Origin of the sequence: Mycolicibacterium sp. 624, from assembly GCF_040548615.1 — a bacterium.
Lineage (GTDB): Bacteria > Actinomycetota > Actinomycetes > Mycobacteriales > Mycobacteriaceae > Mycobacterium.
Window position 1 is genome coordinate 57,672 of sequence record NZ_JBEPRZ010000004.1, and the last position, 57,671, is coordinate 115,342.

51 protein-coding genes (2 of these 51 cut by a window edge) are annotated in these 57,671 nt (G+C 65.6%); 34 read left to right on the forward strand and 17 right to left on the reverse strand.

Going from position 1 to position 57,671, the window contains the following annotated elements:
• A protein-coding gene (locus ABIA65_RS16870; RefSeq protein WP_354524267.1) for a CocE/NonD family hydrolase crosses the window boundary here: on the reverse strand, nucleotides 1-266 show its 5' portion. 1,927 nt of this gene lie to the left of the window's left edge; the window shows 266 of its 2,193 coding nt (coding positions 1-266); its start codon is at nucleotides 264-266; the stop codon falls past the left edge of the window.
• Nucleotides 267-336: 70 nt separating this feature from the next.
• On the opposite strand from ABIA65_RS16870, the gene ABIA65_RS16875 reads away from it, so the two are divergent.
• From ABIA65_RS16875 to ABIA65_RS16895, 5 genes are all read left to right on the forward strand, one after another.
• Nucleotides 337-708: a hypothetical protein gene (locus tag ABIA65_RS16875; protein WP_354524268.1), complete on the forward strand. Its 372-nt coding sequence runs from the start codon at nucleotides 337-339 to the stop codon at nucleotides 706-708.
• A 173-nt stretch (nucleotides 709-881) separates the two neighbouring features.
• Nucleotides 882-2,738 carry a molecular chaperone DnaK gene (gene dnaK / locus ABIA65_RS16880; protein ID WP_241401354.1) on the forward strand — a complete coding sequence of 619 codons (1,857 nt, stop codon included), beginning with the start codon at nucleotides 882-884 and terminating at the stop codon, nucleotides 2,736-2,738.
• Nucleotides 2,735-3,340 carry a nucleotide exchange factor GrpE gene (grpE, locus tag ABIA65_RS16885; RefSeq protein WP_354524269.1) on the forward strand — a complete coding sequence of 202 codons (606 nt, stop codon included), beginning with the start codon at nucleotides 2,735-2,737 and terminating at the stop codon, nucleotides 3,338-3,340. The genes dnaK and grpE overlap by 4 nt, the downstream gene beginning before the upstream one ends.
• A 188-nt stretch (nucleotides 3,341-3,528) precedes the next feature.
• Nucleotides 3,529-4,704 carry a molecular chaperone DnaJ gene (gene dnaJ, locus ABIA65_RS16890; protein WP_241401352.1) on the forward strand — a complete coding sequence of 392 codons (1,176 nt, stop codon included), beginning with the start codon at nucleotides 3,529-3,531 and terminating at the stop codon, nucleotides 4,702-4,704.
• The gene (locus tag ABIA65_RS16895) at nucleotides 4,704-5,093 is read left to right on the forward strand and encodes a heat shock protein transcriptional repressor HspR (RefSeq protein WP_241401351.1); all 390 of its coding nucleotides are present in this window, start codon (nucleotides 4,704-4,706) and stop codon (nucleotides 5,091-5,093) included. Before dnaJ ends, ABIA65_RS16895 begins: the two co-directional genes overlap by 1 nt.
• Here the strand turns inward: ABIA65_RS16895 and ABIA65_RS16900 are convergent.
• Nucleotides 5,090-5,992: an aldose 1-epimerase gene (locus tag ABIA65_RS16900; protein ID WP_354524270.1), complete on the reverse strand. Its 903-nt coding sequence runs from the start codon at nucleotides 5,990-5,992 to the stop codon at nucleotides 5,090-5,092. The genes ABIA65_RS16895 and ABIA65_RS16900 overlap by 4 nt on opposite strands.
• A gap of 18 nt (nucleotides 5,993-6,010) precedes the next feature.
• Entirely contained in the window at nucleotides 6,011-7,165 is a 1,155-nt protein-coding gene (locus ABIA65_RS16905; RefSeq protein ID WP_354524271.1) for an FAD-binding oxidoreductase, read from the reverse strand.
• 441 nt (nucleotides 7,166-7,606) lie between these two features.
• On the opposite strand from ABIA65_RS16905, the gene ABIA65_RS16910 reads away from it, so the two are divergent.
• Nucleotides 7,607-8,845: a hypothetical protein gene (locus ABIA65_RS16910; protein ID WP_354524272.1), complete on the forward strand. Its 1,239-nt coding sequence runs from the start codon at nucleotides 7,607-7,609 to the stop codon at nucleotides 8,843-8,845.
• Nucleotides 8,846-8,884: 39 nt separating this feature from the next.
• On the opposite strand, the gene ABIA65_RS16915 is transcribed toward ABIA65_RS16910, so the two are convergent.
• On the reverse strand, nucleotides 8,885-9,883 hold the full coding sequence (locus ABIA65_RS16915; RefSeq protein ID WP_354524273.1) for an ABC transporter permease: 999 nt from the start codon (nucleotides 9,881-9,883) through the stop codon (nucleotides 8,885-8,887).
• 133 nt (nucleotides 9,884-10,016) lie between these two features.
• Nucleotides 10,017-11,258 carry a helix-turn-helix transcriptional regulator gene (locus tag ABIA65_RS16920; protein ID WP_354524629.1) on the reverse strand — a complete coding sequence of 414 codons (1,242 nt, stop codon included), beginning with the start codon at nucleotides 11,256-11,258 and terminating at the stop codon, nucleotides 10,017-10,019.
• Between the two features lie 159 nt (nucleotides 11,259-11,417).
• Here ABIA65_RS16920 and hxlB point away from each other — a divergent pair, with 159 nt between their 5' ends.
• Genes hxlB through ABIA65_RS16935 form a run of 3 tightly spaced genes read left to right on the forward strand, consistent with a single transcriptional unit; the run spans nucleotide 11,418 to nucleotide 15,044 of the window.
• Complete coding sequence (gene hxlB, locus ABIA65_RS16925) at nucleotides 11,418-11,999, forward strand: 6-phospho-3-hexuloisomerase (protein ID WP_241401346.1); 582 nt, start codon at nucleotides 11,418-11,420, stop codon at nucleotides 11,997-11,999.
• A gap of 45 nt (nucleotides 12,000-12,044) precedes the next feature.
• Nucleotides 12,045-12,674: a 3-hexulose-6-phosphate synthase gene (hxlA, locus tag ABIA65_RS16930; RefSeq protein WP_354524274.1), complete on the forward strand. Its 630-nt coding sequence runs from the start codon at nucleotides 12,045-12,047 to the stop codon at nucleotides 12,672-12,674.
• 42 nt (nucleotides 12,675-12,716) lie between these two features.
• Nucleotides 12,717-15,044: an ATP-binding protein gene (locus tag ABIA65_RS16935; RefSeq protein WP_241401344.1), complete on the forward strand. Its 2,328-nt coding sequence runs from the start codon at nucleotides 12,717-12,719 to the stop codon at nucleotides 15,042-15,044.
• 13 nt (nucleotides 15,045-15,057) lie between these two features.
• Here the strand turns inward: ABIA65_RS16935 and ABIA65_RS16940 are convergent, their stop codons facing one another.
• Genes ABIA65_RS16940 through pdhA form a run of 5 tightly spaced genes read right to left on the reverse strand, consistent with a single transcriptional unit; the run spans nucleotide 15,058 to nucleotide 20,907 of the window.
• Nucleotides 15,058-16,143 (reverse strand): Glu/Leu/Phe/Val dehydrogenase dimerization domain-containing protein, encoded by a 1,086-nt coding sequence (locus tag ABIA65_RS16940; RefSeq protein ID WP_354524275.1) that lies wholly within the window; start codon nucleotides 16,141-16,143, stop codon nucleotides 15,058-15,060.
• A gap of 33 nt (nucleotides 16,144-16,176) precedes the next feature.
• Nucleotides 16,177-17,547, reverse strand: coding sequence for a dihydrolipoyl dehydrogenase (gene lpdA, locus ABIA65_RS16945; RefSeq protein ID WP_241401342.1), 1,371 nt, complete (start codon nucleotides 17,545-17,547; stop codon nucleotides 16,177-16,179).
• A 31-nt stretch (nucleotides 17,548-17,578) separates the two neighbouring features.
• Nucleotides 17,579-18,790, reverse strand: a complete 1,212-nt coding sequence (locus tag ABIA65_RS16950) for a dihydrolipoamide acetyltransferase family protein (protein WP_241401341.1) — start codon at nucleotides 18,788-18,790, stop codon at nucleotides 17,579-17,581.
• A gap of 15 nt (nucleotides 18,791-18,805) precedes the next feature.
• Nucleotides 18,806-19,765: an alpha-ketoacid dehydrogenase subunit beta gene (locus ABIA65_RS16955; protein WP_354524630.1), complete on the reverse strand. Its 960-nt coding sequence runs from the start codon at nucleotides 19,763-19,765 to the stop codon at nucleotides 18,806-18,808.
• 56 nt (nucleotides 19,766-19,821) lie between these two features.
• Nucleotides 19,822-20,907, reverse strand: a complete 1,086-nt coding sequence (pdhA, locus tag ABIA65_RS16960) for a pyruvate dehydrogenase (acetyl-transferring) E1 component subunit alpha (protein WP_354524276.1) — start codon at nucleotides 20,905-20,907, stop codon at nucleotides 19,822-19,824.
• Nucleotides 20,908-21,352: 445 nt separating this feature from the next.
• On the opposite strand from pdhA, the gene ABIA65_RS16965 reads away from it, so the two are divergent.
• From ABIA65_RS16965 to ABIA65_RS17040, 16 genes are all read left to right on the forward strand, one after another.
• On the forward strand, nucleotides 21,353-22,063 hold the full coding sequence (locus tag ABIA65_RS16965) for an MlaE family ABC transporter permease (RefSeq protein ID WP_241405876.1): 711 nt from the start codon (nucleotides 21,353-21,355) through the stop codon (nucleotides 22,061-22,063).
• A 32-nt stretch (nucleotides 22,064-22,095) separates the two neighbouring features.
• Nucleotides 22,096-22,914, forward strand: coding sequence for an ABC transporter permease (locus tag ABIA65_RS16970; protein WP_502919588.1), 819 nt, complete (start codon nucleotides 22,096-22,098; stop codon nucleotides 22,912-22,914).
• A gap of 2 nt (nucleotides 22,915-22,916) precedes the next feature.
• Nucleotides 22,917-24,245 (forward strand): MCE family protein, encoded by a 1,329-nt coding sequence (locus tag ABIA65_RS16975; RefSeq protein ID WP_354524632.1) that lies wholly within the window; start codon nucleotides 22,917-22,919, stop codon nucleotides 24,243-24,245.
• Nucleotides 24,242-25,270: an MCE family protein gene (locus ABIA65_RS16980; protein ID WP_354524277.1), complete on the forward strand. Its 1,029-nt coding sequence runs from the start codon at nucleotides 24,242-24,244 to the stop codon at nucleotides 25,268-25,270. The genes ABIA65_RS16975 and ABIA65_RS16980 overlap by 4 nt, the downstream gene beginning before the upstream one ends.
• Nucleotides 25,267-26,511 carry an MCE family protein gene (locus ABIA65_RS16985; protein WP_354524278.1) on the forward strand — a complete coding sequence of 415 codons (1,245 nt, stop codon included), beginning with the start codon at nucleotides 25,267-25,269 and terminating at the stop codon, nucleotides 26,509-26,511. The genes ABIA65_RS16980 and ABIA65_RS16985 overlap by 4 nt, the downstream gene beginning before the upstream one ends.
• 14 nt (nucleotides 26,512-26,525) lie before the next feature.
• Nucleotides 26,526-27,776, forward strand: a complete 1,251-nt coding sequence (locus ABIA65_RS16990) for an MCE family protein (RefSeq protein ID WP_354524279.1) — start codon at nucleotides 26,526-26,528, stop codon at nucleotides 27,774-27,776.
• Entirely contained in the window at nucleotides 27,773-28,903 is a 1,131-nt protein-coding gene (locus tag ABIA65_RS16995; protein WP_354524280.1) for an MCE family protein, read from the forward strand. The genes ABIA65_RS16990 and ABIA65_RS16995 overlap by 4 nt, the downstream gene beginning before the upstream one ends.
• 1 nt (nucleotide 28,904) lies before the next feature.
• The gene (locus ABIA65_RS17000; protein WP_354524281.1) at nucleotides 28,905-30,341 is read left to right on the forward strand and encodes an MCE family protein; all 1,437 of its coding nucleotides are present in this window, start codon (nucleotides 28,905-28,907) and stop codon (nucleotides 30,339-30,341) included.
• Between the two features lie 196 nt (nucleotides 30,342-30,537).
• Nucleotides 30,538-31,779, forward strand: a complete 1,242-nt coding sequence (locus ABIA65_RS17005; protein ID WP_241401336.1) for a cytochrome P450 — start codon at nucleotides 30,538-30,540, stop codon at nucleotides 31,777-31,779.
• Nucleotides 31,780-31,791: 12 nt separating this feature from the next.
• The gene (locus tag ABIA65_RS17010) at nucleotides 31,792-32,010 is read left to right on the forward strand and encodes a ferredoxin (protein ID WP_241401335.1); all 219 of its coding nucleotides are present in this window, start codon (nucleotides 31,792-31,794) and stop codon (nucleotides 32,008-32,010) included.
• Complete coding sequence (locus ABIA65_RS17015) at nucleotides 31,991-33,010, forward strand: LLM class flavin-dependent oxidoreductase (protein ID WP_354524282.1); 1,020 nt, start codon at nucleotides 31,991-31,993, stop codon at nucleotides 33,008-33,010. Before ABIA65_RS17010 ends, ABIA65_RS17015 begins: the two co-directional genes overlap by 20 nt.
• 38 nt (nucleotides 33,011-33,048) lie before the next feature.
• The gene (locus ABIA65_RS17020; RefSeq protein ID WP_354524283.1) at nucleotides 33,049-33,507 is read left to right on the forward strand and encodes a nuclear transport factor 2 family protein; all 459 of its coding nucleotides are present in this window, start codon (nucleotides 33,049-33,051) and stop codon (nucleotides 33,505-33,507) included.
• Entirely contained in the window at nucleotides 33,504-34,304 is an 801-nt protein-coding gene (locus ABIA65_RS17025; RefSeq protein ID WP_354524284.1) for an alpha/beta fold hydrolase, read from the forward strand. Before ABIA65_RS17020 ends, ABIA65_RS17025 begins: the two co-directional genes overlap by 4 nt.
• A gap of 4 nt (nucleotides 34,305-34,308) precedes the next feature.
• Nucleotides 34,309-35,220: a DUF1028 domain-containing protein gene (locus ABIA65_RS17030; protein WP_354524285.1), complete on the forward strand. Its 912-nt coding sequence runs from the start codon at nucleotides 34,309-34,311 to the stop codon at nucleotides 35,218-35,220.
• The gene (locus ABIA65_RS17035) at nucleotides 35,217-36,404 is read left to right on the forward strand and encodes a M20 family metallopeptidase (protein WP_354524286.1); all 1,188 of its coding nucleotides are present in this window, start codon (nucleotides 35,217-35,219) and stop codon (nucleotides 36,402-36,404) included. Before ABIA65_RS17030 ends, ABIA65_RS17035 begins: the two co-directional genes overlap by 4 nt.
• Nucleotides 36,405-36,421: 17 nt before the next feature.
• Nucleotides 36,422-37,051 (forward strand): TetR/AcrR family transcriptional regulator, encoded by a 630-nt coding sequence (locus tag ABIA65_RS17040; protein ID WP_354524287.1) that lies wholly within the window; start codon nucleotides 36,422-36,424, stop codon nucleotides 37,049-37,051.
• 3 nt (nucleotides 37,052-37,054) lie between these two features.
• Here the strand turns inward: ABIA65_RS17040 and ABIA65_RS17045 are convergent, their stop codons facing one another.
• Together ABIA65_RS17045 and ABIA65_RS17050 are read right to left on the reverse strand one after the other, a co-directional pair.
• Nucleotides 37,055-37,702, reverse strand: coding sequence for a GAP family protein (locus ABIA65_RS17045; protein ID WP_241401328.1), 648 nt, complete (start codon nucleotides 37,700-37,702; stop codon nucleotides 37,055-37,057).
• Between the two features lie 64 nt (nucleotides 37,703-37,766).
• Nucleotides 37,767-38,783, reverse strand: a complete 1,017-nt coding sequence (locus ABIA65_RS17050; RefSeq protein WP_354524288.1) for an alkane 1-monooxygenase — start codon at nucleotides 38,781-38,783, stop codon at nucleotides 37,767-37,769.
• A gap of 367 nt (nucleotides 38,784-39,150) precedes the next feature.
• On the opposite strand from ABIA65_RS17050, the gene ABIA65_RS17055 reads away from it, so the two are divergent.
• The 4 genes from ABIA65_RS17055 (at nucleotide 39,151) to ABIA65_RS17070 (ending at nucleotide 44,970) form a co-directional block, all read left to right on the forward strand.
• Nucleotides 39,151-41,121 (forward strand): hypothetical protein, encoded by a 1,971-nt coding sequence (locus ABIA65_RS17055; RefSeq protein ID WP_354524289.1) that lies wholly within the window; start codon nucleotides 39,151-39,153, stop codon nucleotides 41,119-41,121.
• 170 nt (nucleotides 41,122-41,291) lie between these two features.
• Nucleotides 41,292-42,737, forward strand: a complete 1,446-nt coding sequence (locus ABIA65_RS17060; RefSeq protein ID WP_354524290.1) for a lipopolysaccharide biosynthesis protein — start codon at nucleotides 41,292-41,294, stop codon at nucleotides 42,735-42,737.
• A gap of 52 nt (nucleotides 42,738-42,789) precedes the next feature.
• A complete protein-coding gene (locus ABIA65_RS17065) occupies nucleotides 42,790-43,746 on the forward strand; it encodes a hypothetical protein (protein ID WP_354524291.1) in 957 nt (318 codons plus the stop codon).
• Nucleotides 43,747-43,785: 39 nt separating this feature from the next.
• Complete coding sequence (locus tag ABIA65_RS17070; RefSeq protein ID WP_354524292.1) at nucleotides 43,786-44,970, forward strand: glycosyltransferase family 4 protein; 1,185 nt, start codon at nucleotides 43,786-43,788, stop codon at nucleotides 44,968-44,970.
• A gap of 21 nt (nucleotides 44,971-44,991) precedes the next feature.
• On the opposite strand, the gene ABIA65_RS17075 is transcribed toward ABIA65_RS17070, so the two are convergent.
• From ABIA65_RS17075 to ABIA65_RS17095, 5 genes are all read right to left on the reverse strand, one after another.
• On the reverse strand, nucleotides 44,992-46,224 hold the full coding sequence (locus ABIA65_RS17075; protein WP_354524293.1) for a glycosyltransferase: 1,233 nt from the start codon (nucleotides 46,222-46,224) through the stop codon (nucleotides 44,992-44,994).
• A 66-nt stretch (nucleotides 46,225-46,290) separates the two neighbouring features.
• On the reverse strand, nucleotides 46,291-47,763 hold the full coding sequence (locus tag ABIA65_RS17080) for a lipopolysaccharide biosynthesis protein (protein ID WP_241401322.1): 1,473 nt from the start codon (nucleotides 47,761-47,763) through the stop codon (nucleotides 46,291-46,293).
• A complete protein-coding gene (locus ABIA65_RS17085; RefSeq protein WP_354524294.1) occupies nucleotides 47,760-48,827 on the reverse strand; it encodes a GNAT family N-acetyltransferase in 1,068 nt (355 codons plus the stop codon). Before ABIA65_RS17085 ends, ABIA65_RS17080 begins: the two co-directional genes overlap by 4 nt.
• Nucleotides 48,824-49,654 (reverse strand): JmjC domain-containing protein, encoded by an 831-nt coding sequence (locus tag ABIA65_RS17090; RefSeq protein ID WP_241401320.1) that lies wholly within the window; start codon nucleotides 49,652-49,654, stop codon nucleotides 48,824-48,826. The genes ABIA65_RS17085 and ABIA65_RS17090 overlap by 4 nt, the downstream gene beginning before the upstream one ends.
• A complete protein-coding gene (locus tag ABIA65_RS17095; protein ID WP_241401319.1) occupies nucleotides 49,651-50,724 on the reverse strand; it encodes a GNAT family N-acetyltransferase in 1,074 nt (357 codons plus the stop codon). Before ABIA65_RS17095 ends, ABIA65_RS17090 begins: the two co-directional genes overlap by 4 nt.
• Before the next feature lie 399 nt (nucleotides 50,725-51,123).
• Here ABIA65_RS17095 and ABIA65_RS17100 point away from each other — a divergent pair, with 399 nt between their 5' ends.
• The 5 genes from ABIA65_RS17100 to ABIA65_RS17120 all read left to right on the forward strand — a co-directional run.
• Nucleotides 51,124-52,686: a sugar transferase gene (locus ABIA65_RS17100; protein WP_354524295.1), complete on the forward strand. Its 1,563-nt coding sequence runs from the start codon at nucleotides 51,124-51,126 to the stop codon at nucleotides 52,684-52,686.
• Between the two features lie 73 nt (nucleotides 52,687-52,759).
• Nucleotides 52,760-54,019 carry a glycosyltransferase family 4 protein gene (locus tag ABIA65_RS17105; RefSeq protein WP_241401317.1) on the forward strand — a complete coding sequence of 420 codons (1,260 nt, stop codon included), beginning with the start codon at nucleotides 52,760-52,762 and terminating at the stop codon, nucleotides 54,017-54,019.
• A gap of 164 nt (nucleotides 54,020-54,183) precedes the next feature.
• The gene (locus tag ABIA65_RS17110; RefSeq protein ID WP_241401316.1) at nucleotides 54,184-54,840 is read left to right on the forward strand and encodes a hypothetical protein; all 657 of its coding nucleotides are present in this window, start codon (nucleotides 54,184-54,186) and stop codon (nucleotides 54,838-54,840) included.
• Nucleotides 54,837-56,840, forward strand: coding sequence for an O-antigen ligase family protein (locus tag ABIA65_RS17115; RefSeq protein WP_241401315.1), 2,004 nt, complete (start codon nucleotides 54,837-54,839; stop codon nucleotides 56,838-56,840). Before ABIA65_RS17110 ends, ABIA65_RS17115 begins: the two co-directional genes overlap by 4 nt.
• On the forward strand, nucleotides 56,837-57,671 hold the 5' portion of the coding sequence (locus tag ABIA65_RS17120) for a glycosyltransferase (protein WP_241401314.1). 311 nt of this gene lie beyond the right edge of the window; 835 of the gene's 1,146 nt are visible here — the first part of the coding sequence; its start codon is at nucleotides 56,837-56,839; its stop codon lies beyond the right edge, outside the window. The genes ABIA65_RS17115 and ABIA65_RS17120 overlap by 4 nt, the downstream gene beginning before the upstream one ends.

Below are 57,671 nucleotides of genomic sequence, written 5' to 3' on the forward strand. Positions count from 1 at the left end.
GGCTCGGGTTCGAGCACCGCAGCTGACGGAACCGTCTCGGACGCGACCGTCACGGTGGACGTCGGCGGGGTGCTGGCATCACTGCGGACGGGCGGGGACGCCGTGGTGGGCTCGTCCGTGCCCGCCGTATCGGTCGCGTCTGTCGTCTCGGCCTGGGGACGGCTAGCACCGGCCGAGGGGATCGAAGACGTGGGTTTCGTCCGGTCGCGGCGCTTGGATGCTGGTGGGGTCTGCGGGGTGACGTCATCCAGTAGCGGCACGGTCACGCTGGGAATCGTTGCCACAGAGGGTGTTTGATCGGCCGCCGATCGAGGGTCCGACGTCGAGTGCGAGCCGGTGTGCGCGCCTCCGTTGCTCACCACAACGCCGGGTGCGGCGGGGGAGGCCGTCCCCGATGATGAGGACACCGTGCTCGACGGTGAGCCCGACGAGGCGCTCTCCGTCGACGACGGTAACGACGTCGGTGTCGATGCGACGTCATCGCTCGGCGTTGTCGAATCCGTGGCCGATGAACTCGCCGACGACTCCGATGACGACTCTGACCCCGACGGCCCGGACGGCGCTGATGGTTCCGCCGCAGCGACGCCGGCCATCACCACCGCCACGATCCCCAATGACGTCGCCAGGGACGTCGCGAGTCCGCCGATCCGAGCCAGGTCTACCGGTGCAGGCATAGCCATATGGATAGTGGGCGGGCCCCAGGCGTGAGTGTCGTTTGAGGAATCCCGGAGTAGGCGGGAACAAATCCGCAGGGCACCCCGTTGGAAGGTTCGACACTTGAGTGGAACAGGCTCAACTCTAGGTTGACAAGCGAACGTCAGCCGGGAAAGCTTGAGCGTGGTCCACTCAGACCCCAATAAAGCTATTCAGGAGGCAACACTATGGCTCGTGCGGTCGGAATCGACCTCGGGACCACCAACTCCGTCGTCGCAGTCCTTGAAGGCGGCGACCCCGTGGTCGTCGCGAACTCAGAGGGTTCACGCACCACCCCGTCCGTCGTCGCGTTCGCGCGCAACGGCGAGGTTCTCGTCGGGCAGCCCGCCAAGAACCAGGCGGTCACCAACGTCGACCGGACCATCCGTTCGGTCAAGCGCCACATGGGCACCGACTGGTCCGTGGAGATCGACGGCAAGGACTACACCGCCCAGGAGATCAGCGCGCGCATCTTGATGAAGCTCAAGCGCGACGCAGAGGCGTACCTCGGCGAGGACATCACCGACGCGGTCATCACCGTCCCGGCGTACTTCAACGACGCCCAGCGTCAGGCCACCAAGGAAGCCGGCCAGATCGCCGGTCTCGAGGTGCAGCGCATCGTCAACGAGCCCACCGCCGCGGCCCTGGCCTACGGCCTGGACAAGGGCGACAAGGAGCAGACGATCCTCGTCTTCGACCTTGGCGGTGGCACATTCGACGTCTCGCTGCTCGACATCGGCGGCGGCGTGGTCGAGGTCCGTGCGACCTCCGGCGACAACCACCTCGGTGGCGACGACTGGGACGATCGCATCGTCGAGTGGCTGGTCGACAAGTTCAAGGCCTCGGCGGGCATCGACCTGACCAAGGACAAGATGGCCCTGCAGCGGCTTCGTGAAGCGGCCGAGAAGGCCAAGATCGAGCTGTCCTCGAGCCAGAGCACATCGATCAACCTGCCCTACATCACGGTTGACGCCGACAAGAACCCGCTGTTCCTCGATGAGCAGCTCACTCGGGCCGAGTTCCAGAAGATCACCCAAGATCTGCTGGACCGCACCCGCAAGCCGTTCCAGTCGGTCATCGCCGACGCCGGCATCTCGGTGAGCGCGATCGACCACGTGGTCCTGGTGGGCGGTTCCACCCGTATGCCCTCGGTCACCGAGCTGGTCAAGGAACTGACCGGCGGCAAGGAGCCCAACAAGGGCGTCAACCCCGACGAGGTTGTCGCTGTGGGTGCCGCGCTGCAGGCCGGTGTGCTGGCGGGCGAGGTCAAGGACGTGCTGCTACTCGACGTGACCCCGCTGAGCCTCGGCATCGAGACCAAGGGTGGCGTCATGACCAAGCTCATCGAGCGCAACACCACCATCCCGACCAAGCGCAGCGAGACCTTCACCACGGCCGACGACAATCAGCCGTCGGTGCAGATCCAGGTCTTCCAGGGTGAGCGTGAGATCGCCTCGGCCAACAAGCTGCTCGGCTCCTTCGAGCTCACCGGCATCCCGCCGGCTCCGCGCGGAGTCCCGCAGATCGAGGTCACCTTCGACATCGACGTCAACGGCATCGTGCACGTCACGGCCAAGGACAAGGGCACCGGCAAGGAGAACACGATCAAGATCCAGGAGGGCTCCGGCCTCTCCCAGGAGGACATCGATCGGATGATCAAGGACGCCGAGGCGCACGCCGAGGAGGACCGCAAGCGTCGCGAAGAGGCCGACGTCCGCAATCAGGCGGAATCGCTTGTCTACCAGACGGAGAAGTTCGTCAAGGAGCAGCGAGAGGCCGAGGGCGGATCCAAGGTTCCCGAGGAGACGCTGGGCAAGGTCGAGGCGGCCGTCACCGAGGCCAAGACGGCACTCGAGGGCACCGACATCTCGGCTATCAAGGCCGCGATGGAGAAGCTCGGAGTCGAGTCCCAGGCGCTCGGTCAGGCGATCTACGAGGCCACCCAGGCCGAGCAGTCGGCTGACGGAGGGTCCGCCACAGCAGCCGACGACAACGTCGTCGACGCAGAGGTCGTCGACGAGGATGAGACCCAGGAGAACAAGTGACGCAGGGAGATCCGCACGACGAACCGGTGACCATCACCGACAAGCGGCGTATCGACCCCGACACCGGAGCAGTCCGTGATGCGGCCTCCGGCCCGGCCCCCAGTGGGTCGGAGCCGGAGGCGGTCACGCCGGACGAGTCCAACGAAGCCGCAGAACTGAAGGCCACGCTGCAGCGGGTCAAGGCCGAGTACGACAACTTCCGCAAGCGCACCGACCGCGAGAAGCAGGTTGCCGCCGAGCGGGGGAAGGCCTCCGCCGTCATGCAGCTGTTGCCCGTGCTCGACGATCTCGACCGGGCCCGCGGCCACGGTGATCTGGAGTCCGGTCCGCTGAAGTCGGTGGCCGAGAAGCTCTCCGGGGCACTTGAGGGCATCGGACTGGTGGCCTTCGGTGCCGAGGGCGATGTGTTCGACCCATCGCTGCACGAGGCTGTGCAGCACGAGGGCGACGGCTCCAATCCCGTAATCGGGACGGTCATGCGTCAGGGTTACAAGCTCGGCGACTACGTGCTGCGGCACGCCATGGTCGGGGTGGTCGATTCCGTCGAGGAACCGGACGCCGCGAATTCCACGGCGGCGCAGGCCGAAGCCGACACGGACTGAGGCCGCGCATGGTGACGTGCGGAGGCGATGTGCACCTGACCCAAGGGGTCGGTGCGGGTCGCCTCCCACGTCGCCAGTGCCGACACCAGGCGCGAAATCGTCGACAAAACACGCTCAACCGGCTTACAAGCCGCAGAATCAGAGTAGGTAGACAACAACGATGAACAACGGTGAGGAGGTGATGCCGAATGGCCCAACGCGAGTGGGTTGAGAAGGACTTCTACAAGGTGCTTGGCGTCTCCTCCGATGCCAGTACCGACGAGATCAAGCGTGCCGCGCGCAAGCTGCTCGCCGCGAACCATCCCGACCGCAACCCGGGTAATCACGCGGCAGAGGAGCGGTACAAGGAGGCCTCCGAGGCCAAAGAGGTCCTGACCGACGAGAAGAAGAAGAAGGAGTACGACGAGACCCGTCGGCTCTTCGCCGGTGGCGGCGGTTTCGGGCGCCGGTACAGCGCCGGTGACGGCGGCTTCAGTGGCTACGGCGCCGACGGCGACGTCAACCTCGGCGATCTCTTCGGTGCTGCGGGCCAGACCGGCGGTGCCAACATCGGCGACCTGTTCGGTGGACTGTTCGGCCGCGGCGCACAGCAGCCGCGACCCAGCCGACCGCGCCGGGGCAACGATCTCGAGACCGAGACCGAGCTGTCCTTCCTCGAGGCCACCAAGGGCGTGGCGATGCCGCTGCGGCTCACCAGCCCGGCCCCGTGCACGAACTGCCATGGCAGCGGCGCCCGTCCGGGCACCAGCCCGCGGGTCTGCCCGTCGTGCAACGGCGCGGGTGTCATCAGCCGAAACCAGGGTGCGTTCGGGTTCTCCGAGCCCTGCACCGAGTGCCGCGGCACCGGGTCGCTCATCGACGAACCGTGCGACGAGTGCCACGGCGAGGGCAAGATCACCCGGACCCGCACCATCAACGTCCGGATTCCGCCGGGTGTCGAGGACAACCAGCGCATCCGCCTGGCTGGGCAGGGTGAAGCGGGCCTGCGGGGTGCACCGTCGGGTGACCTGTATGTCACCGTCCACGTGCGGCCCGACAAGGTGTTCGGTCGCGACGGCGACGACTTGACCGTCAGCGTCCCGGTCAGCTTCCACGAACTGGCCTTGGGGACAACGCTTTCCGTTCCTACGCTGGAGGGCAAGGTTGGTGTCCGGGTGCCGAAGGGCACATCGGATGGCCGCATCCTGCGCGTCCGCGGGCGGGGAGTGCCGAAGCGCAACGGCGGCCACGGAGACCTCCTGGTCACGGTCAAGGTTGCCGTACCGCCCAACCTCGAGGGCGAGGCGGCCGAGGCGCTTGAGGCCTATGCCAAGGCAGAACGAGCCAGCGGATTCGATCCGCGGGCGGGATGGGCCGGAAACTGATGGCCGGCAAGCGCGGTGGAGACGACGCCAGGACCTTCCTGATCTCGGTCGCTGCCGAGCTCGCGGGTATGCACGCGCAGACGCTGCGTACCTACGACCGACTCGGCCTGGTCAGCCCGCAACGCAGTTCCGGTGGCGGCAGGCGTTATTCGCAGCACGACGTCGACCTGCTCCGTGAGGTGCAGCGGCTGTCTCAGGACGAGGGCGTCAACCTCGCGGGGATCAAGCGCATCATCGAGCTGACCAATCAGGTCGAGGCGTTACAGTCGCGGCTGGCGGAGGCCGTCGATGAAGTCGAGCTATTGCGCTCCGGGCAGCGGCGAGATGCCACCAAGAGCACCGCGCTGGTGCTGTGGCAGCCGCGCCGGGGCGCACGCCGCTCCAGCTAGCCGATCCTGACCGAGAACCGCGCGGTCGCAGGCGTTCCCGCCAGCGCGACGCGGTAGTTGCCGCGCCGCAGTGCATCAGTGGGTGCCGCCATGGGCTCGATGCCCACGACGTCGTCGTTGCGCGGTGCGAATAACTGCGCTGCGGGGTAACCGCTCTCGAACCTCACCTCGACACGCCGGTCACCGCCGGTGAGCGCGAACACCGCTCCGTCGGGCACCTGGTCGAAGCCGTCGTCGTAGGCGATGTCGTCCAACGCTTCGCTCCCGCCGATCCAGTCGGTGTGCTCCCCGGTGGGGATACCCCTGTCGTCCACGGGCAGGTGTCGCATGTACGGCGTGGTGAGCATCCACTCCTCGCGCGGTACGTCCGGAATCCTCAGATAGGGGTGGTACCCGAAGCACAGCGGTACCGATGCGGCCGTCGTCGCTGTCACCGTCGTCTCGATCGTCAGTGTGCGGTCGGCGAGCGTGACCCGTTGGGTCAGCACGTGCGGGAACGGGAACGACGCCAGCAGTGTCGGTTCGTCGCCGAAGTCCAGGACGGCCGACAACGAGTTGTCCGAACCCGATGTCACCACCCAGCCGGGATGGGCCGCCAGCACGCCGTGCATCGGCGCGCCGTGGTCGTCGGTGCGCACACCGCCCACACCCGGGGTCAAGGTGACTTCCGCCCCGTCGACCTCATAGTTGCTGGCGCTCAGGCGATTTGCCCACGGATAGAGGATGGGAATCCCCATGGTCTTGCCCGCGCTCACGTAGGCGTCGAGGCCGCGCCGCTGACCGAGGTACTCCACGCCATCCTCGGCGAGCGAGGTACCGATCATGCCCGCCGCGGGCACGAAGGTCGCGGTGAGCGGCGACGCCGGATCCTTGAGCATGACCGACTCGAACTCAGGCATCGTTGAATTCAATCACGCTCAATCGACCACGGGATCGTGTTGGATCCGTTGAGGGTCTGCGCCCTTGGCGAGCAGTGCGGCCTTGGTGGCCGCGATCATCGCCGAGCCGCCGCTGATCAGAATCTGGCGATCACTCCAGCTGCCGTAGCGGGTGACGACCTCGGGTAGCAGCCCGCTCTGGCGGACGTGCAGTCCACGCGGTGGATCTGTGACGGGGAAGTCGGCGGCCCATGGCGGATTGGTGGAGAACTCCGAGACTGGCGTCACCGACAGCCAGGGGTTGGTCGACGCGATCTGCCACAGCGTGTTCAGGTCGTAGAGGTCGCACGGGTAGCGGCCACCGAAGAACAGGTGCACCCGTGGGTTCTCGGCGAATCGCGACAGATCCATGATGAGCGTCCGCAGTGGGGCAAGCCCACTGCTGCCCGCCACCATCAGCACGTCACCCCCGTCACGGTCGACGTGCAGGCCCCCGTGCGGGTTGGACAGTCGCCAACGGTCGCCGATCCGGGTCTCGCCGATGATCGCGGTGCTCACCATCCCGCCGGTGACCGACCGGATGTGGAACTCGATGGCGCCGCCGCGGTCGGCGGGTATCGACGGGGTGAGAAAGCGCCAGCGTCTGGGCCACTGCGGAACCTCGACGGTGACGTACTGACCCGGGTGATAGAACAGCGGCTGGTCGAGTTGCAGCCGCACGATCGACACATCGCGGGTGGCCCGGATGTGGTCGATGACTTCTGCGTCGCGGTAGGGCGGGCCCTTCTCGGCGTCGGCGGCTCCCCGCATCACCCCGACGATCAGCTCCACCACATCGCGCGCGGTGCCGGCCAGCGCGTGGTCCCAGCGGTCGCTGAAGTGGTGGGCCAGGGCGCCGAGCAGAGCCGTCTGCAGGCCGTTGTAATGCAGTTGTGTCACACCGTACTTGCGGTGATCGCGGCCCAGTTGTGCGAGGAACGCGACGGGTTCCTCGGCGCGCTGCTCGATGATCTCGCCCAGCAGCCAGGACAGCGCCTTGGCGAAGGCTGCGCGCTGGTGGGCGAGGTCGGGGGGGAACAGATCGCGGACGGAGATGTCGAGGGCGAACCACCGGGTGTAGACGTCGCTGATGAACTCATCCGGGTCGATAGCGGTGCGCAGAGTAACCAGCGCGTCGCGATCGTCTAGCCCCACGCCGTTCGAGTCTATGTGAGGTGCGGCTGGGCCCATGTCTGACGCCCCGGGGATAGAATCCGAGGCCAGTGGCATTCAAATTACTGTCGACGCCCAAACATTCAGATAATTTACTTGAATCAGTAATGTTTCAAATAATTTGCCATTAGCTGAACTGCCGAGCTGATCGGAAGGACCTTATCGCCACCAGCAACGCGGCTTGATACCCGTCCATGCGCGCCAAATGTGTTCCACCTTGTTGCATGGCAGCGCTACGTATTTTTCAGCTAATTGACTATCGAAGGAATGGTTTACGACTCGCGGGGGAAACGAAACGCCTATCGACGGTTCTAAAGCCTTGACTGAAACGTGTTCCATAGATTTGTACCGGCTCTCCTCCTTGGCAATTACTGTTCCGCCGTCGGCCAGACCGCCGACGTCAGCTCGACAGAGGAGACTCCCTTGCAACTCGCCTTGAGGCCGTACGTGACCGCCGGTGTGGCACTGGTCGCCGCCGGTGCCATCGCCGCCACTCCGGTGCTGGCGCCAGCACCGGAGATCCAGTCGCGTATCGAATCCCATGCGGTGGTCCTCACCGCGGCCATCGACAACCCCATCAACGTGTTCCGCCCGGTCGTCGACAAGGTGGGCGCCCTCGTCCAAGGTGCCATCCAAGCTGAACTCGACAACCCGTTCCCGATCATCAATGGTTTGATCGGCAGGGCCGTGATCGACGCGAATGCCCTTGGCGAGATCGCCAACACGATGGGGCAGATCGTCACGACGCTGGCAACCAAATTCCCGGCGGCCCTCGGAACTGCGGCCTACAGGGCGTTCCATGGCGATTTCACCGGTGCGGTCGGCGCGTTCGCTCCGGTGTTCATGGGGCCGTTCTTTCAAACATTCGGGCAGTTCATGAAGCTGCAGACATTCGTCCAGGATCGCTTCGTCCTTGCAGGGAAACTGGCGGGCGCGCTCATGATGTCAGCCTGGGCTCTCGGACCCGGACAGGCGCTGGGGCTGTTCTCCCTCATGAACGCGGCGGCAGGTGGCCTGGATGAACTGTGGAAGGCGGTCCCGTCGGGCGATCTCGGGCGGATCGTCAACGCAATCCAACACGGCGTCGCCAACGTCACAATCGCGGCGCTCAACATGGTCGATTCGTGGCGATGGTCCCTGGACTACGAGCGCACCAGAATCCGCGACATCCTCAACCCGCCGCCGCCCGCCCCCGAGGAGTTGGTGACCTCCGCGGACGTCGCGAATGTGGAGACGCTGGCCCTGCCGGCCGCTGCGGTGTCGTTGACGATGCCCGCACCGGAGTCCTCGACGTCGGCAACCGAGGAGGTCGTCGCACCGGCGTCCTCGACGCCGGTGGCCGAGGAGGTTGTTGCTCCCGTTGAGGTTCCGGCGACCGAGGTGGTTGTCACGCCGGTTGAGGTTCCGGCAACTGACGAGACCGAACTCGACCCGCAGGTCCGGCCCAGCCCGATTGCGGTTCCAGGGGTCACCGGCACGACCACGGAGACGTCGAACCCGCGCAACGCACTCAACAACAGCGTGCGTGACGCGGTCAAGAAGGTCACCGACGGGATCAAGAACGTCACCGCGGGCCTGGGCGGCAAGAAGAAGAGCGAAACATCGAGTGGTTCAACAGGGTCCAGCTCGGAGAGCGGCTCCAACGACCACGACGGAGAGTAGACCCACTCAGACCAGTAGCCCCCTCGCTCGGCGAGGGGGCTACTGCTTCTGGCGGGCTGCGGCGATGACCACCAACAGCGCACCCACCACGGCCCAGCAGGTGAGAACCACGACCGCGCTCGTCGCACCCGCCCCGGAGAAGTAGGCCGTCGAACGCAGTAGGGTCGCGGTCGCACCCTGCGGTAGCAGTTGGCCGAACGCACCCCATCCGGCCGGCAGTAGTTCTGGGGCCCCGGCGATGCCTGAGAGCGGGTTTCCGACCAGTAGTGCGAGCACCGCGCCGACGGCCAGGCCGGCCCGGCCGAACAGCGAGCCAAGGCCCAGGATGGGCAACAACGCGGCCGCGATGCCGAGCGTCAGGCCTGCCGCCACGCCCCAGAAGTTGGTCTCGACCGAGCCCAGTACGTGGGTCAGAGAGGCGGCCACGCTGATGCCCGCGACGGGGGCGAACGCGAAGGCCGCGGCCAGACGGGTCCAGACCTCGCGCCTCAGGGCGAGAACCAGCGCGATCGCGGGCAGGATGGCCGCGAGTGTTATCGGCAGGGCGGTGGCCGCTAGCCCTGCGCCGCGCGGGTCATCGGCGGTCGGCGGCGCGAGATCCTCTGTGCGCAAGGGTATCCCGGTGGCCTGGGCCATACCGCTGCCCAGTTGTCCGAGCATGGCGGCGACGGCAGGGCTGGCGCCGGTGGCGATCAGCAGTGTTGGGCCCTGCTGATCGACGACGATGCCGCCGTATGCGTCGCGATTCAGGATCGCCTCGCGCAGCCCAGCGGCCTCGGAGTAGACGGTGACGGCGAAGGCGCCCGGCGCCGCGCGCCCAACCTGGTCGGTGATCTGGGTGGTCAGCACGGGCGGGCCTGCGACACCGATCGGCACGTCGTGTGGTGCTGATCGGGATGCGGGCAGGGCGAACGCGATCGCCACGATGGCGATCAGTGTGGTCAGGGCGACGACGATGGCGGCGGCCCGCGCGGCGGCGGGAGCTTCGTGGCCGGCCTCGGTGTGAGCGGTGTTCCGCGTTGGCGCGTCGGTGTCCATGACGATCCTTTTCATCGACCGTTGAATTCTGTTCTGAGCGTAAACCCGCAAGCGATACTTTTCAACAGTCATTGAAATATTGTCATCAGCACATGGCCCCACCAGTGCAGACAGCGAAGGGTGGGCCTTGGGGTCAGCGCTGCGCGCTGCCGCGGGGGATGATCCCCGCGCGGATGCCGACTGCGCCCGCCTCGGCGCGATTGGTCAGCTCGAGCTTCCGCAACAAGCTGGCGACGTGAAACTTGACGGTGCTCTCGCTGATTCCGAGGTCCGCGGCAATGGCCTTGTTTCGTCGACCGGCGGCCAGATGTCCGAGCACTTCGTACTCACGCGGATTCAAGGTCGACAGCATTCGCTCATCGGGGTTCCCGGCTGGGGGATCGAGGGGGATGGTGGCCACCACCCGGTTACCCCAGCCGGGAATCGTCTCGATCTCGGCGTGACCGCCCAAGGTGTGTAGTCGCCCGGCGAGCTGGCGTCTCAGCGCGCTGTGGTCGACGTTGCCGGAACTCTGGTCCCGGACTTCGATCGACACGTTCTCGCCGTCGCAGTCCCATGCGATTCGCAACCGGGTGAGGCCTGGACGGGCATTGAAGGCAAGGACGATGGTGCGCACCAAAGCCCGTGCTCCATAAGCGATCTCGCCGGGCAGCGGTCGTCCATCGACCGGTGGCTCGACGAACTCGACGTCGAACTCACCGGGGTGCACGAGGGTGTCGAGTTCGGTTCGTAGTCGGGCGAATGCGGTGGACACCGCCTCCTCGGAGAGATCCCGGTCAGCGGCGCTGGCCGATCGCGCGGCGATCAGGGCGTCCGAGGCGCTCTCAAGGGCGATCAAGCGTGCCCGTCGGTCGTCGAGGTGGTGCGATCGCAGCGTGCTGAGGATCGATGACAGTGTTGCCTCGTGCATCTCGGTGAGCTGCGCCGTCGTGCGGGCGCGCTCACTCGACGCGGCCCGCGACTCGGCGAGGTAGTCGGGACTGGCCTGCGAGACCTGTTGTTGGATGGACGTCGCGACCAGCCCGAACATCGCCGCAACCCGCTCGGCGGTGTCGGGCTCAATCACGTCGGACTGCCGCAACACCAGCACCAGCAATGTGTCACTGACATCGCGGCGTGCCCAGATCCGCCGGTCCGTGCCCGCGATCCTGCGAACATCGGTGACGTGCTGGCCCGGGCAGATGGACTGGCGGAGTTCCTCGAGTTCGGCGATGGTCACCCGGTCGATGACGTCTCGGCTTCCCGACACCTTGCGAGGACGCCCCGTGCACTCATGGGTGAAGATCACCAGCGCGTCGTGGGCGGTGATGTCCTTCAGGAGGCGGGAGAACCGCGCTGCGATGTCCGGCAGCGCACCGGCGATGACATCCCGCATGTCGTTCCACGCGGCCGCGACGGCATGGAGGGTAGGTTCCACGCTCGCCACCCGTTCACCATAGGGCCACCTCCGGATCGTCCGCACTGATCGATCGTCTAGTCAGAACCCGCCAAGCGGCCAGGTGCCAGGCCGAAAGGCCAACGGCACGCTGTGATCATGACCGAGACCGTCGAGCCGCTGCTCGCGCAGTTCAGCGAGGGGCGCCGCATTGTGCTCGACGAGACCCGACGCGTGATGACGTCCCTGGATGAGGAAGCGTGGAACCGCGCGGCAACGCTGATCACCGGAGCGCGATCGGTCTTCGTCATCGGGAACGGCCGCAGTGGTCTCGCCGCTCAGATGGCGGCCATGCGCCTGGTCCATCTGGGCCTGCGCGTGCACGTCGTCGGTGAGAGCACCGCACCGGCGATCGGTGCCGCGGACACCTTGATCGCGGTCTCTGGATCCGGGACCACGCCGTCGGTTGTGCAAGCGGCCGACACCGCACGCGAGCACGGTGCCGACGTCGTCGCCATCACAACGGCGTCGACATCGCCGCTCGCTCGGCGGGCCGATGTCGTCGTGATCCTGCCTGCCGCCGACAAACAGGATCACACCGGTTCGGCCAGTCGACAGTACGCGGGAAGCCTCTTCGAACAAATGGTGCTGTTGGCGTTCGACGCCCAGTTTCACGCGCTGTGGGCCAACACGAACCAGACAGCCGAGCGGCTCTGGGCGCGGCACGCAAATCTCGGCTGAACACCCCTCAAAACACGCAATCAGTTACTCACAGAGGAGCACCGAATGACCAAGCTTCAGGTTGCCATCGATCTGCTCACCACCGCAGATGCGCTGGCACTCACCAACAAGGTCGCCGAGTACGTCGACGTGATTGAGCTGGGCACGCCGTTGATCAAGTGCGCCGGGATGAGCGTCATCAGCGCGATCAAGGCCGCACATCCGGACAAGGAGGTGCTCGCCGATCTCAAGACCGCCGATGCCGGCTTCCTGGAGGCCGACCTCGCCTTCGCCGCGGGGGCCGATCTGGTGACTGTTCTCGGCACCGCAGGCGACCCAACCATCGAGGGCGCTGTCGAGGCTGGCCGAAAGCACGGCAAGCAGGTCGTCGCAGACCTGATCGGTGTCGATCACCGGATTGAGCGTGCCCGTGAGGTCACGAAACTCGGCGTCGCATTCGTCGAACTCCACGCGGGACTCGATGAGCAGGCCCAGCCCGGCTACTCGATCCACACCCTCATCGAGGACGGTAAGACGGCTGGGGTCCCGTTCGCGATCGCCGGCGGGATCACTGCGGACACAATCGCCGCCGTCCGCGCCGCAGGAGCGCACGTCGCCGTCGCGGGCGGTGCCATCTATGGCGCTGCGGATCCGGCGGCGGCTGCGAGGGCCCTCAAAGACGCGCTTGTGAAATAACTTCCGTGGCCGCCGTGGGCGAGCCTCACTAGGATGGCCCAGATGGGCCCCACTGAACCTGATGCTCCGCGCGGCCCTGTGGACGACCTACCAGCGGAGGCGAACCGCTTCGTGGGGCGTTCCCGCGAACTCAAGCAACTGTCGAACCTTCTCACTCGGGCGCGGCTGATCACGCTTATCGGGGCCGGCGGAGCGGGTAAGAGCCGCCTTGCGATTCAGGTTGCGCGTCGAGCGCGCACCTCGTTTCCCGACGGAATCACCTACCTGTCGCTGGCCGACCTACAGGATGGCGAGCTGCTCGGGCAGCTGGTGGCCGGCGCGCTTGGACTGCGCGGTGCGGTTCGTCGGTGGGATGTGGACGCACTGGTCGAGTACCTGGCTGATTCCCATCGACTGCTGGTGTTCGACAACTGCGAGCACATAGTGGGTGCGTGCGCCGAGTTCATCGATGCCCTGTTGAGTGGCTGCCCACAGGTCAGGGTGTTGGCAACCAGTCGGGAGTCGATCGCCGTCGCCGGTGAGAACACGTTCCCCGTCCTGCCTCTCGGGGTGCCTGCGCCGGATTGCCCGCTGGACGCCTTCGCGCAGTACGACGCCGTCGGTCTGTTCGTCGAACGCGCGACCTCGGTGGTGCCGACCTTCGCGCTCAATGAGTCCAACCATCAGGCGGTGGCCGACCTCTGCAGAACGCTCGATGGGTTACCGCTTGCCCTCGAGTTGGCCGCCGTCCGAATGCGCGCGCTATCGCTTGAGCAGATCGTGCAACTCCTGTCGGCCCGGCCGGATCTGCTGGACGGTGGACGCCGCGGCGGCCCCACCCGTCAGCGCACCCTGCGTGCCTCGATGGGCTGGAGCTATGACCTGTGCTCAGCGTCCGAACAGTTGCTGTGGGCACGGCTGTCGGTGTTCTCCGGTGGCGTGGAACTCGATGCGGCGGAGGGCATTTGCTCTGATGAGCTGCTGCCGCGGTCCGACGTCATGCCGCTGCTGTCGTCGTTGGTCGAGAAGTCCATCCTGATCCGCGAGGAGCGCGGCGAACGCGTCCGGTACCGACTGCTGGAGACGGTCCGTCAGTTCGGGCTCACGATCCTGGGGCGGGAAACCGAGGAGGTGACGAAAGGGCGCCGACGGCACCGTGACTGGTACCTGGACATCATCGACAAGACGATGACGGACTGGCGGACGGCAGGCCAGGTCGACCGACTGGGACTGCTTCGGGACGATATCGCGAATCTGCGTGCGGCCCTGGAGTTCTGCGTGCAGCAGCCCGGCGAGTCGACGGCGGGTCTCCGGATGGCGAGTTCGCTGTACCACTATTGGCTGCTCAACGGTCTGCTGGGGGAGGGCAGCTATTGGATAGATCGGCTGCTGGCCGCGGTGGCCGAGTCGGGGCCCGTGCGCATCCGGGGACTCTACGTCGCCGCGTGCCTGGCGACCCTGCGAGGCGAGGTCGATTCCGCCGCGCGCATGCTTGCGGAGGCCTCCGACATGTGCGACCAACACGGTGACGTCGCAGGGCGCGCGTACGTGGTGCAGGCGCAAGGTCTGATGGCCCTGGTCCAGGACGACTCCGACGAGGCAGTGCGGCTGCTGACGGACTCGATGCACAAGTTCGAGGCCGTCGACGACAACACCGGGTCGGCGTTCACCACGGTCCTGTACGGCATCGTCTCGATGCTGCGCGGCGACTCGGACCGCGTGGCCGAGGCGCATGACCGAACTCGCGAGATGACGGTTCCGTATGGGGAGTCGTGGATCTGGTCATTCTCCCTGTGGGTCTCCGGGATGGATTCGTGGAATCGTGGCGAGTTGACGGTCAGCTTCGAGTTGCTCACCGCAGCCCTGCGCCTGAAGCGGCCACTGCAGGATCACCTGGGGATCGCCGAGTGCATCGAGGGCATCGCCTGGGTCACGGCGACGAGCGGCGAGTTGCAGCGTGCCGCAGTCCTGCTGGGTGCGGCGGACAGCATCTGGCACGGCATGGGGATGTCCGCCGAGACGGTGCCGGGGTTCTATCGGCACCGTGAGGAGAGCGCCAAGCTTGCGCGAAAACTGGGCGAGCGGCCGTTCCAGGCCGCACATCGCCAGGGGCGCCAGATGACACTGGACGAGTCGATCGCGTTCGCCTTGGAGGAGTCCGCGCAGAGCCGCGGCTCGGCGGACGCCGCCAGGCCCACAAAGCGGGAACGTGAGATCGCCGAACTCGTCGCTCTCGGCCGGAGCAATCAGGAGGTCGCCGACGAACTGGTGTTGTCCCGCCGCACCGTCGAAGCGCATGTCCAGCACCTCATGGCCAAACTCGGGTTCAACTCACGCAGCCAGGTCGCCGCATGGGTCGCGCATCAGAACGCCGCTCGCGACCTGGCGTGAGTGCGCCCGTGGGTCAGTCGAACTGGTCAGCTCGCGCGTCGGACAGCCGCCCCTCGGCGATGCGGTCGGCGATAGTGCCGGGACCGAGCGACTCGGATCGCGAACGGTCGAGAATCGCCAGGACTGTGCCGTAGATTCCCTCGACCTTGTCGCGCACCCAGCCACTGTCTGCGGAGGCGAGTTCGCCTGCGACCTGGATGAGTCCACCGGAGTTGGCGACGTAATCGGGGACCCACACCACCCCGCGGTCGTGCAGCTGCTGATCGACATCGGGTGTCTGCAACTGATTGTTGGCCCCACCGCAGACGATCGCGGCGCTCAGGTGGGAAACGGAGTCGGCGCTCAGCGTGCCGCCGAGCGCACACGGTGCGTAGACGTCGATCTGCTCGCCGAGGATGTGGTCGGTGAGGGTGACACCGGGCAGCCGCGCGGCGACGTCGGCCAGCGCTGCCGGGTTCACGTCGGCGGCGGTGACATGGGCACCCTCGGCCAGTAGCAGTGCGATCAGCTCCGATCCGACCTTTCCGACGCCCTCCACGCCGACACGGCGCCCTGTCAGCGCCGGCTCACCCCACACGATCGTGGCGGCTGCCCGCATGGCCTGATAGACACCCAGCGCCGTTGTCGGACCGCTGTTACCCGATCCGCCGGACTCTGACGTGCGTCCCACCACGTGCCCGGTCGTCTCCCCGATCACATCGAGGTCGTCGGCGCTGACACCGATATCCCCGGCGGTGATGTACCGGCCACCGAGGGTTTCGATGTATCGGCCGTAAGCCCGCAGCAGCGCAGGGGTTTTCGCCCGCTCGGGATCGCCGACGATGACCGCCTTGCCGCCGCCGAGCGGCACCGCGGCGATGGCCGCCTTATAGGTCATCCCACGCGACAGCCGAAGAACGTCCGTGAGCGCCTCGGTGTGGTTGGCGTAGGGGTAGAACCGAGTACCGCCGAGGGCAGGCCCGTGGGTTGTCGAGTGGATACCGATGATGGCCTGCAGCCCGGTCTCCTGGTCCTCGCAGAAGATCACCTGCTCGTGTGGAAGGCCCGGGATGGCGTCGGGCCGATCGAACACGGCGCTGCTGGTGACGGTCGATGTCATGTGTGTCTCCAAGTGGGGGCGTCGAAGTCGGGATCAGTTGTGGGTGTGCAGGGGCTGGCCAGACAGTGCGAGGTGGGCCTCGCCCATTGCCTCGTTCTGGGTCGGATGTGCGTGGATGAGGCCGCCGACATCCTCGGGATGGGCCCCCCAGCTGACGATCAGCTGCGCTTCGCCGACGAGTTCACCCACCCCCTCACCAACCATGTGTATGCCGACGACGGGGCCGTCGGACACGCGAATCACCTTGATTCCGCCGCCTGTACCGATGATCTGGCTCCTGCCGTTGCCGGCGAAGTCATAGACGACCGTCTCGATGTCGGAATACCGTTCGCGGGCTTGGGTTTCGGTCAATCCGACGGAGGCGACCTCCGGCGCGCAGTACGCGACACGCGGGATCTCGACATCGTCGCGCGCAATGGGGTTTCGGCCGGCGATCGTCTCGGCCACGAAGACACCGTGCCCGAATCCGCGATGCGCGAGTTGCGGGCCTGCGACGATATCGCCGACGGCGTAGACATCGGGGACGGACGTGCGCAGGTGTTCGTCGACCCGGATGAAGCCGCGCTCGTCGATGTCGACACCGCCCTCGGCGAGCCCGATCCCATCGGTGCGGGGACGGCGACCGACAGCCACGAGCAGCAGATCGGCCTGCACGGTCTCGCCGGATTCGACCGTGACGCTGACATCAGCGCCGTTGTCGACCGCTGTGACGAACCGGGTGTCGGTCTTGATCGTTATGCCGCGCTTGCGGAATGCGCGGGTGAGTTGTCTGGAGGACCAGTCATCCTCAGCCGACACCAGGCGGGGCAGCGCCTCGACGATGGTGACGTCGGCACCCAGGGAGGCCCAGATGCTGGCGAACTCAACGCCGATGACACCGCCGCCGAGGATGATGACCCGCCCCGGCAGGTCGGGAAACGTCAGTGCCTCATCGCTGGTGAGGATGCGGCCGCCCACCTCCAGTCCGGGCGGCATGCTGACTCGGGATCCGGTGGCCAGCACCAACTGTGCACCGGTGATGGAGCGGTCACCGACCACGATGGTGGTGCCACCGCCGTAGCGTCCGGTGCCCGTGACGACCTCGACGCCGCGGTGTCGGATGAGCCCCTGCAGACCCTGGAACAGGCGCTCCACGACCTCGCCCTGGTATCGGTGCACGGCGTCGAGGTCGATCTGCCCGAGCGTTGCGCCGATCCCGATGGAGGCCGCGTTCGAGACCGTGTCGGCAACCGCCGCGGCGTGTGTCAGCGCCTTGGTGGGTATGCAACCCCGGTGCAGGCACGTGCCACCGACTTTGTCCTGCTCGATCAGTGTGACGGTCTTGCCGAGCTGCGCGGCGCGCAGGGCGCAGGCGTATCCGCCCGAACCGCCGCCGAGGATCAGGACGTCGGGGTTATCTGTCATATCGTGCTCCTTCGTCTCGCCATGGCACCGGTCAGACCAGCGCGATCAGCGTCATCGGATCGGCCAGGATGTCAGCAACGGCGGCAAGGAATTTCGAGCCCTGTTCACCGTCGACCAGGCGGTGGTCGAAGGCCAGGCTCAACGTCGTGATTGAGCGAAGGGCAATGTCGCCCCGGTGCTCCCACGGGCGTGTTCGAATGGAACCGAAACACAGGATCGCCGCCTCGTCCGGGTTGAGTATCGGTGTGCCCGAGTCGATCCCGAACACCCCGATGTTGGTTATCGTGATGGTTCCCTCGGAAAGTGCGGCGGGTTGCGTCTTGCCGGCCTTGGCCGTGGAGGTGAGTTCGGACAGGGCGACCGCCAGCTCACGCAGGCCCAGGGTGTGGGCATCCTTGATGTTGGGCACCATCAGTCCGCGCGGGGTTGCGGCCGCAATCCCCAGATTCACATAGCGTTTGGTGACGATCTCCTGGGCGTCCTCGTCCCAGAACGTGTTCAGGTCCGGATTGGTTCGCAGTGCGACGAGCAACGCCTTGGCCACGAACGCCAGTGGTGTCAGCCGGACGCCCGAGAAGTGCTCGGTGGCGCGCAGCCGTTCCAGCAGCTCCATGGTCGGCGTCACGTCGACATCGACGAAGATGGTGACGTGCGGAGCGGTGAACGCGCTGCGAACCATCGCCTGGGCGGTGTGCTTACGCACTCCCTTGATCGGGGTCCGATCCTCTTGGCGCGTGAGTGATCCGGTGTCCGGAGTGCGCAGGAATCCCTCGATATCGGCCCGCGTCACCTCGCCTCGCCTGCCGGTCGGCTCGATGTTGGCGAGGTCGATACCGCGCTGTCGCGCGATGAATCGCACCGGCGGTGAGGCCAGCACCCGTCCGGGTCTGGGCACGGCGGCAGTGGCGGGAGTCAGGGACCGCCGGTGACGCCGGGGGCTTTCCTCGGCGACGCCGTAGCCGACCAGAACCGGCACGCGTTCGCCGCCCTCTGCTGGTTCGGGCACCTCGATGTCGATGAACGGGTTGCCGACGTCGATGGTGGCGCCCTCCTCGGCATGCAGTGCGACGACCGTTCCGGCGAACGGCGAAGGCAGTTCCACCATCGCCTTCGCCGTTTCGACCTCGGCGATGATCTGATTCAGTGCGACGGTGTCGCCAACCCGGACGGACCAGGTGAGCAGTTGCGCCTCGGTGAGTCCCTCGCCGAGGTCCGGCAGCAGGAAGGTCTTAACGGTGGGCATGCTGTGGTCCTGTCTTCACGAGCCGAGGGTGGAGTCCACGGCGTCGAGGATGCGGTCGACGTCAGGCAGGTAGTGCGCTTCGAGCTTGGCCGGCGGGTAGGGCAGGCTGAATCCGCCCACCCGGGCCACCGGGGCCTCGAGATGATGGAAACACCGCTCGGTGATCCGGGTGGCGATCTCGGCGCCGATGCCCAGGAACACCGGCGCCTCATGGACGATGACGAGACGCCCTGTGCGCTCGACGGATTCGGCGATGGTGTCGATGTCCAGGGGCGAGATGGAGCGGAGGTCGATCACCTCGAGGCTGATGCCGTCCTGTGCTGCGACCTGCGCCGCCTGCAGTGCAGTCGGGACCAACGGGCCGTAGGTCAGCAACGTGGCGTCGGTTCCGTCGGTGAGCACCCTGGCCCTGTGCAGGGGATAGGCGTCGACGTTGGTCTCGACGGGTCCTTTCTGCCAGTACCGCCGCTTGGGCTCGAAGAACAGCACCGGGTCGTCGGAGGCGATTGCCTGCTGGATCATCGTGTACGCGTCAGAGGCGTTGCTGCAGGTGACCACCCGCAAGCCCGCCGTGGCCGCGAAGTAGCCCTCGGGTGACTCGGAATGGTGCTCGATCGCGCCGATGCCACCGCCGTAGGGGACCCGAATGGTGATGGGCATCTTCACATTCCCGCCGGTCCGGTAGTGCAGTTTGGCGACCTGACAGACGATCTGGTCGAAGGCGGGGTAGATGAAGCCGTCGAACTGGATCTCGCAGACCGGACGGTAGCCCCTGATCGCCAGTCCAATTGCGGTGCCGATGATCCCGGACTCGGCTAGCGGAGTGTCGATCACCCGGTGCGGGCCGAACTCCTCCTGTAGTCCATCGGTTATGCGGAAGACACCACCGAGCTTGCCGATGTCCTCGCCCATCAGCACAACCTTCGGATCACCTTTCAGCGCGCGTTGCAGGCCGGCGTTGATGGCCTTTCCCAGCGGAAGCGCGTCCGGCGCGACGGGCGCGGCCGGTGCGGTCAGTGTGGTTGCGATGCTCACTGCGGGGTTCCCTCCAGCGTGGCGAGGTAGGACGTGAACTGGCGACGCTCGTCGTCGACCAGGGGATGGGGCTCGGCGTAGACGTTGTCGAACATCGACAGCGCGGTGGGTTCGACCGTCTCCAGGCAGCCCCGGCGCAGCGCAGCGGCGGTGTCATCGGCGCGCTGTGTCACCGCGGCGAGGTAGTCGTCGTCGATCGCCCGATGCGCGTCGAGCAGTCTGAAGATCCGATCCAGTGGATCACGTTGTCTCCACAGCTCATCCAGGTCCGCCGGCCGGTATCTGGTGGGATCATCGGAGGTGGTGTGCGGCCCCATCCGGTAGGTGACGGCCTCGATGAGGGTTGGACCGTCTCCCCTGCGAGCGCGTTCGAGTGCGGCCCGTGTCGTGGCCATCACGGCGAGCACGTCGTTGCCGTCGACGCGTACCGCGGGGACGCCGAACCCGGGTCCGCGGTGGGCCAGGGCGGTCGGTGACTGCAGCCGCACCGGTTCGGATATCGCCCACTGATTGTTCTGGCAGAAGAACACCACGGGCGCGGAGAAGCTCGCAGCGAATCCCAGTGCCTCGGAGATGTCGCCCTGGCTCGTCGCGCCGTCGCCGAAGTAGGTGATCGCCGCGCCATCGGCACCGTCAAGCGCAATGCCCATTGCGTATCCGGTGGCGTGCAAGGCCTGCGATCCGACGATGATCGCCGGGGTGGTCATTCGGTAGTCGAACGGATTCCAGCCAGAGTGGGTGGAGCCGCGCCAGAACCTGAGCATGTGTGTGGGGTCGACGCCGCGGCAATAGGCGACACCGTGTTCGCGGTAGCTGGCGAAGACGAAGTCCTCGGCGCCAAGCGCTCGGGCCGAACCGACCTGCGCGGCCTCCTGCCCGAGGCACGGCGCCCACAACGCGAGTTCGCCCTGCCGCTGCAGGGCCGTCGCCTCGGCATCGATGCGCCTGACGACGACGAGGTCCTCATACAGGCGGCGCAGCGCGGCGACGTCGATATCGTCGACGAACGGCGAGAACACCGGATGGCTCTGTCTCTCACCACTTTCGGTGACCAGTTGGACGAACTCATCAGGGTTGAACACGGGATGCCTCCGGGTGACAGACCGCGATCAGCGGATGGCTGGCGGCGTTGAGGCGTCACACAACCAGCGACTCGCAATATGCACAAGTGCTATCCAACATATTGCGCAGTATGCCCAAAGTCGGATATCCGCCAAGTGCGTATTGCATCAATTCGGCGCACATCGCTGCGCGGACATCGCGCTTGTCCCGGCTCCCCGTAACGGCGGAGACGCTGGGTCGAGTGCGTTGCTGGGCACCGCTGTCGCAGCGTCGACACCACGTACCTACGTAGCAAGTCTGCGGTTCATACGGATGCGCAGCTCCGGCGACGCCGACATCCTTGCTGGATCCACCTCACCGGTCGCAGCGACCGGCGACCGCGAGACGTTAGGCGGGTGACGAAACCTCTTGACTGCCGTGCAGACACTGTCCAAACCCGTGCGCTCGACCGGCGAGTTCTTCGCGATGTCGCTGGACACCTTCGTACAGATCTTTCGGGGACCGTTCGCGTGGCGCGAGTATCTGATCCAAACGTGGTTCGTCGCGCGGGTGTCGTTGCTTCCCGCGTTGATGCTCACCATCCCCTACTCCGTGCTGCTGGTCTTCACGCTGAACATCCTCCTGATCGAGTTCGGCGCGGCCGACCTATCCGGCACTGGCGCGGCACTGGGCACGGTGACTCAAATCGGCCCGTTGGCAACGGTTCTCGTCATATCCGGTGCCGGAGCGACAGCAATGTGCGCTGATCTCGGAGCACGCACTATCCGGGAGGAGTTGGACGCGCTGCGGGTCATGGGGATCAACCCGATCCAGGCCCTGGTGGTCCCACGAGTTCTGGCGGCGACCACGGTCGCCACGGTCCTGGCCTCCACGGTGATCCTGGTGGGTCTGGTCGGCGCGTTCTTCTTCTGTGTCTACGTCCAGCACGTCTCGCCCGGCGACTTCGTCGCGGGCTTCACGCTCTTGACGGGTGTGACCGACATCGTCATCGCGCTCATCAAGGGGGCCATCTTCGGGATGGTGGCGGGCCTCATCGCCTGTTACAAGGGCATATCCGTCGGCGGTGGGCCGGCTGGTGTGGGCAACGCGGTCAACGAGACGGTCGTGTTCACGTTCATGGCGCTCTTCGCGATCAACATCATTGTGACCGCCGTCGGTGTGCAGGCCACGCTGTGAGCCAGTTAGCCATCACCGCACCGCGGGCACGAGTGGTCAACCTGATCCGTGGCTGCGGCCGGGGGTGGAATCAGATCGGGCTGCAGGCCGAGTTCTACTTCAGGACACTGCATTCAATCGGTGACGCCGTACTGCACTATCGCAAAGAGGTGCTCCGGCTCATCGCGCAGATGGGACTGGGTGTTGGGGCGCTGGCGATCATCGGCGGCACCGTCGCCATCGTCGGCTTCCTGACGCTGTCCACCGGTGCCGTCATCGCCGTCCAGGGATACAACCAGTTCGCCAACATCGGCGTGGAGGCCCTCACCGGATTCGCGTCCGCCTTCCTCAATGTGCGCATCATCGCGCCCGGGACCACGGCGATCGCGCTGTCAGCCACCATCGGTGCCGGCGCGACCGCACAGTTGGGTGCAATGCGAATCAACGAGGAGATCGACGCGCTCGAGGTCATCGGCATGCGCAGCATCGCCTACCTCGCGTCGACCCGGGTGATCGCCGGGGTCATCGTGGTCATCCCGCTGTACTGTGTCGGCGTCGCAATGTCCTTCACCGCGGCACGGGTTGGCACAACGGCGATCTACGGTCAGTCCACCGGCGTGTACGACCACTACTTCAACACGTTCCTGAACCCCACCGACCTCATCTGGTCGTTCGTTCAGTCGATCACCATGGCCACCGTCATCATGCTCGTCCACACCTACTACGGCTACAACGCGACGGGCGGCCCTGCCGGAGTGGGGGAGGCGGTCGGTCGAGCGGTGCGTGCATCGCTGGTCGTGGCGGCGTTCGTGGTGACGGCGATGTCGCTCGCCGTCTACGGCCAGTCCGGCAACTTCAACCTGGCGGGATGACCATGGACACCAGGCCCGGGCAACACCGCATTCCGCCTGCGCTATGGGCGCTGATCCTAATGGTCACGATCCTGGCCCTGGTGCTGATGACGGCTCTGCTGTTCACCGGGAAGTTCAACTCGGTTGTGCCGGTGACGGTCACCGCGGAACGCTCCGGGCTGGTCATGGAGTCGGGCGCCAAGGTCAGAATGCGCGGCGTCAAGGTTGGTCGCGTCGCCGGTGTCGAGGGCACCGACCCGGTCCGGTTGAAACTGGAACTCCTCCCCGAGATGACGGCTTTCATCCCCGCCAATGTGCAGGCGGAGATACAGGCGACCACGGCGTTCGGCGCGAAGTACGTGGATCTGATCTACCCGGCCGATCCCAGTGCGGATCGGATCGGGGCAGGCGCGGTGGTGGTTTCGCGCAACGTCACTGCCGAGGTGAACACGGTGTTTCAGAACCTCGTTGAGGTCCTTCACCGGGTCGATCCGCCGAAGTTGAACGCCACGTTGACAGCGTTGGCCGAAGGGGTGCGCGGGCAGGGGCAACGCATGGGTGAGGCGACGACGGCAGCCAACTCGGTTCTGCGCGAGCTCAACCCGCGGATGCAGACGGCACAGGAGGACTGGCGTGCCGTGCGGGAGTTCGGTGACACGTACAACGCTGCGGCCGAGGACATCCTGGACGTTCTCGACGCCTCGAGCACTCTGAGCGAGACCGTCACGCGCAATGCCTCGGAGATCGATACGCTGCTGCTCAGCGTCATTGGACTCGCCCAATCCGGGACCAGTCTCATCGGTCCGAATCAGGACAACCTGGTGGATGCGATCAACAGCCTGGAGCCGACCACATCGCTGCTGATGAAGTATGAGCCCAGTTACACGTGCATGCTGTTGGGGGCCAAGTGGTTCCTCGACAACGGCGGGCACGAGCAGGTGGGCGGCAACGGCCGAAGCATCGTGCTTGACAGCGGGCTCAATCTGGGCGATGACCCCTACCGGTATCCCGACAATCTCCCGATCGTCGCCGCCAAGGGCGGGCCGGGTGGACGACCAGGCTGCGGGTCACTGCCCGATGTCTCCAAGCAGTTCCCCGTGCGGCAGTTGATCACCAACACGGGCTGGGGAACGGGCGTGGACTGGCGACCCAACCCGGGTATCGGTCACCCGTGGTTTGCGAACTTCTTCCCCGCCACCAAGGCTGTGCCCGAACCGCCTCGTATTCGCGGTGAGGGTCCGCCGGCGATCGGACCGGTGCCCTACCCGGGTGCGCCACCGTATGAACCCCTGCCGCCGCCACCCGTGACAGTTCCGAGCGTGGCTCCAATCGAGGAGGGCCCACAGCCGTGAAAGCCAACCTGACCGGCATCGTGTGGCGCCTGACCGCGTTCCTGACCGTCTGCGGCGTCGGCGCATTCGTGCTCCTCATCGTGTTCGCGCAGTTGCGGTTCAACGATCAGGCGACCTACCGCGCGGAGTTCGTCAACATCAGCGGACTGGAGAGCGGCAACTTCGTCCGTATCGCCGGAGTCGAGGTGGGCAAGGTGAGGGGCATCTCCGTCAACGTCGAGAATCACGCGGTGGTCGAGTTCTCTGTCGATGACTCGGTTGTGCTCACCGATGGCACGAAAGCGCTTGTGCGGTACGACAATCTGATCGGCGGGCGATACATGGAACTGCAGGAGGGGCCGGGGAGCCTGCAGCGAATCGATGTCGGACAGACGATTCCGGTGACTCGGACGGAGCCTGCGCTGGACCTGGACGCGCTCATCGGTGGGTTTCGCCCGCTGTTTCGCGCGCTCGACCCTGAGGCGATGAACGCGCTGACCGGCCAGCTGATTCAGGCGCTCCAGGGGCAGGGGCCGACCATCGGCTCGCTTCTGGCACACACGGCGTCGTTGACCGACACTATGGCCAACCGGGATGAACTGATCGGTCAGGTCATCGCGAATCTGAACACGGTGCTGGGATCGCTCGGCGAGCACAGTGGCGAGTTCGACAGCGCGGTCGACTCACTGTCGCAACTGGTCGATGGGCTCGCTGCGCGCAAGGTCGACATCAGTGACAGCATCGCCTCCACCAACGCGGCCGCGGCGGGCATCGGGGATCTGCTCATCCGCGCCCGACCGAGTGTCAAGAACTTTGTCGCTCAGGCAGATCGGGTGACGAGCACGGTCCTCGCCGACACGGACTACGTCGATGACCTACTCAACACTCTGCCCGACACCTACCGGGCGCTCAACCGGATGGCGCTGTACGGCGACTACTTCTCGTTCTACCTCTGTGACGCGATCCTGAAACTCAACGGCAAGGGCGGGCAGCCGGTGTATGTGAAGGTGGCTGGCCAGGACACCGGGCGGTGCGCCCCGAAATGAAGTCGTTCTCGGAGCGCAATTCGATGGTCATCGGCGTGATCGGACTGGTCGTGGTGGCCGCCATTGTCGCGAGCGCGCTGCAGTACAAGAAGCTGCCGTTCTTCGCCTCAGGCGTTCGCCACTCCGCCTACTTCGCGGAGGCCAGCGGTCTGCAGACCGGGGCTCCCGTGCAGGTTGCGGGTTACAAGGTCGGTGAGGTGTCGAGCATTGCCCTGGACGGTCCCCGAGTGCTCGTCGAGTTCGACGTCGAGAAGGGCATCCGCTTGGGCGAGCGTACTGAGGCGGCGGTCAAGACCAAGAGCCTCCTCGGCTCGAAGGTCCTGGAGGTGACGCCCCGCGGCGACGGAGAGCTGAGTGGAGCCATCTCGATGGATCGCACGACACCGGCCTACCAACTTCCGGAGGCGCTCGGCGACCTCGCCGACGTGGTGGGCGGATTGGATGTCGATCAACTCAACCAGTCCCTGGCGACCCTGACCGACGCCTTTCGTGACACCCCGCCGGATCTTCGGATCGCCGTCGATGGCGTGGCCCGCTTCTCGCGCACGCTCGGCGAACGCGATGCGCAGCTGCGGAGCCTGTTGGAGAACGCAGAGGCTGCGACCGGAGTGCTCGCCCAGCGCACCGACCAGGTAGTGCGCCTCATATCGCAGACCAACGCCATACTGGCTGCGTTGCGAGTCCAGAGTGCGGCCCTGGACCAGGTGGCCAACAACATCGGTGTCGCGACCCGCCAGATGTCCGGATTCGTCGCAGACAACAAGGCGGAGCTGGGACCTGCGCTGGAGCGGATCAACGGTGTGTTGGCGATCGTCGACAACCACAGGGATCAGATCCAACAGGTCATCCCGATGTTGCACCGGTACGCCATGTCGCTCGGCGACTCGGTGGCCTCAGGCCCGTTCTTCAAGGCATACCTCTCCAACCTGTTGCCCGGCCAGTTCGTGCAACCGTTCATCGACGCGGCATTCTCGGATCTGGGTCTCGACCCGAACGTGCTGGCACCGACCGAGCTTCACGACCCGCAGGTCGGCCAGCCCGGCACACCGGCACTGCCGGTGCCGTATCCGCGTACCGGTCAGGGTGGACCGCCGAATATGACGCTGCCCGAGGCGATCACCGGGAACCCGGGTGACCCCCGCTATCCCTATCGGGAGCCGCTTCCCGCGCCGCCCCCGGGCGGCCCGCCACCGGGCCCCCCGGCTGAACACGGCCCGCACGACATCGGCGGTGCACCGTGATCACGCGTCGCCATATGCGTGTCTCCTTGGCCGTGCTGCTCGCGGTCACCCTGATGGCCGGGTCGGTGGCGGTGATCGGGGCTCTGACCACGAACGCCCGCACGCAGGTCACCGCGTACTTCGACAACAGCAACGGGATCTTTCCCGGCGACGACGTCGTGATGCTCGGCGTGCGGATCGGGAGTGTCGAAACCATTGAGCCGCAGCCGGAACGGTCCAAGATCACGTTCTGGTTCGACCGCAGGCACAAGGTGCCCGCCGAGGCCAACGCGGTCATCCTGTCACCACAGCTGATCACCTCAAGGGCGATCCAGCTCACTCCCGCGTACACCGGTGGTGCCGAGATGACGGACGGCGCGGTCATTCCGCAGAACCGCACCGCGGTACCGGTGGAGTGGGATGACTTCCGGATCCAGCTGGAGAGGCTCAGCGCCAGCCTGCAACCGGGTCCCGACGGTGTCAGCCCGCTTGGCGCGTTCATCGACACCGCGGCCGATAACCTGCGCGGGCGTGGCCAGGACATTCGGGAGGCGGTCATCGAGCTGTCCCGCGTGCTCTCCGCACTCGGCGATCACAGCACCGACATCTTCGGCACGGTCAAGAATCTGGCCGCCCTGGTGTCGGCGCTGCAGTCGAGTACCGAGCTGATGAGGGAGCTCAACGTCAACCTGGCCGCCGCAACGGGACTTCTGGCCGACCAGCCTGACCAGATCGGCGAGGCCGTCGACGGTCTGAACGCCGCAACCCGAGACGTCGCGTCGTTCGTGGCCGAACATCGTGAGGCGCTTGGTGTCTCGTCGGAGAAGCTGGGCTCTGTGGCTCAGGCTCTGGCCGACAGCACCGGCGACATCAAGCAGGTGCTGCACCTGGCGCCGACCACGTTTCAGAACCTCATCAACATCTATGAGCCCACGCATTCAGCGCTCACAGGGGCCTTGGCGCTGAACAACTTCGCCAATCCGATTCAGTTCATCTGCGGCGCGGTCCAGGCCGCGTCACGTATGGGTGCCGAACAGTCGGCGAAACTCTGTGTGCAGTACCTGGCCCCGATCATGAAGAACCGGCAGTTCAACTTCCCGCCGATCGGGTTGAACCCGTTCGTCAACGCGGCGGCCCGACCCAACGAGCTGACCTACAGCGAGGACTGGATGCGCCCCGATCACCGTCCAGTGCCACCGCCACCGCTCGCAGCGGAATCGGTGGCGACGAATCCCGCTGACGGCCTTCCCGGCTTGATGGTGCCGGCACCTGGAGGTGGCTCGTGAGCGGCACACGCGGGTACCTGTGCGCGGTGCTCGCGGTGATCCTCGTGGTGACGACTGGCTGTGACTGGCGGGGACTCAACTCGGTTCGGCTGCCCGGCACGCAGGGCTGGGGCCCCGGATCCTTCGAAGTGCAGGCGCAACTGGCCAACGTCTCGAACATCGCGGAGAACTCCCGGGTACGCGTCGCTGACGTGACGGTGGGAAGTGTCACCGGAATCGCGCGTCAGGGCTGGCACGCTCTCGTCACGATGCGGCTCGACGGCGGTGTCACCCTGCCGGAGAACGTCACGGTGAGGGTCGGCCAAACCAGCCTGCTCGGTTCGCTGCACATCGAGATCGCCCCGCCCGTCGACGAACCGCCACGGGGCGAGCTCCACGAGGGATCGTTGATCCACCTCGACCGCACCGGCGCGTACCCCAGCACCGAACAGACGCTGGCGGCGGCGTCGATGCTCCTCAACGGTGGGGGGCTGGGCCAGGTTCATGACATCACGCGAGCGTTCAGCATCGCCTTCGCCGGCCGGGAACAGGAGCTCCGCGGCCTCATCGAGCAGTTCGACGAGTTCATCGGCCATCTGGACGGACAGAAGGACGATATCCTCGCCGCCACCGAGAGCCTGAACCAGCTCACGGGCCGGTTCGCGGCACGGAAGCCGGTGCTCGACAGGGCGTTACAGACGATTCCGCAAGCTCTCGAGGTACTCAAGGACGATCGCGAGCAGTTGGTCGAGGCCCTGGACCAGTTCGGCGAGTTCAGCGCGCTGGCAGCAGATTCAATCACCAGAACTGAGGAGTCGCTGGTGGCCGAGCTGGCGGATATCGGACCCGTGCTCGCCGCCCTTGCCGATGCCGGTCCCGCGCTCACCCGCTCGCTGTCGCTGTTCTCGACGTTCCCGTGGCCCAAGGAGGGTGTGCTGAAGTGGCTGCGGGGCGATTATGCGAACCTCACCGCGATATTCGACTTGACCCTCAGCCGGCTCGACACATCGCTACTCACCGGCACGCGGTTCGAGGGCGCCCTCACGAGGCTGGAGATGCAATGGGGGCGCACCATCGGTCAGATGCCGAGCCCGGCCACCGCAGGCAATCCACTCATCGTTCCGTACCAAGCCGACCAGGGGCCCTGACATGCACCTGAATCGTCTTGCCAGGATTCAGCTGGCGATCTTCACGGTGCTGGCCGTCGCGTCGGTCGCCCTGATGGCCGGTGGCTACATGAATCTGCCTGCGCAGTTGTTCGGCATCGGTCGGTACACCGTCACCGTCGAACTCCCTCAGGCAGGTGGACTCTACGAGCGCGGCAACGTCACGTATCGCGGAACCGAGGTGGGCCGGGTTGGGGAGGTACGCCTCACCGACAGTGGTGCCGAGGCCGAGCTGGTTCTCGACTCGCAGTTCCGGATTCCCTCGGATGTGGATGCCGAGGTCCACAGTCAGTCGGCCATCGGGGAACTCTATGTCGCTCTGTTGCCACGCGACGGTGCATCTGCACCGCTGCGGGACGGCGATGTGATCCCCGCGTCCCGCGCCTCGGTGCCGCCGAGCATCAACAGCCTGTTGGACGCGACGAACCGTGGTTTGGCCGCGATCCCGCAGGACAACTTGAAGACCGTGATCGACGAGAGTTACACGGCGATAGGCGGGTTGGGGCCGGAGCTGTCCCGGATCGTGAAAGGCAGCACCCAGCTGGCCATCGACGCCCATCGAGAACTCGAACCGATGGTGACATTGATCGAACAGTCCAAACCGGTCCTGGACTCGCAGATTGCGACATCGGGTGCGATTCAATCGTGGGCGGCGAACCTGGCTGCCATCACCGGTGAACTGCGCGATCACAACGACTCCGTCGAGGGTGTCCTGCGCAATGGCGCGGCGACAGCCGACGAGGTCAGGCAGTTGTTCGAGCGCGTTCGCCCCACGCTGCCAGTGCTGCTGGCCAACCTGGTCAGCCTGGAACAGGTGGCGATCGCCTACCAGCCGGCGATCGAGCAGCTTCTGGTGTTGTTGCCGCAGGCCACCGCGATGATGGGGGCGCTAGCCGTCGGCAACCTGCACACCAAACAGGACTATCGGGGCATGTATCTGGACTTCAACCTGAACCTCAACCTGCCGCCGCCCTGCAACACGGGGTATCTGCCCGCGCAGCAGCAGCGGGCACCGGCTCACGAGGACTATCCCGAGCGCACCACGGGGGCGCTGTACTGCCGTGTGCCGCAAGACCATCCGTACCTCGCAGTGCGTGGTGCGAGAAACACTCCCTGCCTGACCGTTCCCGGCAAGCGCGCACCGACCGTGGACATGTGCGAGAGCGACCAGGAGTACGTCCCGCTCAACGACGGGGCCAACTGGAAGGGTGACCCGAACGCCACGCTCTCGGGTCAAGCGGTTCCGCAGATGCCGATCAACCCAGCGCCTGCGCAGCCGCCGCCCCTCGCGGCAGCCACCTACGAACCTGCCACCGGCAGCTACGTCGGCCCCGACGGTCGGGTCTACACCCAGTCGAATCTGGGTCAAGGCGCGACAGGACAGACCTGGCAGGAGATGCTGGTTCCGGCAGGCAGCTGACATCCCGCGCGTCAACGGCGACCACCCGACATCGGGTGGTCGCCGTTGACGTTTCACGGCCGGTACGCAACGTCGACACCCCCTACATACGTAGCGAATCTGCGGACTCTACGGATGCGGGTCGACGCCGTCGCGAGGGACTCTTGACGTAACCCGCATGGGCAGAACGGTTTCAGGCACAGTCGTGGAGGTTTCAGTGGTAAGTGCGGTTGAGGACACCGATGCTGCGGCAATAGTGCGAGATCTGGTTCTCGGCGGTGTCGCCGATCCGTTCCCGCTCTATGAGCAGTTGCGCGAGATCGGTACCGGAGTGCACTGGTCGGACGTGTTGGGCGGGTGGGTGCTCAGTCGCTACGACGACGTCCGCTCCATGGTCTCCCGGCACGAGGCGTTCTCCAGCGACACGTTCTTCGACGGTGCGCCGGGAGTTCATGACCCCGATGACGCAGAGCACCGCCGCTTCATCTCAATCAGCTCTCGCCAGTTCATATTTCAGGATCCTCCCGTGCACACCCGGATCCGCTCCATCTTCCGGCACGCGTTCACCAAGCCGGCGATCAAGCGGTGGCGGTCATCCATGGAGGACGTCGCAGACGAGGTGCTGGACAGATATCGGCCCGGCCAGGTGGTGGACGTCATGCCCCATCTTGCCGCCGACATCCCGGTCGCCGTGATCGCGTCGATTCTCGGTGTGCCCAAGGACAAGTGGGCTCAGCTGCGGGAGTGGTCCGAGGCATACGGCAGAACACTCGACCCGGGTGTGCAGGGCCAGCTTCGTGACCAGTCGATCCGCGTCTCGCTGGAGATGATGGACTACCTCGCGGACCTGGTGGCCCGACGTAGGGCCGACCCCCAGGACGACCTGATCACGCTGATCGCGACCACTGAGGCCGACGGCGGAGAGCTGCTGACCGACGAGGAGATCATCTCCCAGGTCACGCTTCTGCTTGCTGCGGGCAACGACACGACGACGTCGTTGATCGGCAGCGCGATGTCAATCCTGATCGACAACCCGGACGTCAAACACCAGTTGCGGGAGGACCCGTCGCTGATTCCCGTCGCCATCGAGGAGATGCTGCGGTTCGATCCGCCGTTTCACCTCAACTTCCGCAAGGCGGTCCACGACGCCGAGTACGGCGGTCAGCAGATACGAAGCGGTCAGATGTGTTTCCAGGTGATCGCGGGAGCCAACCGCGATCCGCGGCAGTTCTCCGATCCGGGCGTCTTCGACATCACCCGTGATGCCTCCAAACATCTGTCGTTCAGCCACGGCATCCACTTCTGTGTGGGTGCACCGCTGGCTCGCATGGAGGGGCTCGTGGTTCTGGAGAAGATTCTGGAACGCTTCCCCGACTTCACCGGTGGTGACCAACCCGCGGTCCGCCGGGCGAACAACATCCTGGCCCGCGGCTGGCAGAGCCGCCCAGTGACGCTGTAGGGAGCTGACATCGTGCGCCTGATAGTCCGATCCGAACACTGCATGGCCAATGGAAGCTGCCAGCGCGCGGCGGGTGAGGTCTTCGGAAACACGCCCGAGGGCTGGGTGACGCTGCTCGACGAACGGCCCAGAGCGGAGCTGCACGCCGCTGTTGTGCGCGCGGCTGACACGTGTCCCGTTGGAGCAATTGAGATCGTCGAGGAAGCAGGAGATGACAACGTTGAGCGCTAACACCGAGGTCGACGGCAGGCGGCTGGGAGTTCTGCTGGGCAGCACCACGCCCCCGGAGGATATTGCGTCGCTGACGCAGTGGGTGGAGGCCAACGGATTCGGCGAACTGTGGATCCCCGAGGACTACTTCTTCCTCGGCGGTATCGCGGCCTCGGCGATCGCGTTGAGCGCCACCGAGCGTATCCGTGTTGGCATCGCGGTGGTGTCCTCCATGGTGCGGCACCCCGCGCTGCTCGGCATGGAGGTCGCCACGCTGGCTCGGGCCTTCCCCGGCCGTTTCGCACCCGGCGTCGGACACGGTGTGCCGGCCTGGACCGCGCAGATGGCATTGACGGTGCGGTCGCCAATGAGCGCGCTGCGCGAGACGCTGACGGGGTTGCGCGCACTGCTCGATGGCAAGACGGTGAGCGCGGAGGGCAACGTGCACTCCTTCGGGGAGGTGACCCTCACCCACCCCCCGGCCGAAAGGGTGCCGATCTACACCGGTGTGCTCGGCGACAAGGGCATCGCGCTCACCGGGGCGCTGGCCGACGGGTTGGTGGTCAGCGTGCTGGCCACCCCCGAGTACGTCGCTGCGACGCGCGCCAAACTCGACGCGGCCGCCGCCGAGGCGGGTCGTCAGGAGAGGCCCGAAGTCGTTGTGCTGTGCGCCATCAACGTTACTCGCGACCCTGCCGAGGCCGCGGCCGCACGTGAACAGATCAAACCCGCGCTGGCGTTCTATCTGGCCGCGTCGGGGCCCAATCCGCTGCTCGGTTCGATAGGCGGTAACGAGCAGCTCTCCGACATGCTGTCTCGCGGCGGGGCTGAGGTGGTGCTCGCCGAGATGCCCGAGCACTGGGTGGACGCACTCTCGGTGACCGGCACGCCGCAGCAGGCGGCCGCGGCGTTCAGCCGCCTCTTCGACGCGGGCGCCGACAAGGTGATCGTCGTGCCGATCGTGGAGGCATCGGGCCGGGAGTCATTGGCCGCTGTCGCATCAATTCTGTCCAATTCCTAACTCACGCAGATCTTTCACACAGAAGACAGGGAACCAATATGACTGAGTCGGATTCCGCCGCGATACTCGCGGTGCACAACGCCTGGCTGGCCGCCAACGTGGACCTCGTCGCCGAGTCGATGCTCGGTTTCTTCCCGTCGGGTGATGACACCTATCTCCAGTTCAACCTCAACGGATTCACCTATCACGGTGCCCTGGACAAGGCGCGGTTGTGGCGCAACCTCAACGGTATTGGGGCACAGATCAGCCGCATCGGTGACACCGCAGCACCGGTCGTGCAGGTGTTCGGCGACGTCGCGCTCCTCACGTCGGAGGGGGAGTGCGAGATCATGCTTCCCGCACCCTCCGGTGTCCTGGAGAGTTCCGGTGTGGTGAGGTTCCGCAACACCGAGTTCTACCGCCGCGACGACGGCGAGGGCTCGCCGGACTGGCGGATCTGGCACATGCACGTCAGCGAGGCCGCCGCCGCGGATGCGCTGAAGTACGCCACCGAATGACCGCCGTGTTCGAGTCCCGAACGGTTCCCGGTCCGTCCGGGCCGCTGGCCGTCACCCACTCGGGTGGGAATGCCGGGCGCACCGCGGTGGTACTCGTGCACCCCATCAACACGGCGGGCGTGGTCTGGCGCCAGGTGATGCCTGCGCTGGACCTACCGGTTGTCGCACTAGATCTGCGTGGGCACGGTCGGTCCGGTCTGCGCGGCCCATTCACCATCGAGGAGGGCTACGTCCCAGACGTGCTCGCTGTGCTGGACACCCTTGGGCTCGACACCGTGCACCTGGTGGGCGGCTCGCTGGGCGGTTCGATCTCACTGGCGCTGGCGGCATTACACCCGCAACGAGTGCACAGCGTGACCACCTTCGGTTCGACGCTCGGCACAGGCGTGCCGCAGGCCGCGATCGAGCAGATGGTCGCCGAGCTGGCAGCGGTTGGTTCGCAGCGGTACTTCGCGGACCTGGTGCCCAAGGTCGTCGGGCCCGCGTACCGCGGCGCACCGAGCCTGGACGAGACGATCAGCGCCGCGGGTGGCCGCCCGGAACCCACCGTTGCCGCGATACTGCGGGCCGCGTTCGCGGCGGACATCCGCCATCTGGCGAGCCGGGTGCAGGCACCGGTGCTCGGGGTCGGCGGCACGGCGGACCCGACGTGTCCGCCGGAGATGACCGAGGAGATCGCGGCTGCCACGGGAGGTGTCCCCGTGGTCCTCGACGGTATCGGGCATCTACCGATGGTCGAGGCGCCAGCGCGCGTCGCCGAGCTGATCAACCAACACACCGCAGCAGAAGACAGGTGAACCCGTGACGTACTCGATTGTCGCCCGCGACCCCTCGACCGGCGAACTCGGCATCGGCTCGCAGTCTCACTTCTTCGGTGTCGGCCGGCTGGTCGGCTGGGGAGAGAGCGGCGTTGGAGTCGTCGCGACCCAGGCGTTCGTTAACATCGACTACGGGCCACACGCAGTCGACGCCATGCGATCTGGCTTGTCGGCGCGGGAGGCTGTCGACGCGGTGACGGCGGCTGACCCGCTCAGCGCCTACCGGCAACTGGGTGTCGTGGACGCAACGGGGTTGGCGGTGTCGTACACCGGCGAGCGGTGCGCGCCCGCGGCGGGCGGTCTGGTCGGCGACGGGGTTGCGGTGCAGGGCAACATGTTGGCCTGTCCGCAGGTGTACCACGACATGTTGTCCGCCTATGCGGACTCCAAAGGTGAACTGGCGGAACGGATCCTGGCTGCGATGGCGGCCGCCGAGGCCGCCGGTGGAGACATCAGGGGTTCCCAGTCGGCGGTGCTCACCGTGTTCGGCGCCCAACGCTCCGAGCGCCCGTGGCAGCACGTTCTGGTCGACATCCGGGTGGACGATCACGCCGACCCGGTGGCCGAGTTGGCCCGCCTGCTGCCCCGGCAGCGGGCGTTCGACGTCATCGGCGACGTCATCTTCGCGCAGGATCTGATGATCGGTCCCTATCGGAACGTCGCACCGGACACGCTGCACGACAAGCTGTCCAGTCTCTCGGATGCCGCTGATCTACTCGGTCCCGACAATCGAGAGGCACAGTTCTGGAGGGCCGTGCTGATGGCTCGCAGCGGCGACCGCGACGGCGCGCGCGGACAGTTCGCCGAGCTGTTCACTCATCGGCCGGCACTGCGAGAGTTCCTGGTGGGCATCGGACCTCTCGGTTTCCTCGATGACGTGGCGGGCTACCTGTGACGACCGCGTGCGCGGCGGCGTCGGCCGTGGACGAGTCGCGCTGCGCCGAGCTGACCGCCGCGATGGTGCGGTGCGACACCCGAAACCCGCCAGGGGATGAGACGGCGATCGTTCCGTTGCTCGCCGACGTGCTGGCCGGCCTCGGCGCTCGCACCGAGGTCTTCGAGCCGGCGCCAGGGCGCACATCGGTGTTGGCAACGGTCGCGGGCGCCGGCCGCCCAGCGGCGGGGCGCCGGCCGGTACTGCTGATCAACGGCCACCTCGACGTCGTCCCCGTGGTCGAGGACGACTGGACGCTGCCGCCGTTCGGCGGTGTGCTTCGCGGCGGCCTCCTATACGGGCGCGGAGCCTGCGATATGAAGGGCGGTATCGCCGCGGCCATCGAGGGTATGCGGGCCTGCTTCGACGCAGGCGAGCCGCCACGGTGCGATGTGGTGTTTCACCTCGTGGCCGATGAGGAGACGGGCGGTCGCTGGGGTACCGAGGCTCTGATGAGGGCCGACCGAATAGCCGCAGATGCCGCGATCGTGCCGGAACCCAGCGAGCTTCGGGTCTGTGTCGCCGAGCGGGGTGTGCTACTGGCTGAGATCACCGTGACCGGTCGTGCCGCGCACGGCAGCGATCCGGCTGTGGGCCGGTCTGCGGTCGCCGACGCGGCGCGGCTGGCAAGTGCACTGCACCAAGCCGACTTCGGCGGCACGCCGCATCCGCTGCTGGGCAGTCCGACCTGCAATGTCGGCGTGATCCGTGGCGGCACCGCGCCCAATATCGTTGCCAGCTCGTGCATTCTGCGGGTGGACCGGCGGGTGCTGCCAGGACAATCCGAGCGGCAGGCGCTGGCTGAACTGTCCGCCCTGATGCACCGGTTGGTACCCGATGTGGAGTGCACCGTCGAGGCACTGGCGTTCGCGGAGGCCTCTGAGTTGGAGGCTGACCACCCCTTCGTCGGTCTGGTGCAGTCCGCGGCCGAGTCCGCCCGGCCCGTGCGCGGCCTCTTCCTGGGGACCGACGCCCGGTTCCTGCGCAACCAACTGGGCATTCCCACGGTCGTCTACGGCCCCGGTTCTATGACGGTGGCCCACAGCCATGACGAATACGTCGCGGTGGCCGAACTCGCGGAGGCGTCACGGACCTTCGCAGGAGTCTTCACTCGCTTTGGTGAGCCATTATTCAACAAAGATTGAAATGATACCGTCGGGATATGGCCTCACCAGCGCAGACAACGAGGAAGAGGGGCAGGCGTCAAGGCGAGCCGGTATCACGCGACGTGGTCCTGGCCGCCGCGAAGGAGCGATTCGCCCGCGACGGCTATGACAAGACGACGCTGCGCGCGATTGCCCGCGATGCCCACGTCGATCCGTCGATGGTGCTCTACCTCTTTGGTTCCAAGGCGGATCTGTTCCGGGAGTCGCTGCGGCTGATCGTGGACCCCACCCTGCTGGCGGCGGCCATGGCAGGGGATGCAGGCACGATCGGCGAACGCCTGGTCACGCAGTATCTGCGTATCTGGGAGGCGCCCGAGACGGCGTCGAGCATGGCCGCGATGCTGGCATCGGCGACCTCGAACTCCGATGCCAATGAGGCGTTCCGGACGTTCATGCGCTCCTACGTTCTGACCGCGGTCTCGGACGTGATCGGTGGCGGCGAGCAGGCGCGGTTGCGGGCGATGCTCGCCGCGACGAGCCTGGTTGGCACCGCGCTGATGCGCTACGTGATGAAGGTGCCGCCCCTGGCGACCCTGCCCGCCGAGGATGTGATCAGGGTGCTGGCGCCGACCGTGACGCGCTACCTCACCGCCGACGCCGACGAGCTGGGGCTGCCGGACCTGTGAGGGCTACATGCCGTGAATGCCCTTGTACAACACCAGAAGACCGATAACCACGAGGATGGCGGCGACCAGGGTTGCGTGCTGGCGCTCCATCCAGTCCTTGAGCCGCGCCAACGGCTGATCGAGCCGATCCCCGGAGACGGCGTACGCCAGGATCGGCAACGCCACCGTGGATGCGGCGACCGCGACGTAGACCAGCTCGGCGAGCCATACCCCCTGCCTGCCGAGCCCCTCGGCGCCGATCGCCAAACCCGCTGCGGCACAGATGAACAGCACCTTCGGGTTGACGACGGTGAGCGCAGCGGCGGTGATCAGGGCGCGCGCCGGAGTGATCGTGGTCAGGCCGCTCATCCACTTCGGTGTGTGCGTTGACCGGTGGCGCGCCAGCCAGCGGTAGACACCGAATGCGATGAGCGCGGAGCCGACGACCACGCGTAGCCACGACGCCCAGCTCGGCGGCTTGTCGAGCCCGCCGAGGAGACCGGACACCTCGACGAAGATCGTCGTGAGAACGACTAGGCCGATCAGCCAGCCCAGAAGAAACGCCAGGCCGGTGGGCCTCGGCCTCGCCGAGTGCAGCACCAGCACCGCGGGGATGATCGACAGCGGCGACAGCGCGACGACCAGCGCGAGCGGTATGAGTTCGGTGAGCATCGCGGTCAACCTAGCAAGCGGACCGAGCTTTCTTGTCGAAGCCGGACTACTTTCTCGACCGTGCCTACACCTCGGCCCTCAGCGGATTTCGGGGGAACTGGCTCACCTCGGCGACACGTGGGTCCATCACGCGCCGCCACACGGGCGGTATCAGAGCGAGCAGGATCATCGTGGCGTAGCTGAACGGCAGCTGCGGCGCCTGTTCGTGATGGCGCAGAATTTGATAGCGGCGCATCGGGTTGGCGTGGTGATCGGAATGGCGCTGCAGGTGGTAGAGAAACACGTTGGTGACGATCGCGTTGCTGTTCCAGCTGTGCGACGGGGTCACCCGCTCGTAGCGGCCGTCGGGTAGCTTTCGCCGCGTGAGTCCGTAGTGCTCTACGTAGTTGACACTCTCCAACACGCAGACACCGACTATGGCCTGGCCGACAAGCCACGGCAATACGGTGGGGCCGAACCAGGCCGCAAGCACGACGCCCGTCGCCAGGCACAACAGCCAGCCCCGCAGGATCGTGTTCTGTGCGCCGTAGAAAGATTTGTGTCTGCGCGCCAACCGTTTCCGCTCGTATGTCCACGCGAAGCGGATGCCCCCGAACACCGATCGAGGAACGAAACGGTAGTAGCTGTCACCCAATCGGGAAGTGGTCGTGTCCTCGGGTGTCGCGACGCGAATGTGGTGACCGTGCTGGTGCTCGACGATGAAGTGCGCGTAACCAGTCTGCACGAGTGCGAGCGTGGCCAACCGCCGCTCGGTGCGGCTGCGCTTATGACTCAGCTCGTGGGCGGTGTTGATCGCGATACCGCCGACGATGCCCACCGTCACCATCAGCCCGAACTTGTCGACGACGGTCATCGATAGCCAGCCCCCGCCGGCCCAGAGCCAGCAGGCAAATATTAACGCCAGGTACTGATTTGGCAGATAGCAGTAGGTGGCCCACCGGTAGAACCGATCGTGCTCGATGCGCTCCAGGATGTCCTCGGGTCGGTCTTCCGAGTCGGAGCCGACAAGGCGGTCGAGCAGCGGTATGACCCCGAAGGTGATCACCAGTCCGGTCCACCAGAACACGCTCAGGTCGGTCATGCGAACCAGGAGCCACGACAGCGGGATCATTCCGGGCACCGTCGCACCGAGCAGCCACAAATACCGCGGCCCAGGCCCGGGTCGAGTTTCTCCGCGAAGGTGCTGCGCGTCCCCATGCCGCGGGTTGGCGGCTACGCCACGAAGAGATGACACTGTTTGAGCCTGCCCGTCTAGATACTTTGCGAAAAGTGCAATTGGCGGTGATGTTAGTTATGTCAAGAGTCCGGTGCGTGCATTTACAGCGAATCACGCCTGAGACAAGAGTCACTGGTCAACATCATATGAGTCCGCTCGCCGTAATCATTGACGGCGTTGTATAGTCCCTGCGACAAACAAGGACACAGCTCGATGGGAAAAGTAGCCAAATATGGAGATCTCTGCACGTTCCTGGTTCGCAGCCGGCATGGCGCTCACGACAGCCAGCACCCTCGCGTTTGCACCATTGGTGCTACCTGGCGGTGAACGGGCGCTACCGATCGTCTCCTCGCCCAATGTTCGGCTCACCGCCGCCATCGATCCGGCGGACGTCCAGGCGCTCATCGCCAACCTGCAAGCGACGCTCAACGACGTCACGCGGACGGTCGAGGCCGTGTCCCTGGCTCCAGGGAACTCGCTCGTCGACGTGCTGACGCGCGCCAACGCCGTGAACGCCGAACTGTGGAACGGCTTGATCAACGCAACTGACTCCGTGCAGCTTCGCGGACTGCTCAGCGCGCTCAGCGCCAACTCGGTCGGCAACTTCAACGAGCTCATAACCACCGTCGGCGCCCTGAACAGCGATATCGCGATGCTTCCCGCGCAGATCGCCGAGACCATCGGCTACGCGATAACCGGCTCACTGACCGCGGCGCTGGGTGCCATCACAAACCTGATCAACCAGCCGTTGGCGGCGTCCAGCTACACCGGGCTGGCCAGCTCGGCCCTGCAGCAGGTGATTGTGGTGGGCCAGGGTGTGCTGCAGACAGTGGACTGGACCGGGCAGGCGGTTCTCAACACGGCCAATGCCGTTGTGGACGGGCTGTGGGAGCAGATTCCAGGGGCCCTGTACGGGCTCAATGACGTGCTTTACCGGGCCGCTGAAGAGTCGGACAGCGCCGTCGTGGATGCCGTGATCGCCGCGGTTCAGGGATTGGTGGTCGCGCCCGCCGCCGCCGTCTCCAACGCCGCCTTGGGACTGGCCTCCAGCGTCGTCAATGTGGGTGTCGGTGGATTCGAGACCGTGATGAAGTCCGGCGCCTGGGTGTTGGCGTACCCGTTCTACGCCACGCAGGACGCCTTGAAGACCATCGGGGCCAAGCCGTTGGATCCGGCTTCCTACACCACGGCGCTGGCTCAGCTCATCGGCGGCGGGTTCAACATCGGCAACGAACTGGTCACCGCCGGTGCCGATTTGCTCACGCTGCCGGTCCGGTTCGCCTCTGATCTGAACACCAACATCGCGGACACGATCGTGAGCCTGTCCAACGCGGTAGGGGAGATGGCCTCCGCCGTCCTTCACGCAGCCGGTCTTCCTGCGGATGTCGCGGCCCTGCCCACGACGCTGAGCACCGAGGTCACGGCGGCGGTCCGTGCCGCGCAGAAATTCGTCGACACCAACCTTCTCTCGTCCGTTGACGGGCTGATCGACAAGGTTGAACACGGGTTGCTCGGCGCGTCGTCCACCATCCAGGACGCCGTCAACAAGGCCCTGGGAGCGACTAACCTGCCGGACTCGAACACCCGCACCGACTGGGGCTACAAGCCGTTCTCCTGGGCCGCCGAGCAGAAGGCCGTCGAGCAGAAGGCCGCCGCGGAGGAGGTCGTCGCGGAGGAGGTCGTCGCGGAGGAGGTCGTCGCGGAGGAGGTCGTCGTCGACAAGCAGGCCGTCGATTCGGAGCTGAATGCACTGCCCGTAGCCGCGATTTCGGCGGATCCCGGAACCGAGCAGGAGTTGGCACCCACGCCGGGCGATGTCGTGGCAGCCCCCGCTGAAGCGGGTTCGTCGGACACGAACAACGACCCTGCCGGCTCTGAGTCCGCCACCGATGACACGGCGACCGAGAGTCCGGCACCCACGGGCCGGCACCGCATCGGTGCCAACGACCGCGGCGTATCGGTGGATTCACTGCTCAAGCAAGCACGGGAGGCCAAGAAGGCCGAGCGTGAGGCCAAGCAGGCCGACCGCGAAGCCAAGCAGGCTGAGCGGGAAGCCAAGCGGGTCCAGGTTCGTGACCGTCTGAGCGCGGGCCAACCGGGGGCCGACGCTGAGCGCGGCGCGGTGAAGAGCGATCCCGGAACCGGAACGTCGAAGAGCAGCGATGGTGCGCAGGGCAAGTCCGACGGCGACAAGGCTGCCTGACTCCGATACGGGAGTGCCGGCCATAACGTGACCGCACTCCCGTACCGTGGCGCCGTGATCGGCGAGGAAAGTGGGCAGTAACCGTGGCGGCTGGGGAGTCCTCGGACGGTACGGAGCTTGCCGCTCGGCAAGCCGGGACCGTTTCTGAGGAGACGGATTCTGCGGGCTCGGTGGCTCGTTCCGGCCGGCAGGCGGCGTGGAACTATCTGGTCTTCGGACTGAGCAAGAGTTCGACGTTGATCATGACGGTCGTCGTCGCCAGAGTGCTGACACCCGCAGAGTTCGGGTTCTTCGCCTTGGCGTTGTTGGTCGTCAACCTGTTCGACTACATCAAGGACATGGGTGTCGGCGCCGCGCTGGTCCAGAGCCCGTCCGATTGGCGGCGGTTGGCGCCAACGGGCCTGACCCTGTCGATCCTGTTCGGGGTGGTCGCCGGCGCGGTGTTGGCACTGACCGCGCCGCTGAGCGCCGCCGTGCTGGGGAACCCCGAGCTGACCCCGTTGATTCGGGTTCTCGCCATTGCGCTGGTGCTCAATGCCTTGAGCACGGTCCCGTCGGCTCTGCTGCGCCGTAATCTCGATTTCCGCCGACGCCTCATCCCCGAGGTCTCCGGTGCGATCGTGAAAACGGTGCTGACGATTGGCCTGGCGCTGTCGGGGTATGGCGTTTGGAGTTTGGTGTACGGCCAGCTCGCCGCCGTACTCGTGATGTGCGTGGGCTATTGGTGGGTGGCGAAGCCGATGACCACGACGTGCGGATTCGATCGCCGTGAGGCTGCCGCGCTGGTTCGCTTCGGATTGCCTGCGACGGCGGCGACATTGGTTGCCTACGCGATCTACAACGTGGACTACCTGGCAATCGGATCCCGTCTCGGTGAAACCGAACTGGGGCTCTACACGCTGGCCTATCGGGTCCCAGAATTGGTGGTCTTGAATCTGTGCGTCGTGATCAGCGACGTCCTCTTCAGCGCACTGTCCCGGATGCAACACGACAGGCCGGCGCTGGCGGAGCACTACGGCCAGGTGCTCACGATGGTCGTCACGCTCACGGCTCCGATCAGCATCACGCTCGCAGTGGCAGCGCCGGCAGTGGTCGAGGTGCTGTACGGCGACAAATACGGCGGAGTCGCCGCGCCGCTGGCAGTGATATCTCTTTACACCCTCCTGTATTCCGCGTCGTTCCACTCCGGCGATGTGCTGAAGGCAATTGGCCGACCAACCGTCCTTACGGTAATCAATGTGGCCAAGCTGGCAGTGATGATCGGTCCGATCTGGTGGGCGGCGGGGCACAGCCTGATGATGGTCGCGTGGGTACTCGTCGCACTGGAATTCGTGCACTTCTGTATCCGCATCGCCATCGTCCGGGCACTGGCCGATGTTCCCTTGCGATTGGTGCTCGTGGCAGTGGTCAAGCCGATGCCCGCGACCGCTGTCGCGGCGGCAGCGATGTTCGGCGCCATGCAGGTCATCTCTGTCTGGCCTGCGTTCGCCGTCGTGCTGGTTGTGTCCCTGGTGGGGTTGATCACCTATATCGCTGTGCTCAGGCTTACGGCACCCGACGTAATCGCGTTGGTGCGAACGATCGTACGTTCGCGTGGTGGCGAACAGGAGTGCTGACTGCGATATGAGAAGTGTGGTGGACGCATGTTTGAGGATTCCTCGGATCAGCGTGCTGCTCGCGATCGGATTGATGTTGCTCGCGTGGCCAGCGCTCGGATGCGAGACCGAGAATGTCTTGCTGCGAACGGCATCGCAGCCGTTTGACGCGGCCAGTCCTTGGCGGTCTCCGTTACCGGCGAATCCCTCGGTCCACCCGGACAGCGGTGCGATGGTGGCGCACCTGACACGTGACAACGGCGTCTATGCAAACCTGGTGGAATACGGGATTCCCATCTACTACGCGAATGCACAGACCCCGCGCCACGAAGTGCCGTGCACCGTAACGACTTGGGGGCCATGCGCGTTCGATGGGCGTTCGGTGCCTATCCCCGAAGGGGCACGCCCGCATCATGGTTCGGATGGCGCGCTGGTGGTCATCGACGAATCGGCGGGCCTAGTCTACGAATTCTGGCAAGCGGTGCACGATGACGCAGGCTGGACGACCAGTTGGGCGGCGGTGACACCGTTGGGCGGATCGGGCTGGGGCGAAGGCGGTGCCAGCTCACCGCGCGCCGGGATCACCGGAGCCGGAACGGCATCCGGAGCCTCCCGGCTCGGGGGTGTCATTCGGTTGGCGGAGATCTCTGCTGGTGACATCCCACACGCGTTGGCGCTGCAGACCGACAACGCCTGCGCCGATGTCTTCTGGTCTCCCGCCACGAAGACTGACGGTGGGTCACATCGCCCCGATTGTGTGCCAGAGGGCGCCCGGCTCCAGCTCGACCCCGCCATTGCGCTCGACGAATTGGAGTTGACGCCGGGCGAGCGGGCGGTGGCTCGCGCGTTGCAGAAGTACGGCGCCTACATTGTGGACAAGGCCGGGGCGCCGTTGAGCATGAGCTTCGAACTCGATCACAATGACCAAGGCGCACGGGGTACGGTGTACGAAAAAGCTGGTTTCAGATGGGATTACGATGATATGCCGGGCATTCCCTGGGGTCAGCTCCGTGTCTTGGCGCCTGCCTGACGACCCGTCGAGATGCTACCCACTGAATGGGGCGTGGTTGTGAAACGCATCGTCTTGGTGGAGTTTCCGCCATCCGGTGGCTTGTTCCAGTTCGCACTGCAATTGGGCGAGGCGCTGGCCAAGGACGGCGACCGAGTGGACGTGGTCACGGGCCCGTCACCGGAACTGGATTCCCGCGTTTCGGGATGCCGGGTGCGCAGTATTCTGCCGACCTGGCATCCCACAGCGGGGGCGGGTGCACCCGAGTGGTGGCGCAAGGCTCGACGCGCGGTCCGCGGTGTTCAGCATGCCCTGGCGTGGCTGATTCTGATCGGCTACCTGGCCGCGACCCGGCCCGACATCGTGGCGTGGTCCTCGTGGCGGTTCCCCGTTGACGGGTGGGGAGTGCGGGTGGTTCGGCGACTGCTGCCCAGGGCGACATTGGTGCTCGTTGCCCACGAGCCCCGACCCCTTGTCGAACAACCCGGGCACGACGGCATGTACAAGACCTCGGCGGCGACGCGTGGTGCGCTGGCGGGAGCCTATGCCGTTCTCGATGTTGTCTACGTACTCGGTGATTCAGCGAAGCAGGTAGTGACCGAGGTCTGGCCGACCACCGCGACGGTTCGGGTCATGCCGCATGGCGACGAGGGAATCTTCGCCGGGGCCGAGCTGCCGGAGGTGTCGAGTACCCAACCTGTCGCGCTGGTGTTCGGCACGATCACGAACTACAAGGGGATCGACACTCTGTGTGCCGCATGGCCGGCGGTGCGCGCCCGCGTGCCCACCGCCCAACTCGTGATAGCGGGGGCGCTCAGTGCCGATGTCGATGAGAACGGGCTGCGCAATGAGGTCGCCGGGTTGGACGGCGCGGAGTTGCACGCCGGCTACATCCCGGTGGCGGAGGTCTCAAGCCTTTTCGCGCGTGCACGCTGTGTTGTCCTGCCGTACAAGCGGAGTAGCCAATCCGGAGTTGCCCACCTCGCCCACACCCTGGGCCGTCCGGTGGTCGCTTCGCGCGTGGGCGACATACCGTCCGTGGTCATCGACGGAGTATCGGGCCTGCTGGTCGAGCCGGAGGACCCGGTGTCGCTGGCAGCTGCAGTGGTCCGACTCCTCACGGATCAGGACTATGCGCACGGATTGGGGCGGGAAGGCTGTCGCGCGCTCGCCGATCGGGCGTCCTGGGATCAGGTGGCGGCTGCCTTTCGTGCCGGGCTGCCGGAGCGCACTCCACCTGACTGATGGTGTCGACGCCGGCGGGTGTTACCGGGTCTCGGTGACGAACTGCTCGAAGAGGTCAGCCAAAGTCCCGACGTTGCGGTCCAGGTCAAATTCCTGCTCGACGAGGCTGCGACCGCGGCGGGTGCAGCGCTGCGCCAGATCAGGATCGGTCATCATCGATTCCAGCGCGTCGGCCAGTGCCGCGGAATCGCCTGCAGCTGCGAGCAATCCGGTGACCTCGTTGACGATGATCTCCGGGATACCCGACAACTCGGTGGAGACGGTGGGCACACCGGAGGCCAGGGCTTCCATAAGCGCCACCGGTAGGCCCTCCATCTGGCCATCCCTGGCGATCACACTGGGAAGTACGAAAAGATCTGCATCTGCGAGGGCCTGAGCCACGTACGCCTCGTCGCGGGCGCCGAGGAATCGCACCCGATCGGTCAATCCGAGCGAGGCTGCCTGCTGGCGGAGTTGGGTCTCCAGATGGCCGGCCCCGATGAGGTCGAGCCGGATGCGCGATGTCTGTGGGCCACCCGTGGCGAGCGCTTCAAGCAGAAATCGATGTCCTTTGTACTCCTGCAGCGAGGCCACGCATAGCACGGTCACGGGGCCGCTCCGCGGAATTGTGCGTTCGCGGAACCTGTATCGGGACAAGTCAATTCCGCAGTGGACCACCTTGATCGGGGTGCCACTCGCGTTGAGGCCGCTCAGAATCTCCTCATTGAAACGCGAGATCGTGACCACGAATCGGGCATCCGTGACCTTTGTCCGCAGCATCGAATCATCCACGTAGAGGTCATGAGCATGGGCCGTGAAGCTGTATCCGACGTCGGCGAGGCGGTGGCAGACCCACGCGGCCAGTGCGGGGTAGGTGGCGTAGTGGGCGTGTATGTGCGAGATAGCGGGATTCCCCGCGATGTGCCGTGCGTGGGCGCACGCCAGTACCAGGGTGATGACTGCCCGGACCAGGATTCTCGGCCGCCGGCGGTGTTCGCGCAGCACTGTGGAGACCACGTCGAGTAACGCGCGTGGCCGCCGGCGCAGTGCCCACAGCAGGCCGCCGATTCCCGCCCGAAGGTCGGGACGCAGGAGCATCGCGGTCCATCGCCGCGCAACTTCGTGGTGGACGGTATCGGGTGAGGGGAAAAGCGAGTACAGCTCCAGGTCGAACGTCCCACGCAGGCGGAGGGCATCGAGTTCGCGCACGATGAACGTTTCGGACGTTTGGGGAAACCGGGATACCAGGTACGCGATACGGGTTCTATTCGTCATGCTGAGTGCCTATGTGAGTGACGCATCGCGGTGACCACAGTGGATAAGTGTACGAATCAACTCGGGTCATGACCGACTGAGGGCATGACGGACAACGGTGCGCACCTCCGGAATTGCGTCTCGACCGCCGATCACCAGACCTGCGGCGGCCCCGACGACGCTGGCAGCCACTATTGCAGCCAGCGATCCTAGCCCCGCGTCGGTGAACAGCCTGACAGGAAGGGCCAGCGCCACGATTCCCACCGCTACGCAGAGTGCCGGCCGCATGGCAGAGATTCCCGTTCGCACAGAGGTTTTCGCCAATCGGCAGCCCAGGACCAGCCGCAGCGGACCGTATAGCACGGTGAACATCAGGTGCACCGTGGCGACTGCCGCGATGCCGTGTGGGGACGCGGCCACGAAACCGCCGACCAGCAGGACGGTCAATGGCAGGTTGATGGCCAGTAGCAGGCCGGGACGCCCCACGGCTGGGAAGATGTCTCCCGAGGCGTAGCCGATTGAGTCGAGTGCCATCGCCAGGCTCAGTATCGTCAGCGGTGCTACCACTGGGAGCCATTGGGGTCCAAGAATGCTGGTGACGACGTCACGCGATGTCAAGGCCAGCACGGTGCCGACGGTGAATCCGAACAAACACGACAGGCGCAGCACCTTGAGCATCGTCTCGCCAAGATCGCTGGCATCGAGGCGGTGAGTTCTGGAGAACACCGGGAACGCGACGCTGGAGAACACCCAGTACGCGGCGCCCAAGATCATCTCGGGTATCCGGTAGGCAAGGTTGTAATAGCCCAGCTCGGTGGGTCCCAAGCGGTTTCCGACCACGAGATAGTCGGAGTTCATGCCGATCTCGGACACCACCTTCAGTGCGGTGACCGCGAGGCCGAACTGCAACATGGCTTTTGCCACTGTGCGATCCAGACGAAGTCTGGGTCGAAACGGGACCAGTACCCAGTTCAACACCGAACCGGTGACTTCACTGGCCAGTATCCCCCAGACGATGGCCCAGGCTCCGAAGCCGGTGAGAGCCAGCGGAATCGACACTGCCGCCCGGGCGATACCTCGGCTGATCTCGACCGCGGATCGCCGACGGTAACGCAGATCCCGCTTGAGGATTGCATCGTGTACCTGGGAGACCCCGCGTAGCAGCAAGAACAGAAACAGTGCCCGGTATATCGATTCCTGCCCCGGGGTGTGGAAGAACGCGGCCAGCCAGGGCGTCGCAACCCAGCCGAGGACGGTCAGTGCCACACATCCGATGACCCCCATGGTGAATGCGCTGTTGAGCCGTTCGGTAACCCCATCTTCCTGTTCGTAGATCACCGCCGCGCCGATCCCGAGATCGAGGATGATCTCCATGTAAGCGACCACGGCGAGTGCGGCGGCAACGACGCCGAAATCCTCGGGAACCAACAGCTTTGCCAACAACAGTGTTGTCACGAAAACGGTGATGCGGGTGGAGGCGAACCCCAGGCCGGCCCACAGCAGGCTCTTCACGGCGGTGCGGCCGAGGTCCGAGGCCGGCTCCGGGAGATCCGACCTCACGAGAGCCGAGCCTCGGATCTGTCACTGTCCAGCAACCGCTTAACGGCTTCAGCGGCAACTCGGGGAGTGGTCCGCGCGACGCGCACCCGGGTGTCGTTCAGCACAGTGTCGCCGCGAAGCGCCTTCCACTCCTGCTCGCCGCGCAGGAAGTCGATCGTGTCGCAATTCTCGACGCCATTGCAGAGAATCCAGTCGCGCAACGCGGTGCCAGCCGACTGCAACACGCTCGGGCGCAGTCCGCTGCAGTACAGGTACGCCGTTGAACGCCATGTCAGGATGTACAGCAGTGCTGCGTCGACACCGCCGACCGTGAGCCGTGCGATGTGTGCCTGACGGCTCTCGCTGAGCGAGCGGGCGGCAGCGCGGTGAAACTGGCGGCGTTCGGCGGTGGCGAAGACCACGGATCGGTCCCCGAACCGCTGCTGATGCAGAGTCATCAGTTCATCGAGCAGTTCCGGCACACGGTGCGGGTCGGACACCAGTTCGACCGTGCCGCAGTTATTCTCGACGATGTGTTGAACCCGTCGTAGTCGTCGACGGGCCCACTTTCCGAGCGCGGGTGCGCCGTCGGCCACCCGGGCCGTCCGGATCGGCACGGGTTGGTCGGCACGAACCACGAATCGAGGCCGATGCATGATCGAACGCAGCGCGGCAGGCAGGGGGCTGTCCCCGGCCATCACCGCCAGATCCAGTAGATCCCAGTCGCGGCGCTCTGCGAGATGGCGGGCGATCGCACCGGCCACCGCGTGGCGATCCTCGGGAACCGCCACGACATCAAGGTGATCGGGGCAACTCCACTGCGATCCCGCGACACCGAGGGTACGAAGCCCGCCGGTGTTGACGACCTCGATCGGCAGCAACCCGACCACCACGCCAGCTCGCAGACACGCCAGCACCTCGGCAGATTCGACGAGTCCTGCCACCCCGGCCATCGTCGAGTACCACTGCTGGGACAGGAAGGGGGTGGGGACCGCTCCGCGAGACTGCAGGCGCCCCCAGTCGGCGAGTACCGGACCCCCGATGGGAAGGCGCTCCACCTGCAGAGTCGCCGACTGGTCCGTCATCTCCGCCACTGCATCGCTCGTTGCAGAGCACGCGTTGTCAGCGACTTCATCTGGTCGACGCGAGCGTTTGTGCCGGGTGGGCTGGGGCTGAGTCCGAGCCTGCGGAGCCGGGCGTTGAGGAACACTGCGTTGTCGAAGGTGTCACTGCGGTTGGTGCGGAACGTCACCGATAGTGAAATCGACGGGTCGTCGAAGACCTCGACATAGTGGGGGCAGTTCGGCGGAACGTACACCCCGTCCCCAGGCTCGAGGTGGAACGTCTGCGGCTCATTCGGGAGGAACGGCAAATAGCGGTGTCCACCCCGTTGCTTGAGTTCCATCTCGCGCTGCTGCGAAGCGCTGTCCGGCCAGCCGCCGATCGTGATCGCCTTGCTTCCCCGAATCTGCAGCAGGAAGTTCTGCTCGGCGTCGTAGTGCGTTGGTGTGATCGATCGGTGCGCCGACACGAAGACGAATCCCTGTTGGTTATGCGGGGTATCGCCATCGCGCTGTGAGTCGGGAACATCGGCCAGGCAATCCAGAAGCAACCCGCGGTAAGGGGTGGCCTGTTCGATGTTCTTGATCGCCATCCAGGTGCCGAGAAACCCCGGTGTGCGCAGGATTTCAGAGGCAGACGCGTCACTTCTCGCCGTCGGCGCGGCGTAGTGCAACGTGGGCAGTGCTCCGAAGTTGTGTTCGACGGCATCTGCCGGTAGCTGATCGGTCAGCCGCGCCAGCGCCTCGGCGCCCAGCAAGTCGTTACCGACGAGGTGGTGTCGAATCCGGAACGGTTCGCGGTCGAGGTGGATCCGCCACTGTTCGGCATCGATGTCGAGGATTCGGCTCACCCGGCCTCCCCGGAGGAGTGCCGGCGTGTGGACATCGCTGCGAGCGCGTCGATCGGCGATCGTGTTCGGCCGGGTAGCGGCACAAGCAAGGTCGCCAGTCTGCGGCGGCCGGTCCACATTCTGTTAATGGTCTCATTGTCGGGATCGGCGCAGGAGTCGACCAACCCGGAAGCCGGGGGTGTGTTGAGCAGTGTCGTGGCTTCGATCATCAGCTGGCGACCCGGGGAGTACGTGGCAAGGCGTTCGTCGTAGGCGGTCTTGAACCAGTACCGGTGCCCACCGGATTGCAGCACGCACAGCATCGCGACGGCACGACCATCGGCCTGCAGTGAGAGAAACCGGATTCGTTCACCGAGCGCCGCTTCATCGCACATCGAACGGAAGAACGCTTCGTGTGCACAGGCGAGTGCACTGCCTCCGGCGCCCTTCCAACCGGAGGCTTCGAGGTCCAGAAAGGCAGCGACGGTGGCAGTGTCGGCGCTCAGGTCGGCGACGGTCAGGCGGGCGTCCAGTTTCTCTTCCAGTCGCCGGCGCATTCGTCGTAGGTCTTTCACATGCTTACCGCGAAGCCCGATCGCGTCGGTCGTGTCCAGGATGGCGGCACGTTGATAGGGGCGATCGGCATGCACACGGGTGCCACAGCGCTGCGCGGCCACTGCCAGTCCGGAATGTAGGCCTTCGCCCACCGGGCAGTCGTCGAGCACCAGCAGGTCACCCCGATGGGAATCGGCGAGCAGGGTGATAAGAGCCTGGCCCGCTCCAGCAGGATCGGCGCCGTCGAGCAGAGGCGCGCCAAGGAAGGCATAGGGATGCTGCCAGGTGCGGATTGTCTGTAGCGGAAGTCTCTTCCAGTAGCGGCCGCGCCATACCGGAAGACAGGCATCGATTCGCGACTCGTCTCCGCACACGGCCAGCGCCAGCGAGTCAGGCGCCCGGAGGTGTCGGACTGCCGAGAGGAAGAACTCTGGCTCATGGCAGGGGTTGGGCTCCGTCGCTCGCGTCGCTAATTCCGCCCAGGCATCGACGAGGCGCGGGGTGATCTGTTCGAGGGGAACGATGCGACCACGCACCAGGGTCAAGCTACCCGATCGGAGCATCTGCGGGGGGTTGGCGGCTCGGTGTCCGCGCGGAGCCAGTCCAATTGTGATGTGACCAACCCCTTTGATTGCTCATTTTGCACCACCGGGAGCAAACAACGCTCTGTGCCTATCATCGTCCCATGGTGGTCTAGATCTTGCTAGTACGTTCCAGGCAATCTCAAACAACTTCATTCACTGAACATAGGCGCACATCACAGGAGTATATGAGGCTGAGGCCCCGCTGTTAGCAAGTAGTTGCAAACTAACTGAATCTGCACTATGACGTAGATCACGCTCAGTTGCACTAGGGCAATGTTGTCCCATGGGTTAATTTATGAAAATTAGCTGAAACTGCACCACCGGGAACAAAAGAAAGCGCAGTGATCGTCGATGTCCACTGGCCTGCCCACTGGTCTGCCCGCGGATTTGCCCGCGGATGTGCCGCACCCCTTTAGTGCGTCGGCAGACGGCGCGGTCGGCCGACTACTGAGCAGTGCGAGCGCGGGTGTCGTCGACGGCGGCCTTTGGCGACGCCAGTACCGCCGGCGGATGCTCATCGTCGACGCCGTGGCCATCATCGGCGCTGTACTGCTCGCCCACGTGGGCCGGTTTGAGTTGTTGGCCGAGGATGGCCCACAAGCCGATTCGGCCTCGGCCAAGGCCGCAGTGCTCTCGGTACTGCTGGTCGCGGCATGGTTCATTGCACTGGATGTGGTGCAGTCCCGGGACATCTCGCTTGTGGGGGTGGGTAGCGAGGAGTACCGCAGGGTGGTGTCAGCCACCGCATGGGTATTCGGCTTGGTCGCGGTGTGCAGCCTGATCGCGCAGACCCAGTTCTCCCGCGGCTACCTGGTCATTGCGCTCCCGGTCGGCCTGGTGGGCCTGATTGGCGGACGGCACCTTCTGCGCCGCAACCTTGGCAAGAGGCGCGCGCGCGGTGAGTTCATGACGCGTGTCGTCGTGCTGGGGATGCCCGATTCGATCTCGGTGCTCTGCGACTACCTGTCGCGTTCCACGCCGGCCGGATACCAGGTGGTCGGCGTCTGCATTCCCGAATTCGAGGGTGCGCCAGGCCAGTTCCTCACCGTCCCCGGCGGCTCGCTTCCGGTGCTCGGTGACCAGCATTCGGTGGAGATTGCGCTGCGACTGACCAACGCCGACGCGCTAGCGGTCACCGCGGTTGAGCAGCTGGGGCAAGACAACATGAAAAAACTTGCCTGGCAACTAGATTCACTTGACATCGACATGATCGTGGTTCCCGGAATGGCCGATGTCGCCGGTCCCCGGCTCAAGCTGCGGCCGATCGACAATCTGCCGCTGTTCCACATCGCCCGTCCGCGTTACGACGGGCCGTCATCGCTGGGCAAACGCATGTTCGACCTCGTCTTCGCGAGCCTAGTCCTGGTGGCGGTCATTCCGATCATGATCGCGGTTGCGGTCGCGATCAAGCTGGAGAGTGCTGGACCGGTGTTCTTCCAACAGCAGCGAGTCGGTCAGCACGGCAAGCGATTCCGAATTCTCAAGTTCCGGACGATGGTGGTCGGTGCGGAGTCGGTGCAGGACGGAGAGCGTGCCGCGACACAGTCCGGCGATACGGTCTTCTTCAAGTCCGCCTCAGACTCCCGGATCACCCGTGTTGGCCGTGTCTTGAGGGCCACCAGCATCGATGAGCTGCCACAGCTCTTCAACGTCGTGGGTGGTTCGATGAGCATCGTCGGGCCGAGGCCACTAGTGCCCGGCGAGGGCGAGTCGGTTGTGCATTTCGTACAGCGCCGGGCCTTGGTCAAGCCCGGTATGACAGGCCTGTGGCAGGTGTGCGGGCGCTCGGATGTCTCGGAGGCCGAGCGAATCAGGCTCGACCACTCCTATGTCGACAACTGGTCTAGCGTGCAGGACCTGATCATCATCTTTCGGACGATCCGCACAGTCCTCAAACGTGAGGGAGCCTACTGACAACGGGCATGCGTCAGAACAGGTTTCGCTGCGCAGCGCCCAAGTCTGTCAGAACCGATCGAATGGAGTCCACGTGCCACAGTCGGCCGCTCTGCTGAGTGCGGTACAGCCCTACCCGGCTGACGCCGGGAAGAAGGTCGTTCTCGCCGGCTTCGTCGAGTACCTGGTCGACCGGCTGGGATCCGAGAATGTTCACTACATTCTCGTCGGTGGTGCACCTGCCCCCAAATTTCCCACCCGGCTGCACCGGATACCCGGGCCCAGCGTGGCCGCCGCCCTCGGCAATGTCATGAGCAGGGCGGCGACCGGGCGTGCGAGCCTGCAGGAGTCCCTGTTGCGTAGCCGAACCGTCGGCACCATGATCAGCCGCACCCTTGACGGGGTTCGGGCAGATCTGGAGATCTACGACACCATCCGGATGGGTCAGTATGCGCAAACCTCGGCATCGGCCCAGCAAATCTGCTACCTCGACGATTTGTTCTCGCAGCGGTACGAATCGATGCTTCGAGCCACGCGGACGTTTCCTGATGTGGACATCGCCCCACTCGGGAACTTCGCTACCCACGTTCCGGCGCGATTGCGGCCGCTGGCGACCAACAAGGTGAGCCAAGAGCTGCTGTTGAGAGCTGAGCGGCGGCTGGTACGGTCCAGCGAGGACGCTAGCGCTGCGCAGTTCTCCTCTGTTCTCTTGATGAACGAGTCCGAGGCCGCACTGCTGCGTGGCCGCACCGATAGCCCCAACGGCCGGGTGCGGTCGGTACCTCCACTTATCAACGAGCCCACATTCTTTCGTGACTACCGCGGTGCGCCCGAGTTCGTCTTCCTGGGGCTGTTGAGTCTGCCGCACAACGATGACGGACTCCGAGCGTTCCTCACCGACGTGTGGCCCAAGGTGAGATCCGCCCAGCCGCAAGCCGTATTGCGCGTCATCGGAAAGGACCCGCGGCCCGGTCTGCTCGATGAAGTCGCACGGCACGGCGACAGTGTGGTTCTGGAGGGCTACGTCGATGACCTGGGAGCGCTTCTGGGCCGAGCGGCAGCGTTGATCAACCCGCTGCGATTCGGCTCGGGGATCAAGTTGAAGATCATCGAGGGTCTCGGCCGCGGGGTTCCCATCGTCTCGACGACCATCGGCGCCGACGGCGTCGCTGTCGGCGCCGACCAGGGGGTTCTAGTACCCGACGACAACGACGAGATGGCCGACCTGTTACTCGATCTGACGCGAATGGACCGAAACACCGAACTCGCCGCTGCCGCGCGCGAACACTTCCGCCGATGCTACGCACGGACGGCGGTATACGACTGCTACGACAGGGCTTTCGGCCTGGGCTGAGGAACGACCGGTGCGCGGCGAACCCGGATGCCTTGGTTGGGACTTTCGGGGGTTAGCTGTGGATTAGAGTGTACCCAGGCGCGGAGGTGGAGCTTGCCGGCGTGTTATCGCGTTGGCGGCGCCTCGAACCGCACGGCGCGCAGAGAAGTCCGGAAGGAACGGGTGTGGACAGATCCCTGTTGGCGCGGGCGTGGCTGATCACGACTGGATTCGCACTGCTCGGTTTGCTGGCCGGAGTGGTAGCGGCGGCAACGCTGATCGGACGGGAGTCGGAGCGCTTCACGGCCGAGGCCACCCTGGCGATGCTGCCCTCTCAGCAGGTCCCAGTGACCCAGGCGCCCGGATTCTGGGAGGTGCTCAGCCGCGGACAGGCAACTCGTTCGGCGGCGATCGTCCTTGCCGATCCCAAATGGTTGGCCGCTGCTGCGGGTGCGGCAGCTGTCCCGGAGTCCGACCTGAGCCTGGAGGCCGGCGCGATCGCGGACACCACGCTGATCAGTGTGACCGTCCAGGCCAATTCCGTGCCGTCCGCGCAGCAGGTACTCGACAGCGTGGTTCAGCAGGCGATCGTCCCGGCTGCCAGCGCATCGGGTCCGTTCCGGCTGGAAGTTGTGAGATCCACGGTCAGCGCCACCGGATCAGAACCCACCCGTGCCCAGATTTTCCTCGCACTCGGGTTCGCCGGTGTCCTACTGGGTGGCGGGCTGGGGATGTTGGTCAGCAGAACGGCATTGCGACGGGGGCAGAGCACCAACGAGTCCGGCGAGACGGCGCGCAATAGCGCTCCAGAAGGACCCGCTGGGCAGACATCGCCACGATGAACCCGGGGACGCTGACGGCGGTCAAACCCGGCAGGCTCCTTGCTGTCTTCGTCATCGGATGCGGGTTGGTTGCGCTGGGCATCTCGCTCGTCGGGCCGCTGGCGACCGCCATCGCGGTGGCAGGCGTATGTGGTGTGTGGGCGGCATGGCACGTAGTGCGACGGCCCGCGGCGACGGCGATGACGATGATTGTCATCGAGGTCACCAACCTCTCCGGGGTGGCCGCCTCGCACAGCTCGGTGCCGATATTTCACGCATCGCTGGCAATGGGCGTGGTCGCGGTGGTGATTGCCCTGTGCCAGGCGCCGCTGCGCGACCGGCTCAACCGTGGCACAGCGGTCTGCATCGGCTTGGTGGGCGTGTACCTGTTTACCGAGAGCCTGGCGGTGCTCAGCAGCCAGGACATGTCCGCCTCGATATCGGTGGTAATCGGTACTGCGACGGATTGCGCGTTCCTGATCGTGATCCTCTTGCTCACTCAGATGAGCCAATCCTGGTGGGCAATAGCCGGTTCCGTGGCGATACCGCTGGCTGTGCTCTCCGCGCTCACCGTCCTCAACCAGGTCGTGTTCGGCGGCGCCCAGTCGTTCGGCGGGTTTGCCGCCGTCACCGAGGCGTCTGGGGAGCTGGTTACCACCCTGCGATTCGGTGGCCCGTTGCCCGATTCCAACTTCTGGGGCCGACATCTGGTGTTGGGCCTTCCCTTCGCGGCCGCGTTGCTTGGTCGCGCCGTCCGATCGGCGCGCCGCTGGCCAATCTTGGGGTGGTGCACCGTGGTCATCCTGTTGTTCGCCGGCATCTATCTGACCCAGTCACGCGGCACCATTATTGCCGCGGGTATCACGCTGGCAATCTGGGTGATCGCGAGTGGCCCGAGCGCCCGTAAGCGCGGGTTCAAGAGTCTGCCGCTGTTGATACTGGTGTTGCTCATCCCGGGGGTGGGCAACCGATTGGTCGCCCTGGTCGCCGATGTCACGAGTGCTGAGACGGCCTACGTTATCGATCCGTCGGTACTGGGACGGATGGCGGCACAGGAGATCGCCTGGGCGATGTTCGAGGATCGACCTTGGTTCGGATTCGGGCCCGGCGCCTACCTGCGGGAGGTGCCGCACTATGCCGGCATGGTCAAGACCGCGGTCCTGGAGACCACCGATGGGGCGCACAACCTCTACGCCCAAATCGCCGCGGAGACCGGGATTGTCGGACTGGTGGGCTGGGTGGTTATGGTGCTGGGTTTCGTCTGGTGTATCGGCCTGCGGACGTTGCGGATACCCCCGGAGCGATTCCCGGCCGAGCGCACGATGGCCGCCGCGGCACTGGCCGCAATCGTGGGTTGGTCGATTGCGAGTGTGTTCTTGCATCTCGCCTACTTCCGGACCTTTGGAATCTGCCTCGCCTTCGCCGGCGCTCTTGGCAGCAGTGCGCTGCCAGGGCTGCGCACGCGGATTCCGGTGGAACGGGCACAGGTCCAGCGCGTGACGGTCGCAGTCCTGCTCGGCACTGCCGCGACCGCTGGGATACTCGCGCTGGCGCCCGAGCGCGCTCACACCACCGCCAGCCAGCGCATCACGCTGGTACCGACCGCAATGATGTCCGACTACTACGCCTATACGCTCGACATCCGGTCGCGGACGGTGGTGCTACCCAGCTACGCGGCGATGATCGTGGGAGGACAACCCGCAGTGGCGGCGGTGGCCGACACGGTCCGCGGGGTTATCGATATCAGCGTCACGGACCCGGATCCCGCGGCGGCAGCGGCAGCGTTGGATGCCGCGGTGATCCAAGGGCGGGCCAACCTGGCTGACCTTGAAGCTGACTCCTGGTATTCCATGACCCCGGTTGGCGAGGCCAACGAGGTGACCGATCGCGGCGTCGCGCCGGTCTGGATAGCCGGGGCGCTGATTGTCGGTGTGGCGACGGCGGCGGCAACCGGGCTGATGCTGCGCCTGCGGCATCGCCAGACCTCTGGCGAACATCGACTGAAAAGGCAGCGGGTATGACCGGCGATGAACCAGCGGGCAGTGCCACGCGTACGCCCATCCGCGTACTGATGGTCCTGGACACCTTCAGCTTCGGTGGCGCGGAGAACCTCATAGTCGAGTTGGCACGCTATGGTCCGCGGGCCCTTGACGTCTCGGTGGCCAGCCTGTCTCCGCAACGCCCAGATCGTGACGCGATGGCCGGCCGACTCGCTGAGGTCGGGATGCGTCCGCACTATCTCACGGTCCGTCGCTTGTTAGACGTACCCGGGTTCGTGAGACTGGTCCGCGCCTTGCGGCGGGCGCCAGTGGATGTGGTGCACGCGCATCTCGACTACTCGGCGATTCTGGTGCCGATGGCCGCGCGACTAGCGGGCAAGCCGGTGGTCGCCACCCTCCATGTGAGTCCGCAGCCGGGTCTTGGGTGGGCGGGGCGGCTCAAGGAGCGGCTATCGGTTCGGATCCCCGCGCGGATGGGCCGATTGGCCTTTGTCTCTCAACACATTCACGACGTGTACGCGCATAGGTACGGGCCGGCTCGACAGACGTGGCGGGTCATTCCCAATGGTGTGGACCTCGCGCGCTACCGAGGCCGACGGGATCAACAGCCACAGTCGTCGCCGGTGTGGGCGGTCGTCGCTGCACTGCGTCCGGACAAGAACCACACGGATCTCATTGCCGCCTGGCAGCGTGTCGTGGAAGCGTTCCCCGATGCGCGCCTGCTGATCGTCGGCGATGGGCCGACCCGCCCAGCCCTCGAGCAGCAGGTGCTTGAGGGTGGGCTTGGTGATTCGATCGAGTTTCTCGGCCGCCGCGAGGACGTGCCACAGATTCTGCGGTCCGTGGACGGCG

What these genes read in the sequence shown, in the direction of transcription:
- dnaK (WP_241401354.1), top strand. Translation starts at nt 882, where the DNA reads ATGGCTCGTGCGGTCGGAATCGACCTCGGGACCACCAACTCCGTCGTC.
- dnaJ (WP_241401352.1), top strand. Translation starts at nt 3,529, where the DNA reads ATGGCCCAACGCGAGTGGGTTGAGAAGGACTTCTACAAGGTGCTTGGC.
- ABIA65_RS16895 (WP_241401351.1), top strand. Translation starts at nt 4,704, where the DNA reads ATGGCCGGCAAGCGCGGTGGAGACGACGCCAGGACCTTCCTGATCTCG.
- ABIA65_RS16900 (WP_354524270.1), bottom strand. Translation starts at nt 5,992, where the DNA reads ATGCCTGAGTTCGAGTCGGTCATGCTCAAGGATCCGGCGTCGCCGCTC.
- ABIA65_RS16915 (WP_354524273.1), bottom strand. Translation starts at nt 9,883, where the DNA reads ATGGACACCGACGCGCCAACGCGGAACACCGCTCACACCGAGGCCGGC.
- ABIA65_RS16920 (WP_354524629.1), bottom strand. Translation starts at nt 11,258, where the DNA reads ATGCGGGATGTCATCGCCGGTGCGCTGCCGGACATCGCAGCGCGGTTC.
- hxlB (WP_241401346.1), top strand. Translation starts at nt 11,418, where the DNA reads ATGACCGAGACCGTCGAGCCGCTGCTCGCGCAGTTCAGCGAGGGGCGC.
- hxlA (WP_354524274.1), top strand. Translation starts at nt 12,045, where the DNA reads ATGACCAAGCTTCAGGTTGCCATCGATCTGCTCACCACCGCAGATGCG.
- ABIA65_RS16935 (WP_241401344.1), top strand. Translation starts at nt 12,717, where the DNA reads ATGGGCCCCACTGAACCTGATGCTCCGCGCGGCCCTGTGGACGACCTA.
- ABIA65_RS16940 (WP_354524275.1), bottom strand. Translation starts at nt 16,143, where the DNA reads ATGACATCGACCGTCACCAGCAGCGCCGTGTTCGATCGGCCCGACGCC.
- lpdA (WP_241401342.1), bottom strand. Translation starts at nt 17,547, where the DNA reads ATGACAGATAACCCCGACGTCCTGATCCTCGGCGGCGGTTCGGGCGGA.
- ABIA65_RS16950 (WP_241401341.1), bottom strand. Translation starts at nt 18,790, where the DNA reads ATGCCCACCGTTAAGACCTTCCTGCTGCCGGACCTCGGCGAGGGACTC.
- ABIA65_RS16965 (WP_241405876.1), top strand. Translation starts at nt 21,353, where the DNA reads ATGTCGCTGGACACCTTCGTACAGATCTTTCGGGGACCGTTCGCGTGG.
- ABIA65_RS16975 (WP_354524632.1), top strand. Translation starts at nt 22,917, where the DNA reads ATGGACACCAGGCCCGGGCAACACCGCATTCCGCCTGCGCTATGGGCG.
- ABIA65_RS16985 (WP_354524278.1), top strand. Translation starts at nt 25,267, where the DNA reads ATGAAGTCGTTCTCGGAGCGCAATTCGATGGTCATCGGCGTGATCGGA.
- ABIA65_RS16990 (WP_354524279.1), top strand. Translation starts at nt 26,526, where the DNA reads ATGCGTGTCTCCTTGGCCGTGCTGCTCGCGGTCACCCTGATGGCCGGG.
- ABIA65_RS17000 (WP_354524281.1), top strand. Translation starts at nt 28,905, where the DNA reads ATGCACCTGAATCGTCTTGCCAGGATTCAGCTGGCGATCTTCACGGTG.
- ABIA65_RS17015 (WP_354524282.1), top strand. Translation starts at nt 31,991, where the DNA reads ATGACAACGTTGAGCGCTAACACCGAGGTCGACGGCAGGCGGCTGGGA.
- ABIA65_RS17020 (WP_354524283.1), top strand. Translation starts at nt 33,049, where the DNA reads ATGACTGAGTCGGATTCCGCCGCGATACTCGCGGTGCACAACGCCTGG.
- ABIA65_RS17025 (WP_354524284.1), top strand. Translation starts at nt 33,504, where the DNA reads ATGACCGCCGTGTTCGAGTCCCGAACGGTTCCCGGTCCGTCCGGGCCG.
- ABIA65_RS17040 (WP_354524287.1), top strand. Translation starts at nt 36,422, where the DNA reads ATGGCCTCACCAGCGCAGACAACGAGGAAGAGGGGCAGGCGTCAAGGC.
- ABIA65_RS17045 (WP_241401328.1), bottom strand. Translation starts at nt 37,702, where the DNA reads ATGCTCACCGAACTCATACCGCTCGCGCTGGTCGTCGCGCTGTCGCCG.
- ABIA65_RS17050 (WP_354524288.1), bottom strand. Translation starts at nt 38,783, where the DNA reads ATGACCGACCTGAGCGTGTTCTGGTGGACCGGACTGGTGATCACCTTC.
- ABIA65_RS17055 (WP_354524289.1), top strand. Translation starts at nt 39,151, where the DNA reads ATGGAGATCTCTGCACGTTCCTGGTTCGCAGCCGGCATGGCGCTCACG.
- ABIA65_RS17075 (WP_354524293.1), bottom strand. Translation starts at nt 46,224, where the DNA reads ATGACGAATAGAACCCGTATCGCGTACCTGGTATCCCGGTTTCCCCAA.
- ABIA65_RS17085 (WP_354524294.1), bottom strand. Translation starts at nt 48,827, where the DNA reads ATGACGGACCAGTCGGCGACTCTGCAGGTGGAGCGCCTTCCCATCGGG.
- ABIA65_RS17100 (WP_354524295.1), top strand. Translation starts at nt 51,124, where the DNA reads ATGTCCACTGGCCTGCCCACTGGTCTGCCCGCGGATTTGCCCGCGGAT.
- ABIA65_RS17115 (WP_241401315.1), top strand. Translation starts at nt 54,837, where the DNA reads ATGAACCCGGGGACGCTGACGGCGGTCAAACCCGGCAGGCTCCTTGCT.